The 55015-nt window shown below is 62.3% G+C and carries 58 protein-coding genes (2 of these 58 running past the window's edge); 26 read left to right on the top strand and 32 right to left on the bottom strand.

Annotated elements, in window-relative coordinates; translation table 11 throughout:
• A protein-coding gene (locus J1N02_RS18950) for a valine--tRNA ligase (RefSeq protein WP_027604670.1) crosses the window boundary here: on the top strand, positions 1 to 241 show its 3' portion. It extends 2606 nt beyond the left edge of the window; only the last 241 of its 2847 coding nucleotides appear in the window; the start codon falls outside the window, past its left edge; its stop codon occupies positions 239 to 241.
• 238 nt (positions 242 to 479) lie between these two features.
• Entirely contained in the window at positions 480 to 1496 is a 1017-nt protein-coding gene (rlmF, locus tag J1N02_RS18945) for a 23S rRNA (adenine(1618)-N(6))-methyltransferase RlmF (protein WP_027604671.1), read from the top strand.
• A 68-nt stretch (positions 1497 to 1564) separates the two neighbouring features.
• Here the strand turns inward: rlmF and J1N02_RS18940 are convergent, their stop codons facing one another.
• Complete coding sequence (locus J1N02_RS18940) at positions 1565 to 1846, bottom strand: HU family DNA-binding protein (protein WP_003188840.1); 282 nt, start codon at positions 1844 to 1846, stop codon at positions 1565 to 1567.
• A gap of 396 nt (positions 1847 to 2242) precedes the next feature.
• Here J1N02_RS18940 and yejK point away from each other — a divergent pair, with 396 nt between their 5' ends.
• Positions 2243 to 3247 carry a nucleoid-associated protein YejK gene (yejK, locus tag J1N02_RS18935; protein ID WP_012722392.1) on the top strand — a complete coding sequence of 335 codons (1005 nt, stop codon included), beginning with the start codon at positions 2243 to 2245 and terminating at the stop codon, positions 3245 to 3247.
• Positions 3247 to 3597, top strand: coding sequence for a glutaredoxin family protein (locus J1N02_RS18930; RefSeq protein WP_027604672.1), 351 nt, complete (start codon positions 3247 to 3249; stop codon positions 3595 to 3597). The genes yejK and J1N02_RS18930 overlap by 1 nt, the downstream gene beginning before the upstream one ends.
• On the opposite strand, the gene J1N02_RS18925 is transcribed toward J1N02_RS18930, so the two are convergent.
• The 5 genes from J1N02_RS18925 to J1N02_RS18905 are packed head-to-tail and all read right to left on the bottom strand — an operon-like array spanning position 3598 to position 7360.
• Entirely contained in the window at positions 3598 to 4575 is a 978-nt protein-coding gene (locus J1N02_RS18925) for a FecR family protein (RefSeq protein WP_421147574.1), read from the bottom strand.
• On the bottom strand, positions 4572 to 5150 hold the full coding sequence (locus tag J1N02_RS18920) for an RNA polymerase sigma factor (protein WP_027604674.1): 579 nt from the start codon (positions 5148 to 5150) through the stop codon (positions 4572 to 4574). The genes J1N02_RS18925 and J1N02_RS18920 overlap by 4 nt, the downstream gene beginning before the upstream one ends.
• Positions 5151 to 5159: 9 nt before the next feature.
• On the bottom strand, positions 5160 to 5486 hold the full coding sequence (locus J1N02_RS18915; protein WP_027604675.1) for a DUF3325 domain-containing protein: 327 nt from the start codon (positions 5484 to 5486) through the stop codon (positions 5160 to 5162).
• The gene (locus J1N02_RS18910) at positions 5487 to 7061 is read right to left on the bottom strand and encodes a PepSY-associated TM helix domain-containing protein (protein WP_421147573.1); all 1575 of its coding nucleotides are present in this window, start codon (positions 7059 to 7061) and stop codon (positions 5487 to 5489) included. It lies immediately after the preceding gene.
• A complete protein-coding gene (locus J1N02_RS18905) occupies positions 7058 to 7360 on the bottom strand; it encodes a DUF3649 domain-containing protein (RefSeq protein WP_027604677.1) in 303 nt (100 codons plus the stop codon). Before J1N02_RS18905 ends, J1N02_RS18910 begins: the two co-directional genes overlap by 4 nt.
• A 184-nt stretch (positions 7361 to 7544) precedes the next feature.
• On the opposite strand from J1N02_RS18905, the gene J1N02_RS18900 reads away from it, so the two are divergent.
• From J1N02_RS18900 to fecA, 3 genes are all read left to right on the top strand, one after another.
• Positions 7545 to 8033 carry a sigma-70 family RNA polymerase sigma factor gene (locus tag J1N02_RS18900; protein ID WP_098480933.1) on the top strand — a complete coding sequence of 163 codons (489 nt, stop codon included), beginning with the start codon at positions 7545 to 7547 and terminating at the stop codon, positions 8031 to 8033.
• Positions 8030 to 8971 (top strand): FecR domain-containing protein, encoded by a 942-nt coding sequence (locus tag J1N02_RS18895; protein WP_421147572.1) that lies wholly within the window; start codon positions 8030 to 8032, stop codon positions 8969 to 8971. Before J1N02_RS18900 ends, J1N02_RS18895 begins: the two co-directional genes overlap by 4 nt.
• Before the next feature lie 90 nt (positions 8972 to 9061).
• Positions 9062 to 11401 (top strand): TonB-dependent Fe(3+) dicitrate receptor FecA, encoded by a 2340-nt coding sequence (gene fecA / locus J1N02_RS18890; protein ID WP_098480331.1) that lies wholly within the window; start codon positions 9062 to 9064, stop codon positions 11399 to 11401.
• Here fecA and J1N02_RS18885 read toward each other — a convergent pair.
• Positions 11398 to 12270 (bottom strand): LysR family transcriptional regulator, encoded by an 873-nt coding sequence (locus J1N02_RS18885; RefSeq protein ID WP_421147571.1) that lies wholly within the window; start codon positions 12268 to 12270, stop codon positions 11398 to 11400. The genes fecA and J1N02_RS18885 overlap by 4 nt on opposite strands.
• Positions 12271 to 12375: 105 nt before the next feature.
• On the opposite strand from J1N02_RS18885, the gene J1N02_RS18880 reads away from it, so the two are divergent.
• Positions 12376 to 13887, top strand: a complete 1512-nt coding sequence (locus tag J1N02_RS18880) for an MFS transporter (RefSeq protein WP_421147570.1) — start codon at positions 12376 to 12378, stop codon at positions 13885 to 13887.
• A 51-nt stretch (positions 13888 to 13938) separates the two neighbouring features.
• Here the strand turns inward: J1N02_RS18880 and J1N02_RS18875 are convergent, their stop codons facing one another.
• Together J1N02_RS18875 and J1N02_RS18870 are read right to left on the bottom strand one after the other, a co-directional pair.
• Positions 13939 to 14349, bottom strand: coding sequence for an HPF/RaiA family ribosome-associated protein (locus J1N02_RS18875; protein WP_027604683.1), 411 nt, complete (start codon positions 14347 to 14349; stop codon positions 13939 to 13941).
• A gap of 213 nt (positions 14350 to 14562) precedes the next feature.
• Positions 14563 to 15510: a LysR substrate-binding domain-containing protein gene (locus tag J1N02_RS18870; protein WP_027604684.1), complete on the bottom strand. Its 948-nt coding sequence runs from the start codon at positions 15508 to 15510 to the stop codon at positions 14563 to 14565.
• A 137-nt stretch (positions 15511 to 15647) separates the two neighbouring features.
• Here J1N02_RS18870 and J1N02_RS18865 point away from each other — a divergent pair, with 137 nt between their 5' ends.
• From J1N02_RS18865 to J1N02_RS18855, 3 genes are all read left to right on the top strand, one after another.
• Positions 15648 to 17024, top strand: a complete 1377-nt coding sequence (locus J1N02_RS18865) for an L-serine ammonia-lyase (protein ID WP_421147569.1) — start codon at positions 15648 to 15650, stop codon at positions 17022 to 17024.
• 61 nt (positions 17025 to 17085) lie between these two features.
• The gene (locus J1N02_RS18860; protein WP_098480335.1) at positions 17086 to 18372 is read left to right on the top strand and encodes a serine/threonine transporter; all 1287 of its coding nucleotides are present in this window, start codon (positions 17086 to 17088) and stop codon (positions 18370 to 18372) included.
• A gap of 299 nt (positions 18373 to 18671) precedes the next feature.
• Positions 18672 to 18989, top strand: coding sequence for a DUF3509 domain-containing protein (locus J1N02_RS18855; RefSeq protein ID WP_065938619.1), 318 nt, complete (start codon positions 18672 to 18674; stop codon positions 18987 to 18989).
• On the opposite strand, the gene J1N02_RS18850 is transcribed toward J1N02_RS18855, so the two are convergent.
• On the bottom strand, positions 18986 to 19474 hold the full coding sequence (locus J1N02_RS18850) for a phosphate-starvation-inducible protein PsiE (RefSeq protein ID WP_027604688.1): 489 nt from the start codon (positions 19472 to 19474) through the stop codon (positions 18986 to 18988). The two genes, J1N02_RS18855 and J1N02_RS18850, sit on opposite strands and share 4 nt — an antisense overlap.
• Before the next feature lie 248 nt (positions 19475 to 19722).
• Here J1N02_RS18850 and J1N02_RS18845 point away from each other — a divergent pair, with 248 nt between their 5' ends.
• Positions 19723 to 19983: a YebG family protein gene (locus tag J1N02_RS18845; RefSeq protein ID WP_012722374.1), complete on the top strand. Its 261-nt coding sequence runs from the start codon at positions 19723 to 19725 to the stop codon at positions 19981 to 19983.
• 49 nt (positions 19984 to 20032) lie between these two features.
• Here the strand turns inward: J1N02_RS18845 and J1N02_RS18840 are convergent, their stop codons facing one another.
• Positions 20033 to 21052 carry a Leu/Phe/Val dehydrogenase gene (locus J1N02_RS18840; protein WP_027604689.1) on the bottom strand — a complete coding sequence of 340 codons (1020 nt, stop codon included), beginning with the start codon at positions 21050 to 21052 and terminating at the stop codon, positions 20033 to 20035.
• A gap of 185 nt (positions 21053 to 21237) precedes the next feature.
• Here J1N02_RS18840 and J1N02_RS18835 point away from each other — a divergent pair, with 185 nt between their 5' ends.
• The gene (locus tag J1N02_RS18835) at positions 21238 to 22041 is read left to right on the top strand and encodes a SirB1 family protein (RefSeq protein ID WP_027604690.1); all 804 of its coding nucleotides are present in this window, start codon (positions 21238 to 21240) and stop codon (positions 22039 to 22041) included.
• Positions 22042 to 22230: 189 nt separating this feature from the next.
• Here J1N02_RS18835 and J1N02_RS18830 read toward each other — a convergent pair whose 3' ends face one another.
• Genes J1N02_RS18830 through hmgA form a run of 4 tightly spaced genes read right to left on the bottom strand, consistent with a single transcriptional unit; the run spans position 22231 to position 26875 of the window.
• Entirely contained in the window at positions 22231 to 23601 is a 1371-nt protein-coding gene (locus tag J1N02_RS18830; protein WP_419480329.1) for an MFS transporter, read from the bottom strand.
• 49 nt (positions 23602 to 23650) lie between these two features.
• Positions 23651 to 24289 carry a maleylacetoacetate isomerase gene (gene maiA, locus J1N02_RS18825; RefSeq protein WP_421147568.1) on the bottom strand — a complete coding sequence of 213 codons (639 nt, stop codon included), beginning with the start codon at positions 24287 to 24289 and terminating at the stop codon, positions 23651 to 23653.
• A 12-nt stretch (positions 24290 to 24301) separates the two neighbouring features.
• Positions 24302 to 25588 (bottom strand): fumarylacetoacetase, encoded by a 1287-nt coding sequence (gene fahA, locus J1N02_RS18820; protein WP_098480336.1) that lies wholly within the window; start codon positions 25586 to 25588, stop codon positions 24302 to 24304.
• Positions 25589 to 25591: 3 nt separating this feature from the next.
• Positions 25592 to 26875, bottom strand: coding sequence for a homogentisate 1,2-dioxygenase (gene hmgA / locus J1N02_RS18815; protein ID WP_027604694.1), 1284 nt, complete (start codon positions 26873 to 26875; stop codon positions 25592 to 25594).
• 120 nt (positions 26876 to 26995) lie between these two features.
• On the opposite strand from hmgA, the gene J1N02_RS18810 reads away from it, so the two are divergent.
• Positions 26996 to 27775, top strand: a complete 780-nt coding sequence (locus tag J1N02_RS18810) for an IclR family transcriptional regulator (RefSeq protein ID WP_027604695.1) — start codon at positions 26996 to 26998, stop codon at positions 27773 to 27775.
• Position 27776: 1 nt separating this feature from the next.
• Here the strand turns inward: J1N02_RS18810 and dacB are convergent, their stop codons facing one another.
• From dacB to J1N02_RS18775, 7 genes are all read right to left on the bottom strand, one after another.
• A complete protein-coding gene (dacB, locus tag J1N02_RS18805; RefSeq protein ID WP_421147567.1) occupies positions 27777 to 29222 on the bottom strand; it encodes a D-alanyl-D-alanine carboxypeptidase/D-alanyl-D-alanine endopeptidase in 1446 nt (481 codons plus the stop codon).
• Positions 29223 to 29644: 422 nt separating this feature from the next.
• Positions 29645 to 32062 (bottom strand): TonB-dependent siderophore receptor, encoded by a 2418-nt coding sequence (locus J1N02_RS18800; RefSeq protein WP_421147566.1) that lies wholly within the window; start codon positions 32060 to 32062, stop codon positions 29645 to 29647.
• A gap of 109 nt (positions 32063 to 32171) precedes the next feature.
• On the bottom strand, positions 32172 to 33107 hold the full coding sequence (locus J1N02_RS18795) for a glutathione S-transferase family protein (RefSeq protein ID WP_421147565.1): 936 nt from the start codon (positions 33105 to 33107) through the stop codon (positions 32172 to 32174).
• A 75-nt stretch (positions 33108 to 33182) separates the two neighbouring features.
• Entirely contained in the window at positions 33183 to 33458 is a 276-nt protein-coding gene (locus tag J1N02_RS18790) for a GIY-YIG nuclease family protein (protein ID WP_027604699.1), read from the bottom strand.
• A gap of 36 nt (positions 33459 to 33494) precedes the next feature.
• The gene (locus tag J1N02_RS18785; protein ID WP_065938610.1) at positions 33495 to 33965 is read right to left on the bottom strand and encodes a nuclear transport factor 2 family protein; all 471 of its coding nucleotides are present in this window, start codon (positions 33963 to 33965) and stop codon (positions 33495 to 33497) included.
• 96 nt (positions 33966 to 34061) lie between these two features.
• Entirely contained in the window at positions 34062 to 34697 is a 636-nt protein-coding gene (locus tag J1N02_RS18780; protein ID WP_368960723.1) for a response regulator, read from the bottom strand.
• A gap of 208 nt (positions 34698 to 34905) precedes the next feature.
• Complete coding sequence (locus tag J1N02_RS18775) at positions 34906 to 35331, bottom strand: hypothetical protein (RefSeq protein WP_421147564.1); 426 nt, start codon at positions 35329 to 35331, stop codon at positions 34906 to 34908.
• A 454-nt stretch (positions 35332 to 35785) separates the two neighbouring features.
• Here J1N02_RS18775 and J1N02_RS18770 point away from each other — a divergent pair, with 454 nt between their 5' ends.
• The 8 genes from J1N02_RS18770 (at position 35786) to J1N02_RS18735 (ending at position 43458) form a co-directional block, all read left to right on the top strand.
• Complete coding sequence (locus tag J1N02_RS18770; protein ID WP_027604702.1) at positions 35786 to 36409, top strand: DUF1120 domain-containing protein; 624 nt, start codon at positions 35786 to 35788, stop codon at positions 36407 to 36409.
• A gap of 46 nt (positions 36410 to 36455) precedes the next feature.
• Positions 36456 to 37070, top strand: coding sequence for a DUF1120 domain-containing protein (locus tag J1N02_RS18765; protein WP_421147563.1), 615 nt, complete (start codon positions 36456 to 36458; stop codon positions 37068 to 37070).
• Between the two features lie 29 nt (positions 37071 to 37099).
• On the top strand, positions 37100 to 37720 hold the full coding sequence (locus J1N02_RS18760) for a DUF1120 domain-containing protein (protein WP_027604704.1): 621 nt from the start codon (positions 37100 to 37102) through the stop codon (positions 37718 to 37720).
• 80 nt (positions 37721 to 37800) lie between these two features.
• On the top strand, positions 37801 to 38424 hold the full coding sequence (locus tag J1N02_RS18755) for a DUF1120 domain-containing protein (protein ID WP_027604705.1): 624 nt from the start codon (positions 37801 to 37803) through the stop codon (positions 38422 to 38424).
• Between the two features lie 29 nt (positions 38425 to 38453).
• Complete coding sequence (locus J1N02_RS18750; protein WP_368960717.1) at positions 38454 to 39149, top strand: fimbria/pilus chaperone family protein; 696 nt, start codon at positions 38454 to 38456, stop codon at positions 39147 to 39149.
• An 80-nt stretch (positions 39150 to 39229) separates the two neighbouring features.
• Positions 39230 to 41662 carry a fimbria/pilus outer membrane usher protein gene (locus J1N02_RS18745; protein WP_421147562.1) on the top strand — a complete coding sequence of 811 codons (2433 nt, stop codon included), beginning with the start codon at positions 39230 to 39232 and terminating at the stop codon, positions 41660 to 41662.
• Complete coding sequence (locus tag J1N02_RS18740; protein ID WP_421147561.1) at positions 41659 to 42789, top strand: DUF1120 domain-containing protein; 1131 nt, start codon at positions 41659 to 41661, stop codon at positions 42787 to 42789. The genes J1N02_RS18745 and J1N02_RS18740 overlap by 4 nt, the downstream gene beginning before the upstream one ends.
• A gap of 18 nt (positions 42790 to 42807) precedes the next feature.
• Entirely contained in the window at positions 42808 to 43458 is a 651-nt protein-coding gene (locus tag J1N02_RS18735; RefSeq protein ID WP_421147560.1) for a DUF1120 domain-containing protein, read from the top strand.
• Here the strand turns inward: J1N02_RS18735 and J1N02_RS18730 are convergent.
• Positions 43455 to 44720: a CynX/NimT family MFS transporter gene (locus tag J1N02_RS18730; protein ID WP_421147559.1), complete on the bottom strand. Its 1266-nt coding sequence runs from the start codon at positions 44718 to 44720 to the stop codon at positions 43455 to 43457. The genes J1N02_RS18735 and J1N02_RS18730 overlap by 4 nt on opposite strands.
• Positions 44710 to 45369 (bottom strand): FadR/GntR family transcriptional regulator, encoded by a 660-nt coding sequence (locus J1N02_RS18725; RefSeq protein ID WP_092356653.1) that lies wholly within the window; start codon positions 45367 to 45369, stop codon positions 44710 to 44712. The genes J1N02_RS18730 and J1N02_RS18725 overlap by 11 nt, the downstream gene beginning before the upstream one ends.
• 159 nt (positions 45370 to 45528) lie before the next feature.
• Between J1N02_RS18725 and J1N02_RS18720 the strand changes: the two genes are divergently transcribed.
• Complete coding sequence (locus J1N02_RS18720) at positions 45529 to 45840, top strand: type II toxin-antitoxin system MqsR family toxin (protein WP_027604712.1); 312 nt, start codon at positions 45529 to 45531, stop codon at positions 45838 to 45840.
• The gene (locus J1N02_RS18715; RefSeq protein WP_098480346.1) at positions 45837 to 46319 is read left to right on the top strand and encodes a type II toxin-antitoxin system MqsA family antitoxin; all 483 of its coding nucleotides are present in this window, start codon (positions 45837 to 45839) and stop codon (positions 46317 to 46319) included. Before J1N02_RS18720 ends, J1N02_RS18715 begins: the two co-directional genes overlap by 4 nt.
• A 50-nt stretch (positions 46320 to 46369) precedes the next feature.
• Here J1N02_RS18715 and J1N02_RS18710 read toward each other — a convergent pair whose 3' ends face one another.
• The 4 genes from J1N02_RS18710 to J1N02_RS18695 all read right to left on the bottom strand — a co-directional run bounded on the left by J1N02_RS18710 (position 46370) and on the right by J1N02_RS18695 (position 50539).
• The gene (locus J1N02_RS18710; protein ID WP_003171943.1) at positions 46370 to 47134 is read right to left on the bottom strand and encodes an amino acid ABC transporter ATP-binding protein; all 765 of its coding nucleotides are present in this window, start codon (positions 47132 to 47134) and stop codon (positions 46370 to 46372) included.
• A gap of 11 nt (positions 47135 to 47145) precedes the next feature.
• Complete coding sequence (locus J1N02_RS18705; RefSeq protein ID WP_027604714.1) at positions 47146 to 48243, bottom strand: amino acid ABC transporter permease; 1098 nt, start codon at positions 48241 to 48243, stop codon at positions 47146 to 47148.
• A 10-nt stretch (positions 48244 to 48253) separates the two neighbouring features.
• Positions 48254 to 49435 carry an amino acid ABC transporter permease gene (locus J1N02_RS18700; protein WP_027604715.1) on the bottom strand — a complete coding sequence of 394 codons (1182 nt, stop codon included), beginning with the start codon at positions 49433 to 49435 and terminating at the stop codon, positions 48254 to 48256.
• A 72-nt stretch (positions 49436 to 49507) separates the two neighbouring features.
• Entirely contained in the window at positions 49508 to 50539 is a 1032-nt protein-coding gene (locus J1N02_RS18695; RefSeq protein ID WP_027604716.1) for an amino acid ABC transporter substrate-binding protein, read from the bottom strand.
• Between the two features lie 345 nt (positions 50540 to 50884).
• On the opposite strand from J1N02_RS18695, the gene J1N02_RS18690 reads away from it, so the two are divergent.
• Together J1N02_RS18690 and rhlB are read left to right on the top strand one after the other, a co-directional pair.
• Positions 50885 to 51541: an alpha/beta hydrolase gene (locus J1N02_RS18690; RefSeq protein ID WP_027604717.1), complete on the top strand. Its 657-nt coding sequence runs from the start codon at positions 50885 to 50887 to the stop codon at positions 51539 to 51541.
• A gap of 95 nt (positions 51542 to 51636) precedes the next feature.
• Positions 51637 to 53100, top strand: a complete 1464-nt coding sequence (rhlB, locus tag J1N02_RS18685; protein ID WP_169899203.1) for an ATP-dependent RNA helicase RhlB — start codon at positions 51637 to 51639, stop codon at positions 53098 to 53100.
• Between the two features lie 82 nt (positions 53101 to 53182).
• Here the strand turns inward: rhlB and moaE are convergent, their stop codons facing one another.
• From moaE to J1N02_RS18665, 4 genes are all read right to left on the bottom strand, one after another.
• Positions 53183 to 53632 (bottom strand): molybdopterin synthase catalytic subunit MoaE, encoded by a 450-nt coding sequence (gene moaE, locus J1N02_RS18680; RefSeq protein ID WP_027604719.1) that lies wholly within the window; start codon positions 53630 to 53632, stop codon positions 53183 to 53185.
• 2 nt (positions 53633 to 53634) lie between these two features.
• Positions 53635 to 53877, bottom strand: a complete 243-nt coding sequence (gene moaD / locus J1N02_RS18675; protein WP_027604720.1) for a molybdopterin converting factor subunit 1 — start codon at positions 53875 to 53877, stop codon at positions 53635 to 53637.
• Positions 53874 to 54347 (bottom strand): cyclic pyranopterin monophosphate synthase MoaC, encoded by a 474-nt coding sequence (moaC, locus tag J1N02_RS18670; RefSeq protein ID WP_027604721.1) that lies wholly within the window; start codon positions 54345 to 54347, stop codon positions 53874 to 53876. Before moaC ends, moaD begins: the two co-directional genes overlap by 4 nt.
• A gap of 88 nt (positions 54348 to 54435) precedes the next feature.
• Positions 54436 to 55015, bottom strand: partial view of a PhoH family protein gene (locus J1N02_RS18665; RefSeq protein ID WP_005785025.1) — the 3' portion only. Its footprint extends 815 nt past the window's final position; the window shows 580 of its 1395 coding nt (coding positions 816-1395); its start codon lies beyond the right edge, outside the window; it ends in the stop codon at positions 54436 to 54438.

The raw sequence follows: 55015 nt of genomic DNA, 5'->3' as shown, positions 1-55015 counted from the left end.
GATGGAAGTGCTGGTGCCGATGGCCGGCCTGATCGACAAGGGCGCGGAACTGGCCCGTCTCGACAAGGAAATCCTGCGCCTGCAAGGCGAAGTGGCGCGGGTGGGCGGCAAGCTGTCCAACGCGGCATTCGTCGACAAGGCACCGGCTGAAGTGATCGATAAGGAACGCGCCAAGCTGGCCGAGGCCGAACAGGCTTTGGGCAAGCTGGCGGAGCAACATGCGCGGATTTCCAGCCTGTAAGGGGCAATCCGTGTGAAAAAAGAGACCTTCGGGTCTCTTTTTTTGCCTGGTGTTTCTCAATCCCTTGCTGGCAATACAGTCAATGTGGGAGGGGGCTTGCCCCCGATGGCGATCTGTCAGCCAGGCTAGTCTTGACTGATCCACCGCTATCGGGAGCAAGCCTCCTCCCACATTTGACCGAGTTATCCTCGGGAATGTGTGACAATGGCCGCCACTTTGAGCCAACACCAGAATCATCATGACCGCCCCCACTACGCCCAAACCTCCACGCAAGAAGCCTAAGACCGCAGCCACGGCCAAACCCGTCGCGCCGCGCAAAGAGGCTACCCTGCACCCACGCAACCGCCACACAGGTCGTTACGACTTCCAGGCGTTGATCAAGACCACGCCGGAACTGGCGCAATTCGTGATCATCAACCCCTATGGCAAAGAGAGCATCGACTTCGCCAGCCCGGACGCGGTGCGGGTGTTCAACCGGGCGTTGCTCAAGGCCTTCTATGGCATCCAGCATTGGGACATCCCGGCCGATTACCTGTGCCCGCCGGTACCGGGACGTGCCGACTACGTGCACTTCCTCGCCGACCTGCTGGCCAGTGTCAACGAGGGCAAGATCCCGCGCGGTTCAATCGTCAAGGTGCTGGACATCGGCATGGGCGCCAACTGCGTCTACCCACTGATTGGCTATATGGAGTACCGCTGGAACTTCCTCGGCTCGGAAGTCGACCCCATCGCCGTGGCCGCCGCCAAGGCCATCGTGCAGTCCAACGACCTGAGCAAGGTCATCCAGTTGCGCCAGCAGGAAAACCCCAAGCACATCCTGCTGGGCCTGCTGGAGCCGGGTGAGCGTTTTGACCTGACCATGTGCAACCCACCGTTCCATGCGTCCATGGACGAAGCCACCAAGGGCAGCGAGCGCAAGTGGCGCGCCCTGGGCCGGGCCGATCCCAAGCGCAAATTGCCGGTGCTCAACTTCGGCGGCCAATCGGCCGAGTTGTGGTGTGAAGGCGGTGAAGCGCGCTTCGTGACGCAGTTGATCGCCGAGAGTGCGCACTTTGCCCACAAGGTGTTGTGGTTCAGCACCCTGGTGTCAAAAGCGTCAAACTTGCCCGCGATCGAGACCGCCCTGAAAAAAGCCGGCGTGCTGGAAAGCCAGGTGGTGGAAATGTCCCAGGGCCAGAAGCAGAGCCGTTTCGTGGCCTGGACCTTCCAGACCAAGAACGAACAGCAGATCTGGCGCCAGCGCTGGGTGCGATAGAGACAAATCCCAGGCAACAAAAAACCGTGCCCGGATCGCTCCGGAGCACGGTTTTTTTTTGCTGCGTCTTACTTGTTAACAGCGTCGGTCAGGCCTTTGGCCACAACCAGCTTGATAACTTTCTTGGCAGCGATTTCGATGGCAGCGCCAGTCGAAGGGTTACGGCCAGTACGGGCAGGACGCTCGGTCACTTTCAGTTTGCCAACGCCTGGCAGAGTGATTTCGCCGCCGTTTTCCAGCTGGTCAGCAACAACTTGGCTCAGTTGGTCCAGCAGTGCGCGCACGGTGGTTTTCGGTGCGTCTACTGCTTCAGCCAGGTCAGCGATCAGTTGGTCTTTAGTAATAGCCATTGTGGTGTTCCTTCCCTATCAAATTCATATGGATTGCAGAGTGCAGTGTCAGCCGTCGAGCCCGACCGTCATGGCCTGGCACCCCCGGCTATAACCACGGAGATCGGGGTTATAGATGCTTGAAACGGGGATTGGTTCGACCTGACAGATGCTGAATGCACGCTTATCGCCGAGACTTGGCGTAAGACGGGGCAAAACTAGCACAGAGACGGGGAAATATCCGCTTCTACCTACCCATTTGGTCAGCTTTATCGCTCTAAACCGTGAAAAAAAGGCATATGCCTCGTCCGAGAGCATCCAAAATGCCCTTCGACGCGTGTCTTGACCAATGGGTGCGGTACACTGGGCGACTTTTCGGGGAGGCCGACCGCTCCCCTTCAACCAGCCGAGAAGCCCATGCCGATCCGTCATTGCATCGTCCACCTGATCGACAAAAAACCCGACGGCACACCCGCAGTTCTCCACGCCCGCGACTCCGAGCTCGCCGAGTCGGCCGCCATCGAGAACATGCTTGCCGACCTCAACGAGAGCTACAACGCCAAACAAGGCAAGGCCTGGGGTTTCTTCCATGCCGAATCCGGCGCGCACCCGTTCAGCGGCTGGTTGAAGGAATATTTCGAGGGTGGCCAGGATTTCACCACGTTCAGCCGCACCGCCGTCGAACATCTGCAAAAACTGATGGAAGAGTCCAACCTCTCCACCGGCGGCCACGTGCTGTTTGCCCACTACCAGCAAGGCATGACCGACTACCTGGCCATCGCCCTGCTGCACCACAGCGAAGGCGTGGCGGTGACCGACGAGCTGGACGTGACCCCGTCGCGCCACCTGGACCTGGGCCAACTGCACCTGGCAGCGCGTATCAACGTCTCCGAGTGGCAGAACAACAAGCAGTCCAAGCAGTACATCTCGTTTATCAAGGGCAAGAACGGCAAGAAGGTCTCGGAATACTTCCGCGACTTCATCGGCTGCCAGGAAGGCGTCGACGGCCCGGGCGAGACGCGCACCCTGCTCAAGGCCTTCAGCGACTTCGTCGAAAGCGAAGACCTGCCGGACGAATCCGCCCGCGAAAAAACCAAGACCCTGGTCGATTACGCCAGCAGCCAGGCCAAGCTCGGCGAGCCCATGGGCCTTGAAGAGCTGTCGGGGTTGATCGATGAAGATCGGCCCAAGGCGTTCTACGACCATATCCGCAACAAGGACTACGGCCTGTCGCCGGAAATCCCGGCGGATAAACGCACCCTCAACCAGTTCCGCCGCTTCACCGGGCGCGCCGAGGGCTTGTCCATCAGTTTTGAAGCACACTTGCTGGGCGACAAGATCGAGTACGACGAAGCCGCCGGCACCCTGATCATCAAGGGCCTGCCGACCCAACTGACCGACCAGCTCAAGCGCCGTAACTGATGCTCGGCGGGGTCCTCAAGAAAGTCCTGCTGGTGTTGCTGGTGGTGGTGGTTATCCAGAACTGGGGCAAGGTCGAGCGGCTGCTCAACCCTTCCCAGGTGGTGCCGGAGCAGACGCGAGCATCAGCGCGGGTGGTGCTGTATGCCACCGAGTGGTGCGGCTACTGCAAGCAGATCCGCCGCTTCCTGGACCAGAAGGGTATTCCGTACCAGGCCGTCGATATCGAGAAGGACGCCCAGGCGCGCAAGGCGTATGAAGCGCTGGGCGGTGGCGGGATTCCGTTTGTGGACGTCAACGGGACGCTGATTCGCGACTACAACCCTGACGCGATCATGGCCGCGCTGAAGTAATCAGCGGACCACGATCACCCGCCCCAACAGGCTGTGCTGCTCGAACCCCAATACCGCTTGCAAGGCGTTGAGTACCGCCTGCGGGTCCTTGCTCGGGAAGCTGCCGCTGACGCGCCTGGCACCCATCTCTTCGCTGAGCAGCAGGATGCGGCCAGGGTAGTAACGCCCCAGGTCCTTGACCACATCGGCCAGCGGTGCCTTGTAGTAGTTGAGCCAGCCATCCCGCCAGGCCAGGCGGGATTCGCTGTCGACCGCGTGCAAGGGATCGGCGCTGCCATCGGCGTAGGCCACTTGCTGGCCCGCCGTCAGAATTTGCTGTGGGCCCTGTTTCGACGCGGTCACGCCGACCCGCCCCGACAACACCGTCACCTCGGCCCCTGCCGGTTGCAGGCGCACTTCGAACTGCGTCCCCAGCACCCGCGCTTCGCCGCCGCCCGCCTCGACCACAAAGGACTCGCCGGTGTGGGTGACGCTGAAAAAACCTGCACCGCGACGTAATTGGATATGCCGCTCACCGTGGCTGAAGTCCACGGCAATGGCGCTGTCCGCATCCAGCGTGACCTGGGATTGATCAGCCAGGGTGACGGTCTTCACTTCTCCCGGTGCGCTCACGTAATCGGCGCCGAAATCATCGATCCACCGCGAAGGCTGCCAACCGGCGCCCATGGACACCATCAACACCAGGCACGCCGCCATGGCCAGTGCGCCGGACCAGCGCACCACCCGCGAGCGCCTAGGGGTGTTCATCGCATTAAGGTAGCCCTGCAATGCCAGCGCATCCTCATCCGCCAGTTGGCGTGCCGGCACTTCGCTCAACTCCCAAAGCACCTGGGCCTGGGCATAGGCTTCGACGTGCGCAGGATCGGCCCGTAGCCAGCGGCTGAACGTGGCCTGGTCGCCACTGCTGGGCTGGTCGTGCAACAGGCTCAGCCAGGCCAGTGCGGCTTGTTCCTGGTCTGGCGTGGGGGTCGGATTCACGGTGCTTTCCCTGGCGTGCGCGATGGCGATGGTTCGCGAAGGCTGGCTTTGCAGGCTTCGAGGGCACGCATCATATGTTTTTCCACGGCGCTTTGGGACAGGCCCATGGCCTTGGCGATTTGCGCGTACTTGCGCCCGTGAATGCGGTTGAGCAGGAAGATCTGCCGGGTGCGCTCCGGCAGGCTGCGCAGGGCGGCTTCGACATGCCGCAGGTCGTTGCCCGCCTCGAGCGCCGCCTGGGGCTCTGAGCCCTGGTTATCCTGCTGCTCCGGCAGCCAGCCTTCACTGCTGCGCACCCGCGCGCCTTCGCTGCGCAGGTGGTCGATGGCGATATTGCCGGCGCAGCGCAACAGGTAGGTGCTGAGTTCTTCGACCTGCACCAATGGCCGACGCCAAAACCGCAGGAACAGGTCCTGCACCAGGTCGGCCGCCGTGGCGCGGCACCCGACACGTCGGCTCACCAACGCTTCCATCTGCGAACGCTGGGACAGGAACACCTGCAGGAAATGCGCACGCCCACCCGCCGCGTCAGCCTGCGGGCTGTCCTGGGAATCGGGTGGGGTGCTGATCATCATGGCCGCGGCTCAGAACGTTGCGAAGGCGGCAACAGGGCTGGCCAGCAGGCCGACGCCTGCCAGGAGCAAGGCCAGCCTTGGCCGATACGGCAACAACAGCACCAGCAACAGGGCGCTGAGCATCAACACCGCGCACCACTCCACCAGGCCCAGGCCCCAACCGGCGACAGCCACGGCGGGCCAGATCGACACGGTCAGCAGCAGCCAACCGATGACGCGCAAAGCAATACGCCGCCGAGGCGATGGCTTGCTGTGCAGCAGTTCGCCGTGGTGACGGTCGGTGGACAGGCACAAGGCGGTAAACCCGGCGTAACACATCAGCAGCGCGAGGAGCATTCAGTTCGCCTCCTGCTTGAGCTGCAGCGGCCGCGCCCGTTCGGTCTTGGGCTGCGGGGCCTTGCGGTGCTGCATCTTCCAGGCTGCCCAGGCGAGGAACACGCCGCTGGCCAGGCAGGTCAGGTCGAAGCCGGCCATGGCCCAGTCGCCCGTCGCCAGTGAAGCGCCCAAGTGCTGCGATGTGGTCAGGGCATTGAGCAACGGGATTGCAGCAAACAGCAGTGCTGCGAAGCTCAATTGCTCAACCCAACCCTGGCGGCCCCGGCGCAGGATCCCGTGCAACAGGCTCAGGCCCCAGGCGATAAAGAAGGCCTGCACTTCCCAATCGGAGCGCTCGGCAAAGCCCACCGGCAATAAACGGTTGGCCCAGAAGAAGGCTGCAATGGCGATCAACAGCCCGGACATGCTGGCGATGTTCAGCACTTCCACCAACCGCAGTTCAAACGGCATCACGCCGCTTTTTGCATGTTTGAGTTGCCGCTTGCCGAGCCAGATCACCAGCCCCGTGCCGATCATCGCCGTGCCCGCCAGGCCGCAGATAAAGTACAACCAGCGCAGCACCGGACCGGCGAAATGGCCCATGTGCAGGCCATAGAAGCTGCCGCCGATCGCCGCCGGCAGCGATTGTTCAGCGCTGACCCGCAACAACTCGCCGGTGTTGCCGTTGAACGACACGGTACTGCCGAAGTCATGCACCACGCGGTCGGAGCTGGCACGGAACAGGTTCACCGAAGCGTTTACATCACTCGGGTTGTTCACCGCCAACCGCCCGACATGCCCACCCGCCCACTGCGCCCTCGCCTGCTCGTACATCGGCAGCAATGACAGCAATTGGCCGGGCTGGCCCAGCGCCGGCGCGTTGTTGGTGGCGGGGAACACGTCATTGAAGAAGGCCCGGGTGTCGTTGCCATAGGAGGCCACGATCGGCGCCGGCATCACCATGCTCATGAAAATCACCAGGCTGCTGTAGGTGATCATCAGGTGGAACGGCAGCACCAGCACACCCACCGCGTTATGCCCGTCGAGCCAGGAACGCTGGCCTTTGCGGGGGCGGAAGGTGAAGAAGTCCTTGAAGATTTTCTTGTGGGTGATGATGCCCGTGATCAACGCCACGAACATCACCATCGCTGCAATGGTCGACAGCCAGCGGCCCCACGGGTAAGGCATTTGCAGCTGGAAGTGGAAGCGGTAGAAGAAATCCCCGCCCATGCTTTCCCGGGCCTCTACGGTTTGCCCGCTCACGGGGTCGAGGGTTTTCTGAATGAAATTGCCGCGTTTGCCGGGGTCGACTTTGTCTTGCCACATCACCGACAGGCCAGGGTCGCGGCTATCCGGCAAAGTGATGAACCAGCGTGCGGCCGTGGGTGCGACCTTCTGCAGGTAGTCCTGGGCGACACTCAGGCTGCGCGCGTCATCCAGGGGATGGGCCTGTACTTCGGGTTGCATCCAGTGGGTGATCTCATCCTTGAAATAGGCCAGGGTGCCCGTCAGGAAAATCGCAAACAGCAGCCAGCCAAAGATCAGACCGGCCCAGGTGTGCAACCAGGCCATGGCCTGGCGAAAGCCCTCTTTCATGTGCGTGCCATCCACAAGCCCACGCCCGCCAGGGTGGCAAACGCCGCACTCGGCAGCATCACGCCGCACCACGCGCGCCATGCCGTACGGCAGGCGAAGCACCACAGCACTGCCAACAGGTAGAACACGAACGAACTCATCATCCCGGTAATCACCGCATCGGCGCGGGACGTTGGCATCCACAGCGCCAGGCAGATGCTGGCCAGGGACGCCATCAGGTAACCGCCGACGACAGCAGCCAGCACGCGCGACGTAACGGCGAGACGATAGGAAGCAGGCAGTGAGGTTTTGCTTTTCATGCGGGAGGCGCCAGGTTCATCAGCGCGCAATATTAATGATAAATATTCTCATAAGCAAAACAGAACGGATGAAACACCTGCCTTCGCACATTGCCGAACGGTTGGCGGCCCCCTACAATGCGAACAATTCTTGTTCTCTAAAGCATGCCGAGATTTTGCCGGCATGCACAAAAGGGAGATCGCGTTGCAGCCGTCCAACACTGTCGAAGTGCTCTATAACGACCATCACCACTGGCTCACCGGCTGGTTGCGACGCAAGCTCGGCTGCCCGGAAAGTGCAGCAGACCTGGCGCAGGACACCTTCATCCGAATCCTGACCGCACGGGAGGCGCCGACGCTGGTCGAGCCCCGCGCGTTCCTCACCACGGTCGCCAAGCGCGTGTTGTTCAACTTCTACCGCCGCCAGGACCTGGAACGCGCCTACCTCGACGCCTTGGCGCAGATGCCTGAACAGGTAGCGCCATCCGAAGAAGAGCGCGCGATCATCCTGCAAACCCTGCTGGAGCTGGACCAGTTGCTCGACGGCTTACCCACGCTGGTCAAGCGCGCGTTCCTGCTGGCCCAACTCGACGGCCTGACGTATGCGCAGATCGGTGCCGAACTGGGCATCTCCATCGCCACCGTCAAACGCCACCTGAATAAAGCCGCCATGCGCTGCTATTTCGCCCTATGAATGTCTCGACCCAGGTTGCCGAACAGGCCGTGCACTGGCTGATGGAAATGCAGCAAGGCGCGCTCAACCCACGCCAGCAGGCGGCCTGGCAACACTGGCTGAATGCCCATAGCGAACATCAGCGCGCCTGGGACCATATCCAGCGCGTCAACCAGCGCCTGCGCGGCATGCCCTCGCCCCTGGCCCATGCGGCCTTGAACGCACCTAAGTCCAGCAGCCGGCGCCAGGCGATGAAGTTGCTGCTGATCCTCGGCGCCGGTTCGGCCGCGGCCTGGAGCCTGCGCCAGCAGCATATCCTGCCGCCGCTGAGCGCCGACTACCGCAGCCCCGTCGGCCAACGGCGCAAGGTGCAACTGGCCGACGGCAGCCAGTTGCAACTCAATACCGGCAGCGCCGTGGATGTGCACTTCGACGGTCGGCAACGGCTGATCCGCCTGCTCGAAGGCGAGATCCTGCTCACCGCCAATGCCGGCAGCACGCCGCTGCAGGTGTTGACCGGCCAGGGCCTGCTCAGCAGCCAGGCGGCGCGCCTGAATGTGCGCCAGTTCAACGACCACACCCAACTGGCGGTGTTCGACGGCCGCGTCGAGGTGATGCCCAATACCTACAGCGGCCTGCCCCTGACGGTCGACGCGGCACGCCAGGTCAATTTCACCCGCAAGGGCTGGGACACCCCGCGAGCTACCGATGCCAACAGCGGCGCCTGGGCCGACGGCATGCTGGTGGCCGCGCATATGCGCCTGGAGGACTTTCTCGCCGAACTGGGCCGCTACCGCCGTGGCCAGCTCCATTGCGATGCGCAGGTCGCCAACCTGCTGCTGTCCGGCAGCTACCCGCTGGACGACAGCGAACGCATCCTCGACCTGCTGGAGGTCAGCCTGCCGGTCAAGGTGCGGCGTTTTACCCGCTATTGGGTGAGCGTCCAGGCCCGTGCGTAAATTATTTTCAGCCACCGTGAGCCGTTTTCCGCACCTCGCGTGACAGAGAAGGAAAGCCACCTTGATCCTTCCTTCTCAGGACCGCCCTTCATGCCCCAGCACCCCACCCTTCTCGCCCGCACCTTGCGCCAACTGCTGCTGGGCGCCAGCCTCAGCCTGACCGTACTGCCTTGCGTGATGGCGGCCGATGCCAAGCCGTATCACATCGCGCCCAGCTCGCTGGAAGCAGCCCTGAACCAGTTTGGCCGTGAAGCCGGCGTGTTGATTTCCTTCGGTTCCGAAGTCACGGCGGGCGTGCAAAGCCGTGGTTTGTCCGGCAGCTACAGCGCCGCCGAAGGCCTGCAGAAGCTGCTGGAAGGTACCGGCCTGCAAGCCCGTGCCGAAGGCGACAACGCCTACAGCCTGCAACCGGCAACGGCGCCGGCGGCTGTCGAGTTGGCGACCTCCAGCGTGGTCGGCGACTGGCTCGGCGATGCGGCGCAAACCAATGTCTTCGAACACCCCGGCGCCCGTGACGTGATCCGCCGCGAAGCGTTCGAACGCCAGGGCGCCACCCAGGCCAAGGACGTGCTCAACCGCATCCCCGGCGTCAACGCCCCGGACAATAACGGCACCGGCAGCCACGATATGGCGCTGAACTTCGGCATTCGCGGTCTCAACCCGCGCCTGGCCTCGCGCTCAACAGTGCTGATGGACGGTATCCCGGTGCCGTTCGCGCCGTACGGCCAGCCGCAGCTGTCCTTCGCACCGATCAGCATGGGCAACATGGACGCCGTGGACGTGGTGCGTGGCGGCGGCGCAGTGCGCTACGGCCCGCAGAACGTCGGCGGCGTGGTCAACTTCGTGACCCGCGCGATCCCGGATGCACCCACCGTCAAAGGTGGCTTGCAGACCGAGACCAGCCCGTCTTCCAGCCATGACGGCTTCAAGACCACCGGCAACCTGCTGGCCGGCGGCACTGCCGAGAATGGCCTGGGCGGCGCGATTTTGTATTCCGGCACCCGTGGCGGCGACTGGCGCGAAAACAGCAACACGCGCATCGACGACCTGATCCTCAAAGGCAAATACCAGCTCGACGACGCCAACAGCTTCAACGCCATGGCGCAGTACTACGAAGGCCAGGCCGATATGCCTGGGGGCTTGAACGTCGCGGACTACAAGGCCGATCCGTATCAGTCCACCCGCCCCTACGACAAATTCTGGGGCCGCCGTACGATGTTCAACGTCGGCTATCGATACGAGCAGGACCGCCGCGAATTCACCGTCAACAGCTTCTTCACCAAGACCCTGCGCAGCGGCTACCTGGACCAGGGCACGTTCCTGTCGCTGTCCCCGCGTGAGTATTGGGTGCGCGGCGTGGAAACCCGTTTCGCCCAGGGCTTTGACCTCGGCCCGACCAGCCATGAAGTGGGCGTCGGCTACCGCTACATCAACGAAGCCGGCCACGAGTTGCGCTACCGCACGCCGATTTCCGCCAACAACCAGCAAATCCCCAGCACCGACAGCCGCAACGACCGCGACACCCGTGGCGGCACCGAAGCCAATGCGTTCTTCGTCGATGACCGGATTGATATCGGCAAATGGACCATCACCCCGGGCATCCGCTACGAGATGATCGAGTCCCAGCAGAGCAACAACCTGACCAACGTCAAATACAAAGGCGACTACAACACCGCGCTGCCGGCGTTGAACGTGCTCTATCACCTGACCGACGACTGGAACCTGTACGCCAACACCGAAGGTTCATTCGGCAGCGTGCAGTACAGCCAGATGCCCAACCGTGTGACCAGCGGTGAAGTGAAACCGGAAAAAGCCCGCACCTGGGAACTGGGTACCCGCTATGACGACGGCACCTTGCGCGCAGAGATCGGCGCGTTCCTGATCAACTTCGACAACCAGTATGAAAGCAACCAGACCAACGACTCGGTGATCGCCCGCGGCGAAACGCGCCACCAGGGTATTGAAACCAGCGTCAACTACGCCCTCGATGGCTTGAGCCCGGCGCTGGCCGGTTTCGATGTGTACGCTACCTACGCCTACGTCGACGCCACCATCCGCGAAGACGGCCCGAACAAAGGCAACCGCGTGCCCTTCTCGTCCAAGCACAAGGGCACCCTCGGCGTGGGTTACACCGAAGGGCGCTGGAAACTCAATGTGGACAGCAGCTATCAGAGCAGCCAGTTCGCCGACAACGCCAACACCCAGGCAGAAAGTGCTGACGGCGCCAACGGTCGAATCCCCGGCTACATGCTGTTCAGCAGCCGCGCAGCCTATGACTTCGGCCCGCAACTGTCGGATCTGAATGTGGCGGTCGGCGTGAAGAACATCTTCAACACGCAGTACTTCACCCGCTCGTTCGACGACAACAACAAGGGCAAATACGTGGGTGAGCCGCGTACGCTGTACGTGCAGACCTCTATCGCGTTCTAACTGCCCGCCAGGCAACTGGGGGTGGCGGCGACCAGAGCGTCGATTGCACAACGGGTCTTGGCCGGCATATGCACGGCTGTCGGCCAGATCACATGGATCGGCGCGGGTTGCTCGCGATAGCCGGGCAACACCGCGACCAACTGCCCACGCAGCACATAGTGCGCAATCAACCAACTCGGCAACCAGGCCAGGCCGACGCCCGCGATGGCGGCATCGGCCACGGCCTGGAGGTCGTCCATCATCAACGGCGAGACCACGGGATTGCGCTGCGAGGTCGTGCTGCGATAGGCGATGCCGCGATGGCCGGCAAGGTCTTCGATGCATTCAATCGGCCCGACGCGCTGCAAGTACGCCGGTGACGCCGCCAGCTCCACGGCCTGTTCGCCCAGGCGACGTGCACTGAGGCGGTCGGTGTCGGGCAGCGGGCCGATCCGCACGGCGACGTCGAAGCCTTCCTGTGCCAGGTCCACCAGACGATCGGCGAAGCTGATCTCGATCTCCAGTTCCGGATAGCGCGCCATCAACCCCCACAATGCAGGGGCTGCGTAGTGATGCCCGAAGGCCAGTGGCAAGCTGGCCCGCAAACGGCCGCGTGGCTGTTGCCGGCCGCTTTCCAGCACCGATTCGGCCGCCTCGAGTTCCGCCAACGCGCGCAGGCAATGCTCGTAGTACGCCTGGCCGTCCTCGGTCAGCCGCTGGCGGCGGGTGGAGCGCTGCAACAGGCACGTGCCCAGGCGTGCTTCCAATCGCGCCAGGCCCTTGCCGACCGCCGAACGGGTGAGGTTCAGCCGTTCGGCGGCCTCGGTCAGGTTGCCGCTTTCGACGATGTGCAGAAACAGCTCAACGCCATCAAAACGCGGTGTCGTCATGGCTCGATTGTCGCCCTGAATTCCCTTATCAGCGGAAAACTTATCACGAATAACGAAACAGATTCCCCTGAAAATAACGCGACACTTCATCCACAGGAGAATCCCATGCCACCCGCCGCCACGCTAACCACCGCCAGCCCCCCGCGTACCGCCAGGAATGGGCTGGCCCTCACGGCCGTGTGCCTTGTCGCCCTGATGTTCGGCCTGGAGATTTCCAGCGTGCCGGTGATCCTGCCGACGCTCGAGCGGGAGTTGGGCACGGGCTTCCAGGACGCCCAGTGGATCATGAACGCCTACACCCTGGCCTGCACGAGCGTGCTGATGGCGGCGGGCACGTTGGCGGATCGCTTTGGCCGTCGCCGCATGCTGGTGCTGTGCCTGTGGGTGTTTGGCCTGGCTTCACTGGCCTGCGGGCTGGCCGAGGATTCTTCGCTGCTGATCACGGCGCGGTTTATCCAGGGCATCGGTGCCGGGGCGATGATGATTTGCCAATTCGCCATCCTCTCGCACCTGTTCCGCGAACCGGCAGCACGGGCACGGGCGTTTGCGATATGGGGCGTGATTGCCGGCGTGGGCCTGGGCTTCGGGCCGATGATCGGCGCATTGATCCTGGCGGTGGCGGATTGGCGTTGGGTGTTCCTCGTACATGTGCCGCTCACCCTGTTCACCCTGGTGCTGCTGCGCATCAGCGTGCAGGAGTCCCGCGACCCGGCCGCCCATCGCCTGGACATCGCCGGCATGCTCACCCTGACCCTGTCGGTGTTTGCCCTGGTGTACTTCATCACCCAAGGCAGCGAGCACGGTTTCGGCACACCGGCCATGCTCGGTTGGGCGGCGTTGTCGGGGCTCGGCCTGCTGCTGTTCATCACGGTCGAGCTCCGCAGTGCGCACCCGATGTTCGACTTCTCGGTGTTCCGCATCCCGCGTTTCAACGGTGCGTTGATGGGTTCGATCGGCATGAACTTCAGCTTCTGGCCGTTCATGATCTACCTGCCGTTGTACTTTCAGGCGGGCCTGGGTTACGACACCTTGACCACCGGCGCCGCGCTGCTCGCCTATACCCTGCCGACCTTGCTGGTACCGCCGCTGGCCGAGCGCCTGGCCCTGCGCTATGGCGCCGAACGCATCATCCCCCTCGGCCTGGGCCTGATGGGCGCGGGCTTTCTCGCCATGGCCGCCGTCAACGGCGCCGAGCACCCACGTATCGGGCTGGTGCTGCTCAGCTGCGTGATCGCCGGCGCAGGCCTGGCGCTGACCAACTCGCCCACCACCAATACCACCACCGGCTCGGTATCGGCCGACCGCGCGGGCATGGCCTCCGGCATCGACTTCAGTGCGCGGCTGATCACCCTGGCGCTCAACATTGCCCTGATGGGGCTGGTGCTGTTGCTGGGGATCAGCCATCAGCTGGCCGAGATGCTGCCCGCCACCACGTCAATGGAGTGGCCGGCCATCAGCCAGAACATTGCCGCAGGAAAGTTGGAGTCGATGGGGCTGGCAGCCAACGATGCTAAGGCGGCACTGCGCCACGGCGCCGGTTGGGCGATGCTGTTTGCCGGGTTGGGCGCTGGGGGGCTGGCGCTGTTGAGCCGGTATTTTTTCCGACGCGGCGCCTGAACGAAAACGGGCCTGCAGATGCAGGCCCGTTTGCAGGGGGTGAAAAGAACGTCAGCCGTTGATGACCGCGTTTTCGTTTTCCAGGAATTCCTGTTCCAGCGCGTCTTCATTCACTTTGTTAATGGGCTGGTTTTTCGCGGCAGCGCGGGGCTTGCCTTGCAGTCGACCAAACAGATGTTCCAATGCGTGATCCAGCTTGGTGGCCGCGCTGTCAATCGCTTGTTCCAGGGTATCGCCCTTGGCGGACACCGACAGCGGTTGATGGCCTTTTGGCCGCGCTTCCAGTCGGCAACTTAAATCGTGGGGACCGGGCTTGTCGCCGTTCTCATCCCGCAGGTAGACCTCCACTCGGGTCAGGTCTTCTTCATAACGTTCGAGCGTGCTCTCAATGGTAGTACGTACCCACTCCTCCAGTCGGATGCTGCTTTCAATATGGTTATCGCTATTGACTTGGATTTGCATAGTTCTTCCCTTATTTCAGCTAGCTCGCGAGAGGTCACAAACTGCAACACCGGGGTGGTGAAACCATGACCTCTTGATTACACAATTGAGCAGTCAGAGAAACATTTCAACCCCTTTGCAAAGATAAATCCCACATTACAAATTAACCCTGACGACAAGCAGAAACACTGTTAGGGTGGGGAGTTAGTTACATCTTCTTACGCTCCGCGCCCCTCACAATTGCCCTTCCCCCAGCGGGTGCAAGGCGCGAAAAATGCCTGCTTCCTCCACCAGCCAGTCATGCACCGCGCGCACGCCCGGATGGTTCAGGGCGCCCGGCGCATACAGCAGCACATAACGTTTGTGGTTGGGCACCGCGAGGCCGAACGGCACGATCAAGGTGCCACGTTCCAGCTCATCATTGAGCAAGGTGCGTCGCGCAATCGCCACGCCCATGCCGGCGATGGCGGCTTCGATGGTCAGGTGGTTGCGATTGAAGGTGTGGCCACGGCGTACATCGGCGACGTGATAGCCGATGGCATTCAGGTAGAACTCCCACTCCGCATACTCATAACTCCCACGCCAGGCGGTAATGTCGTGCAGCAGCGGGAAATGCGCGAGATCGGCCGGACCGTGCAAGGGCGGTCGACCCCGCAACAGGCTGGGGGCGCAGACCGGGAAAATCTGCTCATCCAGCAGGGCTGTGGATAACAGGCCAGGGTAGCTGCCGTCATTGAGGTCGATGGCCAGGTCAAAGTCGCCTTCGTGCAGGGCGATGCTGCTGTCCTCGGCGACCATGCGCAGTTGGATATCCGGGAAGCGCTGCTGCAAGCGCGGTAGGCGTGGGGTCAGCCACTTGCCGAGAAATGATGGAATCGAGCGCAGGCGAAGCGTGCCGCTGATCATTCCCGCATCCAACCGCTGCAACTCGGCGTCGATGCTGCCGTAGGCTTCCCCCACCGTTGCCGCCAGGCGCTGGCCCTCGGCACTCAGCTCCACCCCCCGTGCCCGTCGATGAAACAGCCGAAACCCGAGGCGCTCCTCCAACTGGCGGATTTGCTGGCTCACCGCCCCCGGCGTGATGTGCAGTTCTTCGGCGCAGCGGGTGAACGACAGATGCCGGGCAGCGCAGGAAAACACGTGCAACCAGACGTAAGTCTGGCCATGGAGAGGGCGAGCCATAGGGTTTAGTCCTGCTAAAGGGTGTCTTAGGATAATTCGTTGGTCAGTGCCGATCCAGAGGCTCAATATCGCGCCAATTGCGCTCGTCCTACAAAACATGGCAGCGATTCCTACTCCATTGCTTGTAAGGCTTTAGCATGGCTATCAGCGTTTTCGACCTATTCAAAGTGGGCATCGGCCCGTCCAGCTCCCATACCGTCGGCCCCATGCGCGCGGCGGCGACCTTCGCCCTGGCCTTGAACGACCAGCACTTGCTGAGTGAAACGCGCCGGGTCGAAGTGCGCCTGTATGGCTCGCTGTCCGCCACTGGTGTCGGCCACGCCACCGACCGCGCCTGCGTCATGGGCTTGATGGGCGAATGGCCGGATCAGGTCGATCCCACTTCGATCAACACGCGAATCCAACAGCTGCGCGAGTCCGGACAGTTGTTGCTGGCCGGTCAACAGGAAATTGCCTTCAACTGGCAAAGAGACCTCCTGCTGCTGGACGAAAGCCTGCCCTACCACCCCAACGCCATGTCCCTGCACGCCTACGGCGACAACGGCCTGCTCAGCGAGCAGACCTATTATTCGGTGGGTGGCGGTTTCATCATCGAAGCCGCTGAAGCGGCTTCGGGCATCGCGCCGGCCAACGATGTGCAATTGCCCTACGACTTCTCCAGCGCCGTCGAGCTGCTGGCCCTGTGCAACCAGCACGGCCTGCGGGTTTCGGAATTGATGATGGCCAACGAACGCGCCTGGCGCAGCGAAGAACAGATCCGCAGCGGCCTGCTGCATATCTGGTCGGTGATGCGCGAATGTGTGGAACAAGGCTTGCGCGATGAAGGCATCCTGCCCGGTGGCCTGGACGTGCCACGGCGTGCGGCGAAATTGCACCGCAGCCTGTTGGAAATCGGCAAACCCAATGTGATCACCTCGACCTTGTCGGCCATGGAATGGGTCAACCTGTTCGCCCTCGCCGTCAACGAAGAAAATGCCGCAGGCGGGCGCATGGTCACGGCGCCGACCAATGGCGCAGCGGGGATCATCCCGGCGGTGTTGCACTACTACATGAAGTTCAATGCCGACGCGTCTGACGACGATGTGATCAATTTCTTCCTGGCCGCCGCAGCCGTCGGCATTCTGTGTAAGAAAAACGCCTCGATCTCCGGTGCCGAAGTCGGCTGCCAGGGCGAAGTCGGTTCAGCCTGCGCCATGGCCGCCGCCGGCTTGGCCGACATCCTCGGCGCCACCCCCGAGCAACTGGAAAACGCCGCCGAAATCGGCCTGGAACACAACCTCGGCCTGACCTGCGACCCGGTCGGCGGCCTGGTGCAGGTGCCGTGCATCGAGCGCAATGCCATCGCCGCGGTCAAGGCCATCAACGCCACGCAAATGGCCCTGCGCGGTGACGGCAAGCACTTCATTTCCCTCGACCGGGTGATCCGCACCATGCGCGATACCGGCGCCGACATGCACGACAAATACAAAGAAACTTCACGGGGCGGCCTGGCGGTCAGCTGGGTGGAGTGCTGATCGGAGCACTTCGTCCCGCCCCAACGTGAGCCCGCGCAAAAATAATAACGAGGCAATAACGATGACCGATGTACGTACACCTGCGGCTGAAAATCCTGCTTTAGACACTACCGTTACCACTGGCTGGACCCAACACGACACCACGTGGATGCTCGGCCTCTACGGCACCGCCATCGGCGCCGGCACCTTGTTCCTGCCGATCAATGCCGGCGTCGGCGGCTTCTGGCCGTTGATCGTGCTGGCGCTGCTGGCCTTCCCGATGACCTTCTTTGCCCACCGTGGTCTGACGCGCTTTGTGCTGTCAGGCAAATCCGGCGACATCACCGAAGTCGTCGAAGAACACTTCGGCGTCGGTGCGGGCAAGCTGATCACCCTGCTGTATTTTTTTGCGATCTTCCCGATCCTGCTGGTGTACAGCGTGGCACTGACCAACACCCTGGGCAGCTTTATGGAGCACCAACTGCACCTGGCGCCGCCGCCCCGGGCGATCCTGTCGCTGGTACTGATCCTCGGCCTGATGGCCATTGTGCGCTGCGGCCAGGGTGTGATCGTCAAGGCCATGAGCGTGCTGGTCTATCCGTTCGTCGCCGCCTTGCTGTTGCTGGCGCTCAGCCTGATCCCCAACTGGAACGGCGCCTTCTTCGCCTCCGCCAGCGAGGGCATGCCCCTGCCAGTGTTTTTCAACACGCTATGGCTGGCGATCCCGGTGATGGTGTTCTCATTCAACCACTCGCCGATCATCTCCGCCTTCGCCGTCGACCAGAAGCGCATGTACGGCCCGCTGGCCGAACGCAAAAGCAGCGGCATCCTCGCCACGGCCCACGGCATGATGGTGCTGACGGTGATGTTCTTCTGCTTCAGCTGCGTGCTGGCCCTGTCGCCGGCTGACCTGGCAGCGGCCAAGGCGCAGAACATTTCGATCCTGTCGTACCTGGCCAACCACTTCCAGACGCCGGTGATCGCTTACGCCGCGCCGTTGATCGCGCTGGTGGCGATTACCAAGTCCTTCCTCGGCCACTACATCGGCGCCAGCGAAGGCTTCCAGGGGCTGATCGTCAAATCCCTGCGCGGGCGTGACCGTTCGATGTCATCCAAATGGCTGGAACGCTGCACCGCGCTGTTCATGGTGCTGACCTGCTGGGCCGTGGCCACCTTCAACCCGAGCATCCTGGGCATGATCGAAACCCTGGGCGGGCCGATCATCGCCTGCCTGCTGTTCCTGATGCCGATGTACGCCATCCATCGCGTGCCAGCTTTACGCCAGTATTCGGGCCAGGTGTCGAATGTGTTTGTGGTGCTGATCGGGCTGATTGCGCTGTCTGCGATCGTTTTTTCCGTGTTGCCCTGAAACGGATCACCAACACCAATAACAACATAGAACCCATGTGGGAGAGGGCTTGCTCCCGATAGCGGTGCATCAGCCAAGTATTCATTGACTGATGCACCGCTATCGGGAGCAAGCCCCCTCCCCCATAAGGAGCTCATTGTTTGACAGATCGCTGTACGGCACGCCCTTTGCTGTACAGCCCATGAGGTAAACGGAATTTGTACCACCTCAGCGACGGAGTGGCCGGTGGTCAGGCAACGCGAACTAATCACGACACCGGTCGTCAATGACTGCATGTTCTTATCAGGCGGTAACGCACCATGGACAATCCTTTTCAGATCATCACCGACACCTTCACCCCAAAATACCGTGTCAACCTGAGCATCCAACGGCTCGACGGCAGCATCATGCTCACCCTCTCGGACGAGACGGGCGTAGTGGCCAAACGCATGATCAGCGCCGAACAACGCAACGACCCGCAACGGCTCAAACGCCTGGTGCAAAGCATTCAATTCGGCATCGCCATCGAGCAGGGCCACAGCGCCATGGAGATCCTGGCGGTGATGACGGACGGCGACAGCCACAAATTGTTGCAGCGGCCGCCGACCCGCGCCCTGCCCTTCAGCGTCGGGCTTTAAAGCTCACCCTTCTCGGTCTCCAGGCTCGCCTCGCCCTTGCGACGCGGGCCTTCGACCTTCACCGACGGGAACGCCGACGACGCGTAGCGCACCACCAGAATCGCAAACGCCAGCAGCAGAATCCCGCCGCACAGGTAGATGATGCCGAGGTCGGGCGGATTGTGGTGGGACACGTTGGAGATCAACAGGCGCGTCAGCGCGGTGATCGCCACGTAGATCAGGAAGCGCACCGGCATGTGGTTGGTCTTGAAATAAATCCCGACCATCGCGCCCAATTCCAGGTAGATGAACAGCAGCAGGATGTCGTCGATCTTGATGTGCCCGTTCTCCAGCATCCCCAGGAATTCCATCACCGCAGCCCAGGCGGTCACCGCACCGATGGCGAACAACGCCAGGTAATGGAACGACTCGACAAACAGGTTACCCAGGGACTCGGCCAGCCCATGGACTTGATGGCGCAGCTTTTCGGCCCAATTAAATTTCACGATGGTGCTTCCTTAGGTCGGTTCGACCGGATAATGCGGGTTGGACGTGACGGTTGTTCTGCATGCAGAAAAAAGGCCAGAGGCGGGTATAAGATGATGGCGGGGTGACATGAGGCACGCCTGGCCTGTATTTACGGGCTACATTAAAAAACTGCTACCCAAACCCCACGGTTTGGCTTACCCTTTTCGCTGTATATAAATACAGTAGTCGCAAAAGACAACTATCGTGAAGGCATGTGAGGTGGTGAATGGCCGTCGAAGTGGTATACCGCAGCAGCCGAGATCTGGAGCGTTTGTTCATGGATAAAGCCGAAGCTGACCGTCATGACAAGATGCTTGAACTCGCTGAGTTGCTCGCAGAAGTGTTGCAAAAAGCCGTGCCGTCCCTGAGCGAGCAGCAGGTGGAGGAAGCCGGGATCTACATGGCGAAGAATCGCGATGTGTTTGCCAAGGCGTTCAAGAGCCAACCGGATGCATTGTCCGAGTTGCTGAACGCACCGGCGGAATAAGCCCGAATTGAACAGGCCCTGAGTCGATGATTCAGGGCCTTTTTAATGCCTATTTGTAGAGCAGGCGCTCGGCCAGCTCGTCCGCGACCCGTGCGGGTGAGCGTTTTTCGGCCTGGGCGTGGGCGAAGATTTCAGTCAGGCGCGTGCCGATGTTGGACAGGTGCGCGGTGATGGTCGGCAGTTCGGCACCGCTGTGCTTGAGGGCGACGTAGATCAGGCCGCCGGAGTTGATCACGTAGTCCGGGGCGTAGAGGATGCCGCGGCCTTCGAGTTGGTCGGCCACTTGCAGGTTGGTCAGTTGCGCACTGGCGGAACCGGCGACGGCGGCGCAGCGGAGCTGGCCGACGCTCTGGCGGTTGAACACTGCGCCCAGGCCGCAGGGCGCGAGGATGTCGCACGGGGTGCTGAGCAAGGCGTCGTTGGCGATAGGGTGCGCGCCGAGCTGTTCCATGGCCAGCTGCACCTTGCCGTGGTCGATGTCGCTGACCAACAGTTCGGCGCCGGCGGCGTGCAGTTGTTCGGCCAGGGCGAAGCCCACGTTGCCCAGGCCCTGGATAGCTACGCGCAAGCCTTCGAGGTTGTCGCTGCCCAGGCGGGCCATGGCGGTGGTGCGGATACCCGCGAACACGCCCATGGCGGCATGGGGCGAGGGGTCGCCGGCGGCGGTGGTGCTGGTAACGAAGCGAGTGTGCTGGGCGATGCAGTCCATGTCGGCGACCGAGGTACCGCTGTCGGTGGCGGTGATGTAGCGACCGTCGAGTTGCTCGATGCAACGACCAAAGGCTTCAAACAGCGCCGCACGGTTTTCCACATGGGCGGGGCGCAGGATCACCGCCGTCCCGCCCCCCACCGGCAACCCGGCCAGGGCGGCCTTGTAGCTCATGCCTTGGGCCAGGCGCGCGGCGTCCGCCACGGCGCTTTCATCGTCGGGGTAGGCAAGGTAGCGACAACCACCCAGGGCAGGGCCCAGGCGGCTGTTATGGATGGCTATGACCGCCTTCAACCCCGTCACCGGGTCGATGCTCAGGTGCAGCGATTCAAGGCGGGTGCTGTGCATGAGAGCAAACATCGTCGAGCTCCCGAATCACTTCTTGTGTCGCCAAGTATAGGCTTGCGGCAGAAAACTGCCGAAGTGCGCTGGAATAAGCCGTCCGGTTTTGTAGGTCTTGTGACATAAGCGGATAGGATATTTCTTAAGCCACTGGACGAAAATTCCCAGCAAGGCTAAAACGGGGGCATTCGCCGGAGAATGCAATGAATCCCCGTCACGCTTTTTTCGCCTGCCTGGAACGTTCGCCCCCCGCGCTGTTTGAAGCCGCGCTGTGGATCGCCGCCGAGCATGACCCGGCGGTGCAACCGGCGTTGATCATGCAGGACCTGAAATTGCTCGAGCAACAGGTCAGCCTGGGCATGCCCCTGCTGCCAGCGGATGAACTGGGCCAACCCTTGCTGCGAGGTATGAATGACCTCGGCTTCGCCCAGGATGATTTCACCCCGCTGCGCCCCGCCGCCGCCCTGCTGGACAAGGTGTTGCAACGCAAACGCGGGCAACCCCTGGCCATGGGGTTGATTGCCATGGAGCTGGCGCGACGCCTGGGCATTCCCATGGTCGGCGTCAACTTCCCCGGCCACTTCCTGCTGCGGGTGCCCGGTGCCGATCACTTGCTGGACCCTTGCGGCGGGCGACGCCTGTACCCCAACGACTGCCGCGAGCTGCTGCAACGCCAGTATGGTCCCAACCTCAAGTTGCAGGCCGATCACCTGCACACCGCCGAACCCCGTTCGATCCTGCAACGGTTGTCCCGCAACCTGCGCCAGTTGCACCTGGCCAATGACAACCCCCTGGCCGCGCTGATCGACGCCGAACGCGTGCTGGAACTGGGCAATGCCAGCGCTGCCGATTACCTCGCGCGGGCCAGCCTGTATCAACGCCTGGACTGCCCCAACGCCGAGCGCTTCGACCTGGAACACGCGTTGATGCTCAGCGAAGACCCGATCCAACGCCTGCGCCTGACTGAACGCCTGGGGCACCTGCCACCCAACTCCGTGGTGCATTGAACCCACTGCTCTCAAGCGCCTATTTCCCTGTGGTGAGCGGCCTTCTGTGGTGAGCGGGCTTGCCCCGCGCTGGGCTGCGTAGCGGCCCCAAAAATCCTGGGAGCGCTTCGCACTCCAGCGCGGGGCAAGCCCGCTCACCACAGAAACTCGCTCACCACAGTGATCCTGCTCGATGTAGATGCAACATCTTCAGTGATTGGCCGGCACCTTGAGGATATCGCCATGCAAAGGGCTCTTCGGCGCGTCAGTCGCGGGCGAGCGCACTTGAATGATCAACAACGCCGCGATCACCGCCGGAATCGCGCAGAAGAAGAAAATCTGCTGCACCGGAATATGCATCGCCAGCAGCATGCTGCCCAGCAACGGGCCCAGGATTGAGCCGAAGCGCCCTACACCCAATGCCCAACCCGTACCGGTGGCGCGTACATGCGCCGGATAAAAATTGCTGGCGAAAGCATTAAGGGTCAGTTGCCCGCCAATGATGCAAAACCCGGCGGCAAACACACAGGCCACCAGATAGCGCGGATTGTCGTGGTTCAGCCCCAGCAGCACGGTACACACCGCCGCTGCCGCCAGCACGCCGGACAACAGCCGCACCTTGTGCTTCAATCGATCGGCAAACCAGGCCATGCCGATGGCCCCCAAGGTGCCGGCGAACAGGAACATTGAGGTCACCAGGTTGGCTTCACTCAACGCCAGGCCACTTTCCAGCAGCAGCGACGGCAACCAGCTGATCATGAAATACAGCAGGATCAGGCTGACAAAGAAGGTCGCCCAGATCAGCACGGTCGGGCGTGCATAGCCATGGCGAAACAGCTCCACCACCGTCAACGGGCTGCCCTGCTCGCGGCGGTTTTCGTCCTCGCCCGCCAGCGGCGCACGCCACCCGGGCAACATGCGCGCGGTGACCTTATGCAAGCGTGCATACGGCGGCGCATCGCGCAGCAGGCGCGGCAGGGATTCCGGCAGCAGCCACATCAGGAAAGGGAACAGCAGCAACGGCGTCACGCCGCCGGCAAGAAACACCGCCTGCCAGCCAAAGCCGTCGATAAATCCTGCGGCCACAAACCCACCGGCTGCGCCGCCGAACGAAAAGCCGCACGCCGCCAACGTCACCATCAAGGTGCGCAGGCGTGGCGGGGAATAGTCCGACATCAACGCCATGGCACTGGGCATCGCGCCGCCCATGCCGATACCGCAGATAAAGCGCGCCGCCATCAGCGTGGTCAGCGAGCTGGCGAAGACCATCAACACCGTGAGGCTGGCGTAGATCAGCACGCAGCCCAGCAGGATGCGGCGAACGCCAAAGCGGTCGGCCAGGGGTGTCACCAGCAACGAGCCCAAGGTCAGCCCCAGCAGGTTGGCACTGAACACCGGTCCGAACGCGGCCTTTTCCAGCCCCCAATCCGACGCCAGCGCCGGTACCACATAACCCAGCACCTGGGCATCGTAGCCATCGGTTACCAGCAACAAGGCCAGCAACAGGAGAATCAACCACTGGTAGCGCGACACCGGACGGGCATCGAGTGCCGCGCGAAAGCTGGCAATCTGATTGTGCATCGCAAGGTACCTGTTTTTATTATTGTGCTCACGCTCCGCGCGGGCACGATCACTCAGGAGTGTCGGGTTGATTGGCAGGATGGGCCTGGATAAATGCCGGATGCTGCGCCGCCAACGCCGCCACCCGGCCGATGCGTGGATACGCCCCCAACGGCACCTTGAAGCGCTCCGCCGCATACAGTTGGGGAATCAGGAAGGCATCGGCCATCCCCGGCTGCTCGCCGAAGCAATACCCCTTATCGCCAATCAACTGTTCCACCGCCCCCAGCCCCTGGCTGATCCAATGCCCGATCCACTCCAGCACCTGCGCCTCGTCATGTCCCCACTGACGCAACAAGTTCTGGGTGCTGGAGTTGTGCAATGGGTGAATATCGCAGCCGATGATCGACGCCACTGCGCGCTCATGGGCACGGGTGGCCATGTCCTTGGAAAGCAGCGGCACCTGTGGATAACGTTCGTCCAGGTATTCAATGATCGCCGCGGACTGAATCAGCAGCTCGCCGTCATCGGTGCGCAAGGCCGGCACACGACCTTGGGGGTTGATGGCCAGGTATTCGGTCTGGCGATTGGCGCCACCCGCCGGCACCAGCAGGTTGACGGGCACCGCAGTGAAATCCAGGCCCTTGAGCGCAAGGGCGATGCGAACCCGGTAGGACGCCGTAGAGCGGTAGTAGGTATAGAGTTCCATCGCCCTGCCCTCCTAGCGCGCCGCGACCACGGTGCCACGGCATTCGCCGAAGCCGATGGAGGCGAAGCCTTCACGGTTGCAACGGGCGCGCAGGATGACCTCGTCACCGTCCTCAAGGAACCTGCGCACTTCGCCGGAAGGCAGTTCGATGACCTTCTTGCCGCCTTCGGTCATCTCCAGCAGGCTGCCGAACTGCCCGGCTTCAGGGCCGGACAAGGTGCCCGAACCAAACAGGTCACCGGCCTGCAGTTGGCAGCCGTTGACGCTGTGGTGCGCCACCAATTGCGCGACGGTCCAGTACATATGCAGGCTGTTGCTCAGGGCCAGGCGATGGGCCGGCAGGTTCTGTTCGCGCATGGCGGCGGTGGTCAACAGCACCTCAAGCTCGATATCCAAGGCGCCAGCGGCCTGGTCACGCTTATCCAGCAGGTACGGCAGCGGCTGCGGATCGCCTTCGGGCCGCGCCGGCTGGGCTTTGCGGAACGGTTCCAGGGCTTCGGCCGTGACCACCCACGGTGAAATGCTGGTGATGAAGCTCTTCGACAGGAACGGCCCCAGCGGCTGGTATTCCCAGGCCTGGATGTCCCGCGCCGACCAATCATTGAGCAGGCAGAAACCGGCGATATGCTCGGCCGCATCGCCAATGGCAATCGAGTCGCCCATGGCATTGCCCTGGCCGATCCAGATGCCCAGTTCCAGCTCATAGTCCAGGCGTGCGCAGGGGCCGAAGGTTGGTTCGGTCTGGCCAGCCGGCAAGGTCTGGCCTTTGGGGCGACGGACGTCGGCACCCGAGGGGCGAATGGTCGAGGCGCGGCCGTGATAACCGATCGGCACGTACTTGTAGTTCGGCAGCAGCGGGTTATCCGGGCGGAACAGTTTGCCGACGTTTTGCGCGTGCTCGATGCCGACGTAGAAGTCGGTGTAGTCGTTGATCTTCGCCGGCAGGTGCATCTGGCAATCGGCGGCGCGGTGCAGCACCTGCGCTTCACGGGCCTGCAGCCTGCTGCCCTCGGCAAGCAGTTCCAGCAGGCGCTCGCGCAAGGCCACGCGCGGGCCACGGCCCAGCTCGAAAAAGGCGTTCAGCTGGCCGCCCGCAGTCGCGTCAACGGCGCGGCGGGCTTCGCCCTCAAACTCATCCAGGGCGGCGTGCAGGTCGAGGATCGCGTCGCCAATCGCCACGCCACTGCGCGGGGCCGAGCCGTTGATGCTGAACACGCCCAGCGGCAGGTTTTGCAGGGGGAAATCGCGGTGACCATTGGCGGAGGCTACCCAACTGCGGGTAAGGGTTGGCTGCGTCATGGGTTATCTCCGGTTCGGGTTGAAGGTGACGGGCAACGAGGCCCAGCACGCGTCATAGGAAGGTTGCAGTTGCGGGCACTCCAGGGCGAACTGAGTGGGACGCAGCACTTGGCTGGTCTCGAACATGAAGGCCATGGTGTTATCGATCTTGTGCGGTGCCAGGTCCACGTTGATGGCCTTGGTGCAGGTCTCGCCGTCCGGGCCGTGGGCGCTCATGCAACTGTGCAGCGACGCGCCGCCGGGCAGGAAGCCTTCGGCCTTGGCATCGTAGGCGCCCTGGATCAGGCCCATGTATTCGTTCATCAGGTTGCGGTGGAACCACGGCGGACGGAAAGTGTTCTCGGCCACCATCCAACGCGGCGGGAAGATCACGAAGTCGAGGTTGGCCAGGCCGTGCACGCTGGTGGGCGAGGTCAATACGGTGAAGATCGACGGATCGGGGTGATCGAAGCTCACGGTGCCGAGGGTGTTGAAGCGGCGCAGGTCGTATTTGTACGGCACGTTATTGCCGTGCCAGGCCACCACGTTCAGCGGTGAATGGTCCAGCTCGCACGCCCACAGCTCACCGAGGAATTTCTGCACCAGCGTGGTCGGTTGCCTGAGGTCTTCGTAGTGGGCCACCGGGGTGAGGAAGTCACGCGGATTGGCCAGACCGTTGCTGCCGATAGGCCCCAGGTCCGGCAGGCGCAGGGGCGCGCCATGGTTTTCGGCGACGTAACCGCGCGCCTGTGCATCCAGCAGCTCGACACGAAATTTGAGGCCACGGGGCAACACCACAATGTCCAGCGGCTCGACGTCCAGTACCCCCAGTTCGGTGGCGATGCGCAGGCGGCCCTGCTCGGGGACGATCAACAGTTCGCCGTCGGCATTGAAGAACACGCGGTCCATGGAGCGATTAGCGCAGTAGTTATAGATGCTGATGCCCGAGGGTTTTTCCGACCCGGCGTTGGCTACCATGCCGACCAGGCCGTCGATAAAGTCTGTCGGCTCACTCGGAATATCCAACGGGTTCCAACGCAAGCGATTGGGTGTCACCGCGCCCAACGGACCGCCGGCCAGCTGCCGCTCCAGCTTGATAAACGCGGGGTGATTGGCCGATGGCTGGATGCGGTACAGCCAGGTGCGGCGGGCTTCGCTGCGTACCATGGTGAAGGCGGTGCCGGAAAACAGCTCGGTATACAGCCCGTAGGGGGCTTTTTGCGGGGAGTTCTGGCCGACCGGCAAGGCGCCGGGCAGGGCTTCGCTGGCGAATTCATTGCCGAAGCCCGACAGGTATTCGAGGTTCATGGATCATCCTCAGGGCGGAAGTTGTTTTTATCGTAATCCAGTTACGCATAACGTAATTTGATCACTATCGACCGTCAAGCTATAAAGACGCCCATTCATCTCTCGGATTCTCGCCCCTCCATGGAAAAGCCCCGCGACACCGGTAAACAGAAAGTCCGCTCGGCCGAAGTGGGCACCGATATCCTCAAGGCCCTGGCCGAACTGTCGCCCTCCACGTCGTTGTCGCGGCTGGCCGACCACGTGCAGATGCCGGCGAGCAAGGTGCACCGTTATTTACAGGCGCTGATCGCCTCGGGTTTTGCCGAACAGAACGCCGCCACCAACCATTACGGCCTGGGACGCGAGGCGTTGCGCGTGGGCCTGGCCGCGCTGGGCAGCATGGACGTGCTGAAAGTCGGCGCGATGCCCCTGGCAGAGCTGCGCGACGAGTTGAATGAAACCTGCTTCCTGGCGGTATGGGGCAACCAGGGCGCGACGGTGGTGCAGATCGAACCGGCCGTGCGCGCCGTGACAGTGGTGACGCAATTGGGTTCGGTGTTGCCCCTGCTCAGTTCATCCACCGGGTTGGTGTTCAGTGCCTTCCTGCCGTCGCGGGAAACCGTCGAGTTGCGTGAGCGTGAAATCCAGGCCGGCACCGCCCATGCCCTCGCCGACGACCAGGCTTACGCCACCACCTGCGAACAAATCCGCAACCGTGGCCTGCACTTTGTGCATGGCCTGCTGATGCCGGGGGTGGATGCGCTGTCGGCACCGGTATTCAACGCGGTCGGGCACGTGGCGGCGGTGATGACCGTGGTCGGCCCCACCTCGCTGTTCCACGCCGACGAAGATGGCCCGGCGGCGCAACGCTTGCTGGCGGCGACCCGAGCCGTGAGTTGGCGGATGGGTTACCAGCCCTGAACTAGTCGTGCCACTGGGCCAGGGCCAGCGCCAGGCGGTTCTCGAGGGCGCGGACAGGGGCTGCGTCACTGAGGTAGTTATTGCTGATTATCGAAAACACCAGGCGTCGCCCCTCGGCATCGGTGATATAGCCGCTCAACGATGATACGCCGGTCATGGAGCCGGTCATAGCGTGCAGGTTGTTTTCGGCAGCCGTCCCGCGCAGGCGATAACGCAGGCTGCCGCCGGTCATACGGTCGGCATTGCCGGCAATCGGCAAGGCGTTGTACCAGGCGTCGAACCAGGGTTGCCTGGCGGTGACCAGCAGCAGGTCCGTCAGGTTCTGCGCCGACACCAGGTTGCGTCGCGACAAGCCTGAGCCATCTACCTGGCTGAGCGTCGCCGGGGCCAGGCCCTGGCGCTGCATGAACGCCGCCACCGCCGCCACGCCCGCTGCCGCAGTGCCCGCGTTGGCGGTTTTGCGGCCCATGGCCTTGAGCAGGGCTTCGGACATGTTGTTGTTCGAGAGCTTGAGCAGCGGTGTGATCAAGTCCTGCAACGGCGCCGATTGATGCTCGACCAACACCGTCGCCGTCCCAGGGCTGGCCCCCCCGATCACGCGCCGCCCGAGCACCTGGATACCTTGCTGCGCCAGCGCCTGCTCAAACAGATTGGCCACCAGTTGCGTCGGTTCCCACACACTCACCCACTGCCGACTTTGCTTGCCCGGGGCGAGCGCGCCGCTGAGTTGCAGCAGGTTGGTGCCGTGCTGGCGGGTGATGGCGTAGCTGTTGCCGGGGCCGCTGACGGCACGGTTGCTCAGTTGTACGTAGTCGGTGGGCGGGCTCACCACCACGTTCACTGGCTGGCCGAGGGCGACGGGAGCCTTTGCCGTGACGAGTAAGGTGCCTGCGTCAAAATCCGCATTCGGCGACACCGTCAACGCCGAAATCTGCGCGCCGTAGTAGGTGGTCTCATCGTCTTGCGCCCAATCCACGCCCAGGCGCTCGGCATCGAACCAGGTGTCGTCGAACACCAGGTCGCCTTGCACCTGGCGCACGCCCCGGCTCGCCAGCTGGGCCGCCAATGCCTGGTAATCGGCGAATTGCGTGGTCGGGTCGCCCAAGCCACGCAGGTACAGGTTACCGGCCAGGCGCTCGCCTTGCTGGGTGCCGTTGCTCAACAGCTGGGTGGAAAAACGGTAGTGCGGCCCCAGCACATCCATCGCCGCAGCGGTGGTGAGCAACTTGAGGTTGGACGCCGGAATCAGACGGGTGCGCGGGTTGTGCTGATAGAGGGTACTGCCGCTGCGGGCGTCGCGCACCATGACGGAAACCGTGGCGCCGTTGAGGACTGGATCGGCCAACAGCTGATCCAGGGTTGAAGGCGTGGATGGCTGCGAAACACTCGCGCAGCCGCCCAGTAAAACGCTCAGGCACAGCAGGTGCAGCCATCTTCCAAAATGCATCAGTAACGTGTTCCGCAAAGCCATGGGTGGCCGCAACGCTAACAGCTCCGTACCTTTGTGGCGAGCGGGCTTATCCCGCGTTGGGTGGCGAAGCCGCCCTTACTGATGCCGTCGTGTTTTTTCAGGAGCACCGCAGAGTCTGTTTTGGGGCTGCTTCGCAGCCCAACGCGGGGCAAGCCCGCTCACCACAGGAAGCCCACTTACCACAGGAAGCCCACTCACCAGAGGAAGCCCGCTCACCACAGGAGGCCCACTCACCAGAGGAAGCCCGCTCACCACAGGAGGCCCACTCACCAGAGGAAGCCCGCTCACCACAGGAGGCCCACTCACCAGAGGAAGCCCGCTCACCACAGGAGGCCCGCTTACCAGAGGAAGCCTGCCCACCACAAGGAGCACACTTGCCATAGGGAGCCCGCCAGGTTTTAGAACTCCAGGGTGCTGGACACCGATACCTGCCGCGCATCGCCCATGGACACAAACAGGCGACTGGCCGCCGAGGTGTAGTAAACGCGGTCGAACAGGTTCTTCACGTTGACCTGGAACTTGACCTTCTGCCCGTCGATCCTGGTGTCGTACGTGGCGAAGGCGTCCGCCACGGTGTAGCCCGGCAGGTTGAAGTCGTTGGCGGCGTCGCCTGCGCGCTCGCCGACATAGCGCGCACCGGTGCCCACGCGTAACTGATCGCCGCCGAAAATGTTGCCGAAGTCGTAGGCCACCGACAGCGAGCCGGTGTGCTTGGCCACGTTTTGCAGGCGGTTGCCTTCCAGTGTCGGGTCGTTGTCCTTGATGTCTTCGGCGTCGGTGAAGGCGTAGCTGCCGATCAGGCTCCACTTGTCGGTCAACTGGCCGCTGGCATCCAGTTCCAGGCCACGGGAACGCACCTGCCCTGCGATGCTGTAGATGGTGTTGGCGCCGGAGCCCACCGACACCAGCACATTGCGCTTGTCGATAGTGAACAACGCCGCGCTGGCGGTGATGCGCCCGGGGATGTCGAGCTTGGCGCCCAGCTCCCACGACTTGGATTCCTCCGGCGTGAGGTCGCCGGTCAACGTGCTGCCATCGGCCAAGGCAGCGATGGTGGAGTTGGGCTTGAACGACTCGGTGTAGCTGCCGTAGAACGACAACTCATCGGTGTAGCGGTACACCAGACCGGCACGCGGCACCCAGGCCTGGCCGTTGCCGTCGGTGTTGGCCTTGAACGGCACGCCTTTGCCGGCGTACTGGTCATACATCTGATAGCGCGCACCGGCCACGAAGATCCACTGGTCGGTCAGGTGAATCGCGTCCTGGAAGAACAGCGAGTCGCTGCGCAACAGGTCGGTCTGGGCGCTGTCGGCGGCGCTGACGGTGGTGCCCGCGACTTCGTTGCCGTACACCGGGTTGTTGTAGTTGAAGGTGCCGCGCGAGTTCTGGCGAATCAGGTCGGCGCGGTAGATCTTGCGGTACTCGTCGTCCAGGCCGAACACCAGGTCATGCTGCATGCCCAGCACATTGACCTTGCCTTCCAGGCTGGCTGTGGCGAAACGGTCAGTGGTGATCGCGCCCTTGGTCCCGTCCATCTTGCGGGTCAGGGTGCCGTTGGTGTTCACCGCACTGACGCGCACCTGGCTGGCGTCGTAGGTTTCACGGTTCCAGCTGTAGCCGAAATGAGCTTTCCAGTCGTCGTTCAAGTCGTGGTCGGCTTCGAAACGGTACAGGTCGGAACGGCCTTCCATGTTATTGAACGGCTCATCCAGACGACGAGTGGCCGGGATGTCCAGCGGGTGGTTGGACTTGTCGATGGCCGTGCCGCGGTCGAACGGCGAGAGAAATTCGCGGTGTTCGTAGGCGAACAACAACTTGGTGGTATCGCCGTACCAGGCCAGGGACGGCGCCACCAGCGACTCGCGGTGGGTGCCGAAATTGCGCCAGTAGTCTTCGTCTTCATGGTCGACGATCAGGCGATAGGCCAGGCCCGAATCGCCGATGGGGCCGGTGGTGTCGAGGTTGCCGCCGCTGCCGTTCTTGCCATCCCCGAAAGTCGAGCCGCGCACGGTCAGGGACGTGGCCTGGGTCAGTTGCGGTTTTTTGCTGACGATATTGACCACGCCGCCCGGGTCCTGGATGCCATACAGCAGCGACGACGGGCCCTTGAGCACTTCGACCCGTTCTGCGGTTGAATTCAACGCCCGGCCCTGCACCACCGGCATGCCATCGCGCATGATCGAGCCGTTACGGTTATCGCCGAAGCCGCGCAGCATCACCGCGTCCTGGGTGCTGGCCAGGGTGTTGGCCTGGGTAATGCCGCTGATATTGGCCAGGGCGTCATCCAGGTTGCGCGGGGTCTGGTCGCGCAACACTTGGGCGGGGACCACGTTGACGGTCTGCGGGGTTTCCAGCAGCAACGCGCGGGAACGCATCACCGAGCTGGTGGGCGGGGGCTGGTAGCTGGTGCTGTCCTCGGTTTGGCCGACACCGCTGATGGTGGTCGCGCCGAGGTTGAGCGCGCCCTCGGTGGGCACGGGTTCCAGAGCCAGGGTGCGGGCATCGATCTGGCGGAAAGTGAAACCGGAGTTGCCCAGCAGACGTTGCAGGGCCTGGGTCGCACTCATTTGCCCGCTGACCGCCGGGGCACTGAGGCCATAGGGCGCTTCATCGGTGTAGATCACGCTGATCCCGGTGACCCGGCTGAAATCGCTCAAGGCCTGGGGCAGCGGCTTGGCAGCCTGGGCAAAGGTGAACCGGGCGCTTTGCTGCGCCTGCGCCTGCGCCACGCCGAGGGGCAGCAATGCCAGCCCCGACACCGCCAATACCGAGGCTCCCAGCCACTGTTTAACCAAACCGCCCGCCGTCGACTTCATGCTGTGAGAACCCGTGTAGAAAACGCTGTTAATGCGAATAGATCGCAGTTTCAAGCACTACACGGATGGACTGACGGTTTACCTCACCTTTATTTGCAAATATTTTTATTTATTGCGCCTGAATGCAAAAACCCAAGCGTGGGAAATGCACATGCACGGTGCCGGCGCGTTCATCGGTGCGACGCAGGATCAGCTCTTCGCGCCCGGCAAACAGCAGTTCACCGGCCACGGGGTCGGTGCCGTAGTCAGTGGCCGAGATGGTCACCTGCTGGCCGGGTTTGAAGCCGTTCAAGTCCTCGAAAACCTCATCGGACAGCGCAGTGGGCGTAGCGTTACGCGCCACTTCCAGCGCTTGCTCGGCGCTGATCTCACTGGCAGTGCCATGGCCAAAGCTCAGTACGCGGTCCAGCCACGCCGCCACAGCGGGATACGCATCCACCAACGGCGCAGTCACCGATGAGCCCTTGAGGAACCACAGCGGATGGGCCAGGGCAAAGTCGGCAATCGACGGTTCACCAAACAGGAAGTCCCCCGTCGGGTGCTGCAATTGCTGATCGATACGATGGATGATCGCCGGCCATTGATGCTTGGCCTGGTCCAGTTGCACGCGGGCGGCGGTGCCACCGCTGAACAATTTGCTGCGGTCAGCCACCAGCACCTGGAGCATTTGCGGCGGTACCTTGGCAAATTTGACGGCCAGGGATTCAGGCTGGAACACCAGCGCCACGGCATGGGAAAACACTACCGAGTCGGCCCAGGCGGCGAAGCCTTGGGTAACCAGTTCCAGGCCTTGGGGAAACAGCGTCGGGGCGGATTTTTCCTGCTCCAGGCGGCGGGCGATCAAGGCGGTGTCGCAGTAGATGTCGGCACCGACTTGCAGCACCGGCGTCTTGCGATAGCCGCCGGTCAAGGCGGTGAGGTCAGGCTTGGGCATCACCGGCGAGATGCGCACGGAATGCCAGGACAAGCCCTTGAAGCCCAGCATCAGGCGGGCTTTTTCAGCAAAAGGGGACTGCGGGTAATGGTGGAGAATCAACTCAGACATGCCAGGCTCCGCTCGATAGGTGAGCGGCTAGCTTAGCCTGCAAAACCCCGGGCGGGGACGATGGGAACCCATCAGTCAAATCAATGAGCCACTTGCGGCCAGGCACTCCTTGGCGCTTTTCTTCAACTTCTTGATCAAGCGCTCCTGGCGCAACGCCTCGCCTTTGCTCGCGCATTGCTCCGTGTACACCAGGGCGACCGCCGGGCTGGACAGGAAAAACCGTGCGCCCTTGCCGCTCTGATGCGCGGCAAAACGGCGCACCGGGTCATTGCTGATGCCGCAATACAACGCGCCATTGGCGGCGCGTACAAGGTACACAAACCAGGGTTTGGGTTCAGAAGGATCAGTCACGGGTCGATTCGGCAAACCAGAAGAGCGCCAAGCTTATCAACGACCGGCCTGGAATGCCCTGAGACCTTTGAGCGCCTGGGCACGCACGGCGTTTTTCAGGGCCGGCGACCAGCCCAGCAACAGGCCCTTGAGGCCCAGGGCCTGGCGCGACCAGCGCCACAGATCGAAGTGGTCGTGGTGTTCGCAGATCTTGCCATCGCGAAACACAAACCGCGCGCCGATATCGTTGACCACCGTGTTACCGGTGGCGCTGAACAGGTAGGTCGCGACCCAATGCGCGCTGCCGGTGGTTTCATCGCTGCGCACATGGTCGAACGTCAGGGAGAAATCCTTGGCCCGGGTGGTGAGCATGCGCCACATATCGCCGGCGTCACGCCCGCGCAACTCACCGAAGGCCGGGTCGCTGAACAGCACATCCTCGGTGTAGCAGGCCGCCATGGCCTCGGCATCCAGCCGCTGGAAAGCGCTGTAGAACTCGGTGATCAGGGCGTTGTGTGCGTCGCTCATGGGCAGGTTCCAGACCAGGGGTTATAAGCCGTCCAAGATAGTCCGGGCGCCGGTAAAACTCTATCGCCATTTACACCGGGAATGCCCCACCCGGCGCTACGGCACCATGCCGCAGCTGCGGGCGTAGGCAAACAGGTCCACATCGGTGGAGATGCACAGCCGGCTCATGGCCGTGCTTTTCTGCTTGCTGATCGTGGAAATACTGCGATTGACCCGGGCCGCAATCTGGCTGACGGTCATGCCGCTGGCCAGCATCCTGACCACTTCGCGCTCCTTGCCGGATAGCTGCGGCTGTTGCAGCTGATCGCCGGTGCCCGCCTCCACCAACTGCGCGCGCAGGCATTCACTGACAAACGTCTCGCCCCTGGTCACTGTCGCGATAGCGGTGGGCAGCTCCCGGGCCGAGGCGCTCTTGGCGACAATCGCCCGTGCCCCGTGGGCAAAGGACGCACGCAGCGTCGCCACATTGGCGAACATGGTGACCAGAATCACCGGCAAAGTCGGGTACTGGCGCCGCAACAGCCCCAGCAGTCCGTAGCCGTCGGCCTGCTGGCCGCCGGGCATGGCGAAGTCAGTCACCAGCACGTCACACGCCACGCTGCCCAGCAACTTGAGCAATTCATCGGGACCGTCGGCCTCACCGACCACTGTGCATCTACCGCCCGCCTCAATCACCACCCGTTGCCCGATGCGCACAATGGGATGATCGTCGGCAATAATTACACGCAACATAAATACCCACGAATGATGGCAACTTGGAATTGGCGCAAAAATACCTGTGTCCTCTTGTCTCAACAACCACTCGATGCAGCCGGTTCCGGACCGCGCCCAGCGTTTGATAGATGGCAACTTTACGCCTACAAAATAAAAAGAAATTACCTACACCCAAAACTTCCAACCCACAGTAATAACCTCCTACAAACCTTTGAGTCCCGAAGACTCATAACCGGCTCAGATAAGCCATGTACCCCCGCAAGTTGCGCTGGAAGGCTTGCAACTGCGGCGTATTCGCCACCACACCATCGGCCTGGACCTGCGCAATCAACTGCTCGCCGCAACGCTCCAGGTCGACTCCGCCGACGAAGGCCAGGCTGCCCACCAAGCGGTGCAATCGCTCCACCAGCAAGGGCGCATCGGCGCGGGCCTGCGCCAGGTCCAGCCAGGTATCGTCTTCCCGTGCTTCCTCAATCAGGCTGGCCACCGCCCGATTCACCATCTCATCACTGCCGAAAATCTCGATCAGGCTGGCTCGCGTCGGCCATGCAATCGTGCCTGGACGACGAACCGGCTCCTCCACCAACGGTGGCAAGGGTGAGGGTGCCAACTTCAGGACAGGTACTCGCTTGGAAAATACCCTTGTCACCATGGTCACCTCACTGTGCTTACATTGATTGCTCAGCCCATGAGTTCCTCAACATCCACTTGAACAGGAGCGGGAAGCTGCAACAGCCAAATCAACGAACAGCGTGCAACATCCCCATGGCACTCATGTGACTGTCATAAGCAACAATGAATAGCCTTGCGGACAGGGAAAAGACGATACAACAACTACGAAAAACCCAACTTTCCTACAATCCAAAACATTAATTCCCACGAACTTGCACTCAAATACTGACTACTCCGATTGTCGTAATAGTTGTATTTCCCTCGCCACTCCCCCCGGCTAAATTGCCGCCACCCCCAAAGAGGGGATGGATCGGCCCGTTTCGTCGATCCCAGCAAGACACCACCCGCCGCCCTGCTCGCCGCCTTCCACAAAAAGCTCGGACGATGCCGTGCGCAAGCCTTTATCAGCCAGCCCCTTAGTGGAACCTATAGAAATGAGCAAGTCCCTCACCCTGTTCAGCGCCGCCCTGTTGCTCACCAGTGCCTTGCCTGTCTTGGCTGCCAGCACGGTGGATCTGACGGTCAAAGGTTTGATCACGCCCAGTGCGTGTACGCCCAACCTGCCGGGCGCAGTGGATTTCGGAAAAATTTCCGCGAAAGACCTGAACCTCGACAGCCAGACCCCGCTGCCCACACAAACCGTACAACTGTCCGTCAGTTGCGAGGCATCGACGCTGTTTGCCATCAAGCCTTTCGACAACCGTGCCGGCTCCTCTACCCGCCCCGCCTCGTTCGGACTGGGCCTGATCAACGAGACGGAGAAACTGGGCAGGTACTTCCTGACCATGCGCAATCCCGTCGCCGACAAGCCGTCGACCTTGCTGGTGTCGTACACCGAAGGCCGTTGGACGTGGCTCGCAGAAGACGACACCGTTGAGCCCAACTACCTGATTGCACTGGGAGGCCTGGACGAAACGATTGGCTGGCAGCCTCACCCGCTGCAGGACATGAGCGTGGAGATTGTGCTCAACACCGCGATCGCGCCGGCCAACACACTGACGCTCACCAACGAGGTGGCACTGGATGGTTCTGCGACCTTTGAAGTGAAGTACCTGTAGTGCTTACCCCGCGTCCATCGACCCTGCTCAAATGGTGATTGCCCCTATGAACCTATTTGTCACTCGCGCAGCACTGTTGCTGTTGTTTACGCCAGCGGTGTTTGCCGCCAGCAATACCGACCTCACCGTCAAGGGCAGCATCACGCCCAGCGCCTGCGCACCACTGATTTCCGGGGGCGGCGTGGTCGACTTCGGGAAAATGTCGGCCAAGTCGCTCAATGCCGAGCAACACACCGTGTTGCCCAACCAGAACATGCAATTGAGCGTCCGTTGCGAAGGGCCGACATTTTTCACCCTCAACACCATTGATAACCGCGCCGGTTCTTCGGCCAACCATGATCACTGGCATGGCCTGGGCATGACCCCGAACGATGAAAAGATCGGCGGCTCGACCTTCCACCTCTACACCCCCGTGGCCGACGGCGCGGCTGTACGCATCATTACGTCAAGCGATGGCGGGGTGAGCTGGGCCCCCACCAACCAGTTGAACCATATCTGGCTGACCGCCGTTGCAAGCAGCAATGGCCTGGTGCCCATCGCCGTCCGCGACTTTGACGCGCAGATCCGCCTGTACACCCACGTCGCCCCCGCCGACCGCCTGACCCTGCTGGACGAAGTCCCCATCGACGGGCACGCCACCGTTCAACTCAAGTACCTGTAATTCCGCCTATCGAAAGGAGTTCGCTCACCATGAAAACCCTGTTCAGTGCCGCTGCCACCAGCTTGATGCTGCTCACCTGCGCCACCGCCCATGCCGCCTCCACCGTGGACCTGACCGTCAAGGGCCTGATCGTGCCCAGCGCCTGTACCCCCAACCTGTCCGGCGGCGGCGTCATCGACCACGGGAAGATTTCCGCCAAGGACCTGCGCCCGGACAACCCTACCCACATCGGTAAGAACGTCATGACGATTGCGGTGGTCTGTGATGGTGCGACCTCGTTTGCCCTGAATGCGATCGATAACCGCGCGGACTCCGCAATAATGGCGAGTCTCTTCGGACTGGGCTTTATCAACGGTACGCAAAAACTGGGCTGGTTCGACCTGATGTTGCAAAACGCCGTCGCCGACGGCGTACAGGTGGAAACCATCGCTTCCGGCGACGGGGGCAATACCTGGTACAAGGAAAAGTTCTGGGACCCGGGCCTGTACATGTCGGTCGCCACCACGGATGACACCACCCAGCCGGTGCCCGTGAAGGAATTGGTCATGGAGATGGAGGTCAGCACCTCGATTGCCCGCACGGACAGCCTGGACCTGAGCAACGAGGTCACCCTCGACGGGTCGGCCACCCTGGAAGTGAAGTACCTGTGATGCCGGGGATGCCATGCCAGGCCTGCTCTGCCATGGCCTCCCTTACAGATCGGCCAACGTCTCCCAGCCAGTGATGCCCTATGAACACGCCCGCCACGCTTTTCGCTGCCCTGCTGACACTGACCTTCGCCGCCCCGGCGTGGGCCGCCTCTATCGTCGATATCACCGTGACCGGCCGGTTGACCCCGGACGCCTGCCACGTCGAGCTGTCGGAAGACGGTATGGTCGACCATGGCAAGATTCCCTCCCATACGCTGAGCAGTGATGAATTCACCCTGATGCCGAGCCGACTCCTGGAGCTGTCCGTACAGTGCGCCCGGCCCATGCTGTTTGCACTGGTGGGCCTGGACAACCGTGCGGAGTCGGCGCTGGCCCCAGGGGTCTTCGGCTTGGGCAGGAACATCCATGCCCCTGAAGAGCGCCTCGGCGGCGTGGCGCTGTCCTATCGCAACCCACTGGGCGACGCACAACCCATGCAGGTGCTGATGTCCCTCGACAACGGTGAAACCTGGACACCTCGTCCCAACGCCGCGCCCAAGGCCTACACCGGTTTTGCCCTGCCGGGGGATCGCCAGCCGGACTTCATCAGGCATCTGAGCGCCCAACTGCACATCGAAACCTCGATCAACTTTTCCAACTACCTGACCCTGGATCAAGAGGTGCCGCTGGATGGCTCCATCGTCCTGGATCTGCGCTACCTCTGACTCCTCTCCTGCCCAACGGAACTCTCGTCATGACGACGCTACTTTTGAATATTGCCGCCCTGGCATTGCTGTTCAGCATGAATGCCCGGGCTGATGGCATGGTCCCCGACACCTCCGTGGTGATCGTCTACGAAAGCGACGGCGAAGCCAGCGTTTCGGTGACCAACACCGACAGTCAGCTGGCCCTGCTGCACGTGACCCTGGAAGATATCCCGGAAGACAACGAGCCCTTGCTGGTAGTCACCCCGCCGTTGTCGCGGGTGGAACCGACGAAATCGCAACTGGTGCGTTTCATCCTGCAAGATCATTTGCCGCTCAAGAGCCAGCGCCTCAAACGCGTGATTTTCGAAGGCATGCCCAAGGGCCGCCCCGCAGCCGAGGCCGGACATGCACGGGTGGGTGTCACCGTGCGCCAGAACCTGCCGGTGATCATTCATCCCAAGGGCCTGGCGCCCAATCGCACGCCCTGGACCGGCTTGACCTGGTCCCTGGAAAACAACCAATTGCTGGTCAGCAATGACACGCCGTATGTGGTGCGGCTGGCCCAGGAACTGCGCCTGCTGCCCGGCGACGGCAAGGCGATGCTGCCGCGCACCTATGTGTTGCCGGGTGAGCGCCTGCGTGTACCGGCAACCGCCTCCGGCGCCCGCACCGTAAGACTGCAACCGGCCACCCTTTACGGTTTCGCCGTCGCCGCCTACGACGCGCCGCTCACCCTCCCCTGACGCAAGACGACGTGACGGCCTGACAAGCGCCGCTAAGACGCGCAGCCGCCCAATATTCGAATGCCTTGGTGAAAACAGTCGTGAATGATCGTGACGGCAACGCCGTGCCCGCCGCCCCACCCCGCCTTGCCTTACCCGTGCTGCTGTTGACCTTTGCCTTGTTCCCCGAAGAGGTACGGGCCGACGAGTACGCAGGCTTTGATACCAAGACCCTGGACCAGCGCGGCATCGACCCGCAACTGGCGAGCCTGCTACTGGATGCCCCGCGCTTCACGGCAGGCACACACGCCGTGACCTTGCGGGTCAACGGGCAACGCCGCGGCCGCCTGCAGGCACGTTTCGATGAGCACGGCGCCCTGTGCTTTGACCGCGCGCTGCTGGACACCGCCAATCTGCGGGTCCCGGCGGACAGCGGCCCGTGCCATGACTTTCTCGCCCGCTTCCCGCAGAGCCTGGTCGAGCCGGACCCGGCCAGCCTTACCGTATCGCTGGTGGTGCCAAGCGAAGCCTTGCGCCCCCTGCAGCAGGACATCTCGGAGTACCAGGCCGGCGGCGTCGCGGGCCTGCTCAACTACGACCTCAGCGGGTTCTACAACCGCTTCGGCGACGACGCCAGCCGTTTCGGCTCGGCCAATACCGAGGTCGGCTTCAATGCGGGCGACTGGATCGTGCGCAGCCGCCAGGTGCAGACCTGGCAGGATGGCCTGTCACGCAGCACCCACCTGGAAGCCTATGCCCAACGCACCTTTGCCCGTTATCAAACGGTGCTGCAGGCCGGGCAAGTCAGCCTCTACAACCCGGTGTTGTCCGGCGCCCAGATCACCGGCGTGCAGGTATTTACCGAACAAGCCCTGCAAGACCAGGAGCAGGGCGCGACCATCGAGGGCATCGCCAACAGCCCCGCACAGGTCGAGGTGCGGCAGAACGGCGCGCTGATCCACTCGACGGTGGTCCCCGCCGGCCCGTTCGCCCTCACCGATGTACGGCGCTTGAACACCCGCTCGGATGTGGAGGTAACGGTCAAGGAAAGCACAGGCGGCGAACGGCGCTTCACCGTCCCGGCGGCGATGCTTGGCCTGGGGCTGCCGGCAGCCGGTTACTCGGTGGCGGCAGGACGCGTGCGCAATATGGGTAACGCTCAAGGTGACGATCCGTGGGTGGTCAGTGCGGGCTGGAACGGCGCCGTGCATCCGCAATTGTCCGTGGGCGGTGGCGTGCTGGCCGCCAGCCAATACCGTGGAGTGGGAGCAAGCATGGCCTGGTTGCCCGGGCTGGACAGCCAGTTGCAGCTGGCCAGCCAACTCTCCGATGCCCAGGCCCGCGACAAGGCACAGGGTGTACAAACCGATCTTTCCTGGGCCCAGCGCCTGGGTGAACAATGGTCATTCAGTCTCGCCAACTCCTGGCGCACCCCAGGCTACCGCGAGCTGGAGGAAGCCACCTACGCAGCCCAACCCGACCGGCACCGCAGCACACGCTATCGCGATCAACAAAGCGCCACCCTGGGCTGGTCGCACCCGTGGCTCGGGGCATTCAGCGCCGGGCTCTCGCGCTCCAGCAATTTTGACGGGGCCAACAGCAGCCGCGCGCTGGCGTCCTGGGGGACGAGCGTCAACGGCGTGTCGCTGTCGGCCAGTGCCGAATGGCAGATGGGCGGGCGCCAGCAACAGGACAATGCGGTGTACCTGAACCTGAGCCTGCCCCTGGGCGAGAGTCGCCGGGCCCGCGCCTGGGTGCGCAACTCGGGCGGCGAGCACCGTTCCGGGCTCGGCCTGAACGAACAGGTCAACGACCAACTCAACTACCGGGTCAGCGCCGAGTACGACAGCCGTGACCGCCAGGTGGAGACCAGCGTGGGCCTGTCCGCCCTGCCGCGCTACAGCCAGTTGGACCTGAGCTACAGCCGCAGCGACGCCGAACGCTCGAGTTACCAGGGCGGTGCCCGTGGCGCGATGGTGGTGCATGGCAGCGGGATGACGTTCTCGCCGTACCCGGTGCGCGACACCTTCGCCCTGGTGTCGGTGGGCGACATGAGCGGCATCAAGCTCAGCACCCCCAGCGGCCCGGTCTGGACCGATTGGCAAGGCCAGGCGGTGGTTTCCCAGGTCAATGCGTACGGACGCAGCCCGGTCGAGGTACAGACCCGCTCGCTGCCACGCAACGCCGATATCCACAATGGCCTGGCAATGATCTCGGCCGGGCGTGGTGCGGTGGATCGCGTCGAGTTCGGCGTAGCGCTGACGCGCCGCTTGCTGCTGACGGTACGCACCGACCAGGACCAGCCGTTGCCCCGTGGGGCCACGGTGAGCACCGCCGAGGGTGAATTCGTCACCCTGGTCCAGGACGGCAGCCAGGTGTTCCTGCCCAATGTGCTGGAGCACACCACGCTGTGGGTCGGCACCGCAGGCAAACAACGCTGTGAATTGCGCTTTGAATTGCCGGCCAAGGCGAATCCGACGGTGTATTACGAAACCGCCCCCGCCCTCTGCCATACCCCCGAGGATGATCGATGACAGCCCTACGACTAGGCATCGCCTGCGTGCTGATGGGCGCGCTCAATAGCGCCCTGGCCCAGGACGAATGCCGCCTGAACGTCAGCGAGGCGTTGCTGGATTTTGGCCTGATGAACCGCGCCGCCCAGCGCGACAGCGCCCCACAGCGTTTGCTCGGCGAGCGGCGCCTGAGCCTGACGTTCACGTGCCCGCACCCCACCGACCCGAGCCTGTTCTATCGCGCCCTGGCGGCAAGCCCAGAGCGCTGGCAATTTACCGAGCAGGGCAGCTACACCCTCAACGCCAGCGACGCTGTACTGGATGGCCAGGCGGTGGCCCTGGGATTGCTGCCCGCCAGTGGCCAGCCTGCCGTCGCCACAGGCAACAGCCTGGATTGGCGGCCGGGCCACGGGATTGCGCCGGTCCAGAACGGTACGCTGCTGAGGGGCAAGCACTTTTCGCTGCAACTGAGCGTCAACGCCTGGGCCGACAGCGCCGCCACCCGCGTCAGGGATGCCACCACCTGGGAAGTTTCCGGCACGGTCTACCACCGTCCCAGCGATCGCTACCGCGAACTGACGCTGCAGGCGCATTTCGCTCCCGTGGCCTGTGTACCGCAGCTGTCTAACGGAGGGCTGGAGGATTACGGCACGCTGGCGGCCAAAGACCTGAACGCCACCCACGAAACCCCACTGCCCACCCGCACCTTGCAGTTCTCTGTCAGTTGCGACGCCGCCACCCCCTTCGCCTTGAAGATGCATGACAACCGCAACGGCTCGGCGACCGGAGGCATCGACGAAACCGCCTACGGCCTGGACCTGGACGCCAGCCAGAACAAGATCGGGCGCTACTACCTGAACATCGACCCGGCCGAGTTCAGCGCCGATGCCCTCGGCACGCTGTATCGCACCGACTCCACCAGCGGCGGGGTGGCCTGGAGCAGTTCCAGTGCCCGGCAGATCCCCATCGCCGCCAACAGCCTCATGGGGTTCACCGACCGCGCCGCCAGCACGTTGGGGCCGGTACCGATCCAGCACCTGGCCGGCACGGTGCGCCTCAAGGCCTACCTGGCGCCGACCCAGGCCCTGGACTTGCGTAACGTGGTGTACATCAACGGCTCCGGCACCCTCGAAATCATCTACCTGTAACCCATTGGAACCCGCCCCATGAAAACCCCCGGCATCACCCTGCTCTCCCTGCTGTTACTGGGGAGCGCGCTCCCCGCACAGGCCGCCTCGCGCGTGGACCTGGCGGTCAAGGGCCGCATCACGCCCACCGCCTGCACCCCGCAGTTGTCCAACGGCGCGTTGATCGACTACGGCAAGATCTCCCACCAGGACCTGAACACGGACAAAAACACGCGCCTGCCGGTCAAGCTGCTGCAAGTCAGCATCGCCTGCAACGCCTCGAACCGCTTTGCCTTGCGCATGCACGACAATCGCGACGGTTCGGCCATGGTCAACAGCGAGATTTACTACGGCCTGGGCCTGGACAGGAGCGGCAACCGTATCGGCCTGTACGCCATGACCTTCGACCCCAGGCAAACCCTGGTCGACAGCACCACGCAGGTGTACGGCACCGAATCCACCACCGGCGGCGTGGCCTGGCGCACCGCCAACCTCAACCCGATCAATATCGGCGCCAACAGTTACCTGGGCTTTACCGACATCGCCGGCAGCACGGCCGGGCCCTCGGCAATCCAGGAGCTGATCAGCACGGTCAAGGTCGAAGCCGTGATCAATGCCACGCAAAACCTGGACCTGAGCAGCGACACACGACTCGACGGCCTTGCCACGCTGGAGGTGGTGTACCTCTAGACTTTCTCGCTGCTGACCTGCACATACTGCGCCCGCCCCGCCCCCAGCCCGGCAATGATGGCGCCCAGGCCGATCACCGCGAAAATCCAGCCGATGGCCGACCAGCCGCCCGTCCAGTCGTGCACCAGGCCCACCGCAAATGGGCCAATGGACGCCAGGGTGTAGCCAAAGCCCTGGGCCATGCTAGACAGGTTGGCCGCCACATGGGAGTCGCGCGAGCGCAGCACGATCAGGGTCAGCGCCAGGCTGAACGTACCGCCCTGGCCCAGGCCGAGCAGGATCGCCCAGCCCCACAGGCCGTCCAGCGGTGCATACAGGCAACCGAACAAACCGCCGAGGGTCAGCAGCATCACCACTACGATCGCCAGGCGCTGGTCTTTGCCACGGGTGGCGAGCCAGGGTGCGGCGAGGGAACTGAACAATTGCATGACGATCGAGCCGGACAACGCCAGCCCGGCTTCGGTGGCGCTCAGGCCACGACCGATCAGGATCGACGGCAGCCAGCCAAACACGATGTACGACAGGGACGATTGCAGGCCCATGTACAAGGTGACCTGCCAGGCCAACGGATCACGCAGCAGGCCCTTCACTCGGTAGGCGACCTGGTGGGTGGCGTGTCTGCGGCCGACCTGCGGTAACCAGAACAACGCCGCCGCCAACGCCGGCAGAATCCAGAAGCCCAGGCCAATGGTCCAGCGGTCACCGAAGTAATGACTCAGCGGCACCGTGGCACCGGCGGCCAACGCCGCGCCCAGGCACAGGGCCATGGTGTAGACGCCGGTCATGGCACCGGCCTGCCTGGCGAAATCACGCTTGATCAGGCCCGGCAGCAAGACGCCGATGATGCCGATGCTCGCACCGGCGATCAGGCTGCCGGCGAACAAGCCCACTTCGCCAAAAGCGCTGCGCAGGATGATGCCGGCGGCCAGGGTCAGCAAAATCCCCAACACCACCCGCTCGGCGCCAAACCGCCGGGCCAGGATCGGCGCCGTGGGTGCGAACAGGCCGAGGCACAACACCGGCAGGGTGGTGAGCAAACCGGCCTTGGCCGCCGACAACCCCAGGCTGCTGGAGACGTCGGCCAGCAATGGCGCCACGCTCGACAACGCCGGACGCAGGTTCAAGGCCACCAGGATCAGGCCCAGCAGCAGCAACCAGGGGCGACTCACCACCGGGTGGCTGCTTTGCACCACGTCGTCGTCGGCCTCGGCGTCGATCAACAGTTCGTCCAACTCGCTCGTACGCTTGGTTTCAGGGTTCATTGATCAACTGCCGGCAAAGGGATTTGGCGCGTTCCGGGTCCTGGTGTTCCACGGCTGCGAGCAGGGCGATATGCAGGTCGAACACCGCCTGGCGACGCGGCGAAATGTTCAGGGTCTGGCGCAACTGCGCGCCGACGATGGCGGAAAAGTACTGGTACAGCTCGCTCAACGCCGGGTTGTGCGCGGCGTCCACCAGGCGTTTGTGGAACAGCAGGTCGGCGCTGATATAGGCCTCGAGGTCACCGTGGTACAGCACCGCGCTGGCCTTGAGTGCCTCATGCAAAGCGGTGAGGTCGGCGTCGGTACGGCGCACCGCCGCGAGCCCGACGGCCTCCACTTCCAGGATCTGCCGCGTCTCCTGCGCCTGCTCCAGGGTGCAGTGGGATAACGCGCGCATGGCCCCCAGCGGGTCGGTCATCGAGCGCAGGTAACTGCCGTCGCCCTGGCGGATCTCGATCAACCCGGAGAACGCCAACACGCGCATGGCCTCGCGCACGGTGTTGCGGCTGATGCCCAGCTCGGCGGCCAGCTCCGGCTCGGTGGGCAGGCGTTCGCCGATGGCCCACCGGCCTTCGCTGATGCGCCAGCGCAATTGCTCAAGGGCCTGGTCCACCAGGGAGCGTTTGATCAAGGGGGCGATGTCTGTCATGGAATGCAGGCTTTCGTCCAATCATAGGATGAATTTTCCTACAGCCTATTCAGAGTTGCCTACAAAGGCAACGCACTAGGGTTCTTAGGCAGGAAAAGGAGCAGTATTTTCGATTGGTAAAATTACCCTCAAAGGGTAATTATTCGGCTCAGGTGTCTTATGGAAAAGTACACACCTCATTACGATCTGGCGGTGATCAAGGCGGACGTCAGGCGGCTTGGAGGCCGGGCATTCACGCTCGCAGCAAAGCAAACAGGCGCGCGGCTCGGTCTGAATATCAAGGAGATGCAAGAGGTCGTTTTCGAACTACAAAACAGGATGTTGTACAAATCGATGACCACGTATGCCGATCACCGGGTGTGGCAGGACGTGTACCACATCAATTCACACGGTCTGGAGATTTACATCAAGGTCACTTACTGCACAGCCGGTAACCCTCCAGTGATCTCCTTCAAGAAGAAGAGCTCATGAACACTCAACATTGCTTCATTTGCGGTGCACCCGACGCCATGAGGCGCTTCGAAAGCCGCAGCGAAACCCTCCGTGTCAACGGTATGGAACGGCGTGTCGATGACCTGTCTGGCTGGGAATGCCAACTGTGCGGCGACGGCATGCATGACCCTGACAGCTCCGACCGCTATAGCGCCGCCAGCGATGAACTGGTCCGTACCGCGCGGACAATGATCGGCAACGAGATGAAACGCATCCGTCGCAAGCTGCACCTTACGCAGAAAGAAGCCGTGCAACTGTTGTCCGGTGGCGGTCACAACGCTTTTTCACGTTATGAACGCGGTGAGCTTCTGCCACCGAAGCCACTGGTTCTGTTGATGCGACTATTGGACCGTTACCCTCACCTGCTCGCCGACGCCAGGGTCTTGGCCGAAGGCGCTGACCTGCGGGGCTTCACCCATACCGCGAACACAGGGCAGGAGGCGCTCAAGGCCTCCTGAACAGACAAAAATAAACCCGGCCAGGCCGGGTTTATTTTTTCAGGCATCGATCAATGCAGGATCTGGCTCAAGAACAGCTTGGTCCGGTCATTCTGCGGGTTGTCGAAGAAGTCATTCGGCGCCGCCTGTTCGACGATCTCGCCCTTGTCCATGAAAATCACACGGTTGGCCACGGTGCGCGCGAAACCCATTTCGTGGGTCACGCACAACATGGTCATGCCGTCTTCGGCCAGGCCGATCATGGTGTCGAGTACTTCCTTGACCATTTCCGGATCGAGGGCCGAGGTCGGCTCATCGAACAGCATGATTTTCGGCTTCATGCACAGGGCGCGGGCAATCGCCACGCGCTGTTGCTGGCCGCCGGACAGTTGCCCCGGAAACTTGTGGGCCTGCTCCGGGATGCGCACACGCTCCAGGTAGTGCATGGCGATTTCCTCGGCCTTGCGCTTGGGCATCTTGCGCACCCACATCGGCGCCAGCGTGCAGTTCTGCAGGATGGTCAGGTGCGGGAACAGGTTGAAGTGCTGGAACACCATGCCGACTTCACGGCGGATCGCTTCGATCTGCTTGAGGTCGTTGGTCAGCTCCACGCCATCGACCACGATGCGGCCCTGCTGGTGCTCTTCCAGACGGTTGAGGCAACGGATGGTGGTGGACTTGCCCGAACCCGACGGGCCGCACAGCACGATACGCTCGCCCTGCTTGACGTTGAGGTTGATGTCTTTCAACACATGGAACTGGCCATACCACTTGTTGACGCCCTGCATCTGGATAATGCCTTCAGGGCTCACAGGCTGTTTGATCGCTTCGCTCATAACATCAACTCCTAACGCTTGTGGCCTGTGTCGAGCTTGTGTTCCAAATGAATGGAATAGCGCGACATACCAAAACAGAAAATCCAGAACACCAGGGCGGCAAACACATAGCCTTCGGTGGCCATGCCCAACCATTTAGGGTCGGCGGCGGCTTGCTTGACGCTGTTGAGCAGGTCGAACAGGCCGATGATGATCACCAGGCTGGTGTCCTTGAACAAGGCGATAAACGTGTTGACGATGCCCGGGATCACCATCTTCAGGGCTTGCGGCAGAATCACCAGGCCCATGCTGCGCCAGTAACCCAGGCCCATCGCCGCGGCCGCTTCGTACTGACCTTTAGGGATCGCCTGCAAACCGCCACGCACCACCTCGGCCACGTAGGCCGACTGGAACAGGATCACGCCGATCAACGCCCGCAGCAGCTTGTCGATGCCCATGCCTTCGGGCAGGAACAACGGCAGCATCACCGAGGACATGAACAGCACGGTGATCAACGGCACGCCGCGCCAGAACTCGATGAAGGTCACGCAGACCACACGAATCGCCGGCATGTTCGAGCGCCGCCCCAAGGCCAGCACAATCCCCAGCGGCAAGGCACCGGCGATGCCGACAGTGGCGATGACCAGGGTCAGCATCAGGCCGCCCCATTGGCTGGTTGCCACATTGGTCAGCCCGAAGATCCCGCCGTGGAGCAGGAAGTAGGCGATGATCGGGTACAGCACCAGGAAGCTCAGGCCATAGACCGCCTTGCGTGGGAAACGCGAGATGAACAACGGCGCCACGCCGACGATGGCCAGCCACACGGTCAGGTCCACACGCCAGCGCAGGTCGCCGGGGTAGTAGCCGTACATGAACTGCCCGAAGCGCTGCTGGATAAACACCCAGCACGCGCCTTCCTTGGTGCAGTCGGCGCGGGTGGTGCCGACCCAGTTGGCATCGAGGATGGCCCACTGCAGGATCGGCGGCACCACCAGGTAGATCAGGTAGAACGCCAACAGCGTCAGCAGGGTATTGAGCCAGCTGGAGAACAGGTTGGCGCGCATCCAGGCCATCGGTCCGAAGACTTTGCTCGGCGGCGGCATATCAGGTTTGAAAGTATGCGAACTCATGTGCGTTTCCTCACCGCTCGATCAGCGCAATGCGCTTGTTGTACCAGTTCATCAGCAGGGAAATGCTGATGCTGATCGCCAGGTACACGCTCATGGTGATGGCAATAACCTCGATGGCCTGGCCGGTCTGGTTGAGCACCGTGCCGGCAAACAGCGAAACCATTTCCGGGTAACCGATACCGGCGGCCAGCGACGAGTTCTTCGCCAGGTTCAGGTACTGGCTGGTCAGCGGCGGAATGATCACCCGCAGGGCTTGCGGGATGATGACCTTGCGCAGCGTCGGCCCAGGGCGCAGGCCCAGGGAGCGCGCAGCTTCGGTCTGGCCGTGGCTGACGGACTTGATGCCCGAACGCACGATCTCGGCGATAAACGCTGCCGTGTACACGGTAAGCGCCAGGGTCAGGGCCAGCAGTTCAGGGATCAGTACCCAGCCGCCGACAAAGTTGAAACCTGAAAGCTTTGGCATTTCCCAGTGCAGCGGCGCGCCGAAGATCAAGGCACACAACGCCGGGATCACGATAAACAGCGCCAGGCCCGCCCAGAACTTGTGGAAGGGTACGCCGGTCGCCTCAAAGCGCTTGTTGGCCCAACGCGCCATCAGCACGATTGCCACGATGGCAACCACGATGCTGGCCACAAACGGCCAGAACCCGTCAGCGGCCAGCGCTGCGGGCATGTTCAGGCCACGGCTGCTGACAAAGAAGGTGTCACCGAAGTTATGGCTGTTGCGCGGCCCCGGCATGGTCAGGAACACCGCGAAGTACCAGAACAGGATCTGCAGCAGCGGCGGAATGTTGCGGAACACTTCCACATACACGGTCGCCAGCTTGTTGATCATCCAGTTCGGTGACAGGCGCGCCACGCCGATGATGAAGCCCAGCAGGGTCGCCAGGATCACCCCGATAAAGGTCACCAGCAACGTGTTGAGCAGCCCGATCACAAAGACACGGGCATAGCTGTCCGATTCGGTGTAGTCGATCAAATGCTGCGCGATGCCGAAGCCGGCACTGCGCTCAAGAAAGTCGAAACCCGAGGTAATGCCCCGGTGCTGAAGGTTGGTCTGGGTATTGTCGAAGAGGTACCAGCCCAGCGAGATCACCGCCACAATCGTGATGATCTGGAAGAGCCACGCACGCACTTTGGGATCGCTGAAGCTGAGCTTCCGATTTGGTGCGCCGATTTGTTTTTGCATGAAGTGCCCCGGAAAGAATGGAACAGAACATCACCCGGCGGTTGGCCCACCGGGTGACAGAACCATCAGCGATCAGCGCACAGGCGGTGCGTATTGAATGCCGCCGTTGTTCCACAGCGCGTTCAGGCCGCGGTCGATTTCCAGCGGGGTGCTCTTGCCCAGGTTGCGCTCGAACACTTCACCGTAGTTACCGACTTGCTTGACGATCTGTACGACCCAATCCTTCTTCACTTTCAGGTCTTTGCCGTATTCGCCGTCAGCACCGAGCAGACGCGCAACGTCCGGGTTCTTGGTGGACTTGGCTTCAGCTTCAACGTTTTTGGACGTGATGCCGGCTTCTTCAGCGTTGAGCATGGCGTAGCCCACCCAGCGCACGATGGCCAGCCACTCGTCATCACCGTTACGCACGACCGGGCCCAGCGGTTCCTTGGAAATGGTTTCCGGCAGAACTACGTAGTCCTTTGGCGAGGCCAGCTTGCTGCGCTGGGCGAACAGTTGGGACTTGTCGGAAGTCAGTACGTCGCAACGACCGGATTCCAGCGACTTGGCGCTTTCATCGGAGGTGTCGAAGGTGATCGGGGTGTATTTGAGGTTGTTGCCACGGAAGTAGTCGGAAACGTTCAGCTCAGTGGTGGTACCGGCCTGGATGCAGATGGTTGCACCGTCCAGTTCCTTGGCACTTTTGACGCCCAGCTTGTTGTTAACCAGGAAGCCGATGCCGTCGTAGTAAGTGATGAAGCCCGGGAATTTCAGGCCCATGCCCGCATCGCGGGAGCTGGTCATGGTGGTGTTGCGCGACAGGATGTCGACTTCGCCGGATTGAAGCGCGGTGAAACGCTCCTTGGCGTTCAACTGGCTGAATTTGACCTTGGTGGCGTCGCCGAAAACGGCAGCGGCCACGGCGCGGCAAACGTCAGCATCGATCCCGAGGATCTTGCCGCTGGCATCCGGTACCGAGAAGCCCGGCAAGCCGTCACTCACGCCACATTGCACAAAGCCTTTCTTCTGCACGGCGTCCAGAGTGGCGCCAGCCTGGGCGAAACCACTGACACCCAGTACAGCCGCCGCGCTAACGATGGCCAGGGTGGATTTCAATACCTTCATTCAAACCTCCAGTTGCTCTTGTTGTGTCGAAGCTCCAACCTCAGCGCACCCTTATGAGGCGATATCGACCCGTGTTGGCTTTTTTTAGGGTCAAGCGGCATGAGGCTTTCGCGGTAATTCCAGCGGCTATCCCAGAAGCGGCAGTCACTGATAGTGTTACCGTCCAGGGAAAGTTCTGACATCGACCTACACATAGCAAGGCGCGTACCAGAGTGGCGGCTGAGTCGTTTCAGCCCCTCGTCAATGGAAAAAGATTCAACCTTGCGACATTCTCTTAACAGATCAACCTGTCGCGCACCGTTCCGACGCACCCAATCGGAGCGCACGCACATATATGGAGCAGACATGACCGAACCCTTGATTCTTCAGCCCGCCAAGCCCGCAGACGCCTGCGTAATCTGGTTGCATGGCCTGGGTGCCGATCGCTACGACTTCCTGCCGGTGGCCGAGGCGCTGCAGGAAAGCTTGCTGTCCACCCGCTTTGTTTTGCCCCAGGCACCGACCCGTCCGGTGACGATCAATGGTGGCTACGAGATGCCCAGCTGGTACGACATCAAGGCCATGAGCCCGGCCCGCTCGATCAGCCTGGAAGAGCTGGAAGTGTCAGCAAAAATGCTGACCGATCTGATCGAAGCACAGAAGAGAACCGGAATAGACGCTTCGCGGATTTTCCTCGCGGGCTTTTCCCAAGGTGGCGCCGTGGTATTCCACACCGCGTTCCTGAATTGGGAGGGGCCATTGGGCGGCGTCATCGCCCTCTCCACCTACGCGCCCACCTTCAGCGATGAGCTTGAATTGTCGGCCAGCCAACAACGCATTCCAACGCTGTGCCTGCACGGCCAGTACGACGAGGTGGTACAGAACGCCATGGGCCGCAGCGCCTACGAGCACCTGAAAACCCGTGGTGTCACCGTGACATGGCAGGAATACCCAATGGGCCACGAAGTGTTACCCCAGGAGATTCACGATATAGGGACTTGGTTGACCGCTCGCCTGGGCTGAACCCCAAGTTTATGTAGCCGTATGACAGACGCACTACGCCGCGCCCGATTCTTGCATTACACTGGCCGGCGTACATTCCTTAACCAATTAATGAGATCACCGTGCTCAAAGCACTCAAGAAGATGTTCGGCAAAAGCGAGGCTGAGCCGCTCGCGCCTGTTCCCAGTGCTCCTGTCCCCTCCTCCGGCAGCCGCAATGACGGTCAACAGCCAGGCCGGACTGCACCTGTCGCCCAGCCGAAGACGCCGACGGTGACACCGCCCGAACAGGCAAAACCCGAGACCCAAGCCGCACCCGCCCCCAAGCCTCGCCGGGAACGCGCGCCCAAACCGCCGGTGATCCCGTGGAAACTCGAGGATTTCGTCGTCGAGCCCCAGGAAGGCAAGACCCGCTTCCATGATTTCAAACTGGCCCCGGAACTGATGCACGCCATCCAGGACCTGGGGTTCCCGTACTGCACGCCGATCCAGGCGCAGGTACTGGGCTTTACCCTCGCCGGCAAAGATGCCATCGGTCGTGCCCAGACCGGTACCGGCAAGACCGCCGCGTTCCTGATCTCGATCATCACCCAGCTGCTGCAAACGCCGCCGCCGAAAGAACGCTACATGGGTGAACCGCGTGCGCTGATCATCGCGCCTACCCGTGAACTGGTGGTGCAGATCGCCAAGGACGCCGCCGACCTGACCAAGTACACCGGCCTCAACGTCATGACGTTCGTCGGCGGCATGGACTTCGACAAGCAGCTCAAGCACCTCGAAGCCCGCCACTGCGACATCCTGGTGGCAACCCCCGGCCGCCTGCTGGACTTCAACCAGCGCGGCGACGTGCACCTGGACATGGTCGAAGTGATGGTGCTGGACGAAGCCGACCGCATGCTCGACATGGGTTTCATCCCACAAGTGCGCCAGATCATTCGCCAGACCCCGCCGAAAAACGAGCGCCAAACCCTGCTGTTCTCTGCGACCTTCACCGAAGACGTGATGAACCTCGCCAAGCAGTGGACCACCGAGCCGTCCATCGTCGAGATCGAAGCGGAAAACGTCGCCAGCGAAAACGTCGAACAGCACATCTATGCCGTGGCCGGTGCCGACAAGTACAAGCTGCTCTACAACCTGGTCAACGACAACGGCTGGGAACGCGTGATGGTGTTCGCCAACCGCAAGGACGAAGTGCGCCGCATCGAGGAACGCCTGGTGCGCGATGGCGTGAATGCCGCGCAGCTGTCCGGCGATGTGCCGCAACACAAGCGCATCAAGACCCTGGAAGGCTTCCGCGAAGGCAAGATCCGCGTGCTGGTGGCCACCGACGTGGCCGGGCGCGGGATTCACATCGACGGCATCAGCCACGTGATCAACTTCACCCTGCCGGAAGTGCCGGACGACTACGTGCACCGCATCGGCCGTACCGGCCGGGCGGGGGCTGCGGGCGTGTCGATCAGCTTTGCCGGGGAGGATGACTCGTATCAGTTGCCGTCGATCGAGACCTTGCTGGGCCGCAAGATCAGTTGCGAGACTCCGCCGACGCACTTACTGCGGGCTGTAGAACGCAAACGCCCGTAAGCTGAAAAGCGATAAAAATGTGGGAGGGGCGGTGCGACGATTCGACTTGCCCCCTCCCACATTTGGTTAAGTGTTCGGCTGGTTATTTCCAGCGATCCGCCGCAGCGTGGTCGCTGTCCCGCCCTTCCACCCAGCGCGCACCCTCACGGGTGTTTTCCTTCTTCCAGAAAGGCGCACGGGTTTTCAGGTAATCCATCACAAACGCACAGGCATCGAACGCGGCCTGGCGATGGGCACTGGCGGCGGCCACGAACACTATCGGCTCGCCAGGCTCCAGCGCACCGATACGATGCAGCACTTCGAGCTTGAGCAGCGGCCAGCGTTGCTCGGCTTCGACGGCGATCTTGGCCAAGGCTTTTTCAGTCATGCCCGGATAGTGTTCGAGAAACATCCCGGACACCTCTCGGCCCTCGTTGAAATCGCGCACATAGCCGACGAAACTCACCACCGCGCCCACGCCCACATTCGCCGCGTGCATCGCGTTGACCTCGGCACCGGGGTCAAACGGTTCGACCTGTACACGAATGGCCATGTTCAGCCTCCGGTCACGGGCGGGAAGAACGCAACTTCATCACCGGCCTGCAACGGCTCGTCGAGAGCACACAACTCCTGGTTGCGAGCACACATCAAGCTGGTTTCGTTGAGCACTTCAAAGCCCGGATCAGCGGCCAGCGCCTGGCGCACGGCATCGACCGTGGCGAATTCGCCTTCCATCTCAAGTGAATCCAGGCCTATTTTTTCGCTGTAACGCGCGAAAAACAGTACGTTGATGCTCATTGTCCATCCGCCTTGAAATGCCCGCTCTTACCGCCAAGCTTTTCCAGCAGGCGGATGTTTTCGATGGTCATGCCGCGATCCACGGCCTTGCACATGTCGTAGATCGTCAGCGCCGCGACGCTGGCCGCCGTCAACGCTTCCATCTCTACGCCGGTCTGCCCGGACAGCTTGCAGCGCGCGACGATGTGTACCGAGTCTGCGCCATCGGCACTCAGTTCGACCTTGACTCCGGTCAACATCAGCGGGTGACACAGGGGAATCAGATCACTGGTTTTTTTCGCCGCCTGGATCCCGGCGATGCGGGCCACGGCAAACACGTCGCCCTTGGGATGGGCGCCGTCGACGATCATTTGCAGGGTCTCGGGCAGCATGCGCACCCGCGCTTCGGCCACCGCCTCCCGGAACGTCACGGACTTGTCGGTGACGTCGACCATATGGGCGCGACCTTGGGAATCGAGATGAGTCAGCACAGGGATACTCCTGATCAGGAGCGGCGATTGTAAACCCAACACGCAATAAATGTGGGAGCAGCGGTGCGACGCACCGCCGCTCCAACGGTTACAGGTGCGACTCTGCGTATTCAGCCAGAATCGAGCGAGGCACCCCTTGCAGCGCGATATGCACGCCGTTCGGGAAGTCCTTGAAGCGTTCCGTCAGGTAGGTCAGCCCGGAGCTGGTCGCGGACAGGTAAGGGGTGTCGATCTGTGCCAGGTTGCCCAGGCACACCACTTTGGAACCGGCGCCGGCACGGGTGATGATGGTTTTCATCTGGTGCGGGGTCAGGTTCTGGCATTCATCGATCAAAATCAGGCTCTGCTGGAAGCTGCGACCTCGGATGTAGTTGAGGGATTTGAACTGCAACGGCACTTTGCTGAGGATGTAGTCGACGCTGCCATGGGTGTTTTCGTCATCCATGTGCAAGGCTTCGAGGTTGTCGGTGATCGCCCCCAGCCACGGCTCCATTTTTTCCGCCTCGGTACCGGGCAAAAAGCCGATTTCCTGGTCCAGGCCCTGCACGGAGCGGGTGGCGATGATGCGGCGATAGCGCTTGGTCACCATGGTCTGCTCGATGGCGGCAGCCAGGGCGAGGATGGTTTTACCGGAACCGGCAGCGCCCGTCAGGTTGACCAGGTGGATG

Source organism: Pseudomonas sp. NFX5 (assembly GCF_049132125.1).
Taxonomy (GTDB): domain Bacteria; phylum Pseudomonadota; class Gammaproteobacteria; order Pseudomonadales; family Pseudomonadaceae; genus Aquipseudomonas; species Aquipseudomonas marginalis.
This window is presented reverse-complemented; position numbering and strand designations above follow the sequence as displayed.

Excerpts from the sequence above, each read along its gene's own strand:
- rlmF (WP_027604671.1), top strand. The coding sequence starts at position 480 with ATGACCGCCCCCACTACGCCCAAACCTCCACGCAAGAAGCCTAAGACC.
- J1N02_RS18940 (WP_003188840.1), bottom strand. The coding sequence starts at position 1,846 with ATGGCTATTACTAAAGACCAACTGATCGCTGACCTGGCTGAAGCAGTA.
- yejK (WP_012722392.1), top strand. The coding sequence starts at position 2,243 with ATGCCGATCCGTCATTGCATCGTCCACCTGATCGACAAAAAACCCGAC.
- J1N02_RS18930 (WP_027604672.1), top strand. The coding sequence starts at position 3,247 with ATGCTCGGCGGGGTCCTCAAGAAAGTCCTGCTGGTGTTGCTGGTGGTG.
- J1N02_RS18920 (WP_027604674.1), bottom strand. The coding sequence starts at position 5,150 with ATGATGATCAGCACCCCACCCGATTCCCAGGACAGCCCGCAGGCTGAC.
- J1N02_RS18915 (WP_027604675.1), bottom strand. The coding sequence starts at position 5,486 with ATGCTCCTCGCGCTGCTGATGTGTTACGCCGGGTTTACCGCCTTGTGC.
- J1N02_RS18910 (WP_421147573.1), bottom strand. The coding sequence starts at position 7,061 with ATGAAAGAGGGCTTTCGCCAGGCCATGGCCTGGTTGCACACCTGGGCC.
- J1N02_RS18905 (WP_027604677.1), bottom strand. The coding sequence starts at position 7,360 with ATGAAAAGCAAAACCTCACTGCCTGCTTCCTATCGTCTCGCCGTTACG.
- J1N02_RS18895 (WP_421147572.1), top strand. The coding sequence starts at position 8,030 with ATGAATGTCTCGACCCAGGTTGCCGAACAGGCCGTGCACTGGCTGATG.
- fecA (WP_098480331.1), top strand. The coding sequence starts at position 9,062 with ATGCCCCAGCACCCCACCCTTCTCGCCCGCACCTTGCGCCAACTGCTG.
- J1N02_RS18885 (WP_421147571.1), bottom strand. The coding sequence starts at position 12,270 with ATGACGACACCGCGTTTTGATGGCGTTGAGCTGTTTCTGCACATCGTC.
- J1N02_RS18880 (WP_421147570.1), top strand. The coding sequence starts at position 12,376 with ATGCCACCCGCCGCCACGCTAACCACCGCCAGCCCCCCGCGTACCGCC.
- J1N02_RS18875 (WP_027604683.1), bottom strand. The coding sequence starts at position 14,349 with ATGCAAATCCAAGTCAATAGCGATAACCATATTGAAAGCAGCATCCGA.
- J1N02_RS18870 (WP_027604684.1), bottom strand. The coding sequence starts at position 15,510 with ATGGCTCGCCCTCTCCATGGCCAGACTTACGTCTGGTTGCACGTGTTT.
- J1N02_RS18865 (WP_421147569.1), top strand. The coding sequence starts at position 15,648 with ATGGCTATCAGCGTTTTCGACCTATTCAAAGTGGGCATCGGCCCGTCC.
- J1N02_RS18860 (WP_098480335.1), top strand. The coding sequence starts at position 17,086 with ATGACCGATGTACGTACACCTGCGGCTGAAAATCCTGCTTTAGACACT.
- J1N02_RS18855 (WP_065938619.1), top strand. The coding sequence starts at position 18,672 with ATGGACAATCCTTTTCAGATCATCACCGACACCTTCACCCCAAAATAC.
- J1N02_RS18845 (WP_012722374.1), top strand. The coding sequence starts at position 19,723 with ATGGCCGTCGAAGTGGTATACCGCAGCAGCCGAGATCTGGAGCGTTTG.
- J1N02_RS18840 (WP_027604689.1), bottom strand. The coding sequence starts at position 21,052 with ATGTTTGCTCTCATGCACAGCACCCGCCTTGAATCGCTGCACCTGAGC.
- J1N02_RS18835 (WP_027604690.1), top strand. The coding sequence starts at position 21,238 with ATGAATCCCCGTCACGCTTTTTTCGCCTGCCTGGAACGTTCGCCCCCC.
- J1N02_RS18830 (WP_419480329.1), bottom strand. The coding sequence starts at position 23,601 with ATGCACAATCAGATTGCCAGCTTTCGCGCGGCACTCGATGCCCGTCCG.
- maiA (WP_421147568.1), bottom strand. The coding sequence starts at position 24,289 with ATGGAACTCTATACCTACTACCGCTCTACGGCGTCCTACCGGGTTCGC.
- fahA (WP_098480336.1), bottom strand. The coding sequence starts at position 25,588 with ATGACGCAGCCAACCCTTACCCGCAGTTGGGTAGCCTCCGCCAATGGT.
- hmgA (WP_027604694.1), bottom strand. The coding sequence starts at position 26,875 with ATGAACCTCGAATACCTGTCGGGCTTCGGCAATGAATTCGCCAGCGAA.
- J1N02_RS18810 (WP_027604695.1), top strand. The coding sequence starts at position 26,996 with ATGGAAAAGCCCCGCGACACCGGTAAACAGAAAGTCCGCTCGGCCGAA.
- dacB (WP_421147567.1), bottom strand. The coding sequence starts at position 29,222 with ATGCATTTTGGAAGATGGCTGCACCTGCTGTGCCTGAGCGTTTTACTG.
- J1N02_RS18800 (WP_421147566.1), bottom strand. The coding sequence starts at position 32,062 with ATGAAGTCGACGGCGGGCGGTTTGGTTAAACAGTGGCTGGGAGCCTCG.
- J1N02_RS18795 (WP_421147565.1), bottom strand. The coding sequence starts at position 33,107 with ATGTCTGAGTTGATTCTCCACCATTACCCGCAGTCCCCTTTTGCTGAA.
- J1N02_RS18785 (WP_065938610.1), bottom strand. The coding sequence starts at position 33,965 with ATGAGCGACGCACACAACGCCCTGATCACCGAGTTCTACAGCGCTTTC.
- J1N02_RS18780 (WP_368960723.1), bottom strand. The coding sequence starts at position 34,697 with ATGTTGCGTGTAATTATTGCCGACGATCATCCCATTGTGCGCATCGGG.
- J1N02_RS18775 (WP_421147564.1), bottom strand. The coding sequence starts at position 35,331 with ATGGTGACAAGGGTATTTTCCAAGCGAGTACCTGTCCTGAAGTTGGCA.
- J1N02_RS18770 (WP_027604702.1), top strand. The coding sequence starts at position 35,786 with ATGAGCAAGTCCCTCACCCTGTTCAGCGCCGCCCTGTTGCTCACCAGT.
- J1N02_RS18765 (WP_421147563.1), top strand. The coding sequence starts at position 36,456 with ATGAACCTATTTGTCACTCGCGCAGCACTGTTGCTGTTGTTTACGCCA.
- J1N02_RS18760 (WP_027604704.1), top strand. The coding sequence starts at position 37,100 with ATGAAAACCCTGTTCAGTGCCGCTGCCACCAGCTTGATGCTGCTCACC.
- J1N02_RS18755 (WP_027604705.1), top strand. The coding sequence starts at position 37,801 with ATGAACACGCCCGCCACGCTTTTCGCTGCCCTGCTGACACTGACCTTC.
- J1N02_RS18750 (WP_368960717.1), top strand. The coding sequence starts at position 38,454 with ATGACGACGCTACTTTTGAATATTGCCGCCCTGGCATTGCTGTTCAGC.
- J1N02_RS18740 (WP_421147561.1), top strand. The coding sequence starts at position 41,659 with ATGACAGCCCTACGACTAGGCATCGCCTGCGTGCTGATGGGCGCGCTC.
- J1N02_RS18735 (WP_421147560.1), top strand. The coding sequence starts at position 42,808 with ATGAAAACCCCCGGCATCACCCTGCTCTCCCTGCTGTTACTGGGGAGC.
- J1N02_RS18730 (WP_421147559.1), bottom strand. The coding sequence starts at position 44,720 with ATGAACCCTGAAACCAAGCGTACGAGCGAGTTGGACGAACTGTTGATC.
- J1N02_RS18725 (WP_092356653.1), bottom strand. The coding sequence starts at position 45,369 with ATGACAGACATCGCCCCCTTGATCAAACGCTCCCTGGTGGACCAGGCC.
- J1N02_RS18720 (WP_027604712.1), top strand. The coding sequence starts at position 45,529 with ATGGAAAAGTACACACCTCATTACGATCTGGCGGTGATCAAGGCGGAC.
- J1N02_RS18715 (WP_098480346.1), top strand. The coding sequence starts at position 45,837 with ATGAACACTCAACATTGCTTCATTTGCGGTGCACCCGACGCCATGAGG.
- J1N02_RS18710 (WP_003171943.1), bottom strand. The coding sequence starts at position 47,134 with ATGAGCGAAGCGATCAAACAGCCTGTGAGCCCTGAAGGCATTATCCAG.
- J1N02_RS18705 (WP_027604714.1), bottom strand. The coding sequence starts at position 48,243 with ATGAGTTCGCATACTTTCAAACCTGATATGCCGCCGCCGAGCAAAGTC.
- J1N02_RS18700 (WP_027604715.1), bottom strand. The coding sequence starts at position 49,435 with ATGCAAAAACAAATCGGCGCACCAAATCGGAAGCTCAGCTTCAGCGAT.
- J1N02_RS18695 (WP_027604716.1), bottom strand. The coding sequence starts at position 50,539 with ATGAAGGTATTGAAATCCACCCTGGCCATCGTTAGCGCGGCGGCTGTA.
- J1N02_RS18690 (WP_027604717.1), top strand. The coding sequence starts at position 50,885 with ATGACCGAACCCTTGATTCTTCAGCCCGCCAAGCCCGCAGACGCCTGC.
- moaE (WP_027604719.1), bottom strand. The coding sequence starts at position 53,632 with ATGGCCATTCGTGTACAGGTCGAACCGTTTGACCCCGGTGCCGAGGTC.
- moaD (WP_027604720.1), bottom strand. The coding sequence starts at position 53,877 with ATGAGCATCAACGTACTGTTTTTCGCGCGTTACAGCGAAAAAATAGGC.